Origin of the sequence: Candidatus Uabimicrobium helgolandensis (assembly GCF_041508025.1) — a bacterium.
GTDB lineage: Bacteria > Planctomycetota > Uabimicrobiia > Uabimicrobiales > Uabimicrobiaceae > Uabimicrobium > Uabimicrobium helgolandensis.
Genome location: NZ_CP165719.1, coordinates 3,801,147 through 3,858,817 on the forward strand (window position 1 = coordinate 3,801,147; position 57,671 = coordinate 3,858,817).

The following is a 57,671-nucleotide window of genomic DNA, read 5'->3' on the forward strand; positions in this document are numbered from 1 at the left end:
AAATTGTTACAGGATAAAGGGCACTACCCACTGTGCTAAAAAACTGCTCCATGTTACTCGCTCTCTTTTTCTTTAGAATCTATAAGATCACGTAGCTCTTTTAATTGTTCTTTCGACAAGTTGTCTCCTTGAACAAGATGCAATAATAAAGATTTAGCAGAGCCTTCAAAAAAACGCTGTGTTATATACTTTAAAACATTACTTTGTTCTTTTTTCTTTTCGCGAAGAGGCGAATAAATATAAGTACGACCATCTACAATATACGATACATATTTTTTATTTTCTAAAACACGTAACATTGTCGCTATAGTAGTATAAGCTTGTTTAGATTGTAGTGCTTCGCATATTTCTTGTACAGATGCTCGCTTTTTCTCCCACAAAATTTGCATAATCTCGGTTTCAACTTCTGTGAGAATTTTAGATTTACGTCTAGCCATAATTATTACCTTAAAACATATACTAATTAATTAGTATTAATACTTTAGTACACTTTTACATTGTTGTCAATCCAAAAAATTCTATTTTTTTTGAACCTTACGAAAAAAAACAACACTCAGTTTATATTTAAGGCGTACCAATATTTAGGACTGTCATCAATTAAAGTAGTATGCTAAAAAATGCATGACCCTAGCTGTAATAATAACTCAGGGTGCCATGACTATGGCTACAACGGTTATTAATATCTAAATTGATGACAGGTCCTAGTTTATAATATTCAGTCCTTTTAGAGAGTAGCTCCAAGAAACTGACACGCCAAACCAATTTATTTCTGGAGATTGTTATGAAAAGCATATTATTTCTGATCATAATAACTGCTATAGTTGCACAAAATAAAAATTTAGAAATTCGCGAATACAATATGGAAAGTATTATTTCGAAAATGGGGATAGTATCTTTAATTCCTGAAGGATGGCAAAAAAACGATCATTTGCAGGGGCTCAAAAAGCACGCAGAACAAGCTATGAAAACTAAACTTAGACACTTCTTATCTCACAAGAATTTACAAAACAGTTTAGAATATATAGAGGTATACGAAAAAAGCTTGGTCATTTCGGCAACAGAAAACGTTCATAAATACTTAAAAAAATATATAGTTGATCCATTCATTGACAAAAATAATTTCTTTTTTCACATTAATGTTGAACTTTTTCCTGTAACAAAAGAACAACTTGTTACTCTCAAAAAAACGGGTATTTTAGAAAAAGAAAAACAATTTGCAGAGGATATAGACTTGTTTCTAAAAGAAAGCTTTCGTGGTATTTTTTCTGCTGGAAACACAAATGACAACTCTCGAAAGAAACTACATCACTGGTTCAAAACACAAAAAATTTCAGCCAAATCCGCTTCTTCTTTTACTGTTGCAAATGGCTTTTTAAATAAACTAGCCATGAAAGACAAAAAAGCCGTTAACTATATTCATGATTACCACTCTGTTAAAGTAGTGAATCGCCAAGAAATATTGTTTATTCCGCAAATAAAACAAATAAAACAACATTTAGATATTTGGTTAGTCCCTAATTTTAAAACTACTGACAGCGAAGGACGTATTTTTATCCGCTTTGATAGTGTTGACTACGATGAACCAATCCATACAAAAGAAACAGTCCAAGGGCCAATTCATACACCGCGAATCTATACTTCAAGAGTTACTTATGAAGTAGGGCCAACAAAATTACCCGTATCATTTTATACTTTAGTTGGTGCTGGGCCAAACATCTACATGCAACTTGTTAAGCTTACACCATTCGACGCAAAAAACAATAATTCATCAGGTAAAGTAATAGGGTATGTATCTCGTAAAATCCAGTTACTATCCCAAAAGAGTGAAACTTTACTTCCGCAGCTCGTTTTAGAAACTAAAAATATCGTTGGAGCTTATATTGGCTCCACTGTTCACATTTTTGATGAAAATAATCAGCTTGTTGCTAACGGTTATATAACAAAATTAAATACTAAAAGTTGCTTAGTCGAGATAGACAGAGAAATCACATTAAATGCACATTACACTTATGTAATTTATCGTAACCGAAAATGAACAGAATTAAACATGGACGAATATCAATTAATTCTAGGTCTCAAAAAAAATTGTTCCGTAGCAACAGACAAACTAGTAAATCTTTACGGTGATAGATTACTAGGCTCTGCTTATCTGCTTTGTGGTAATGATTCCACAGCGCAAGATTTGGTACAAGATACTTTTATCCAAGTTCTATTGTCTATTAAAAAATTTAAAATGAAATCTACTTTATATACTTGGATGTACGGAATTTTACTAAATAAATATCGTGAGCTTTACCGAAAACAAAAAAAAGCAATATTTTTGCCTTTGCTGTTTGATAGAGAATTGCAAAATGATAGCCATTTTGGTGAAATAGATAGTAATTATTTACAAAAAGCACTACAAAATTTGCCTTTCAAACATAGACAAATTATTATTTTACGTTATTATGAGGATATGCAAATCGATGAAATTGCCATTTGTTTAAACATTAACAAGGGAACTGTCAAATCTCGTTTACACTACGCAACACAAAAACTACGTAATGTTTTAACGCGGAAAGAAAAGTAAAATGAACTGCGACAAATGCAAAGATATTATATATCAGTACATAGATAATTCTCTACACCATAATATACAAGAGTCTGTTTCAAAACATTTACAAAAATGTCAATCGTGTAATGAACACATTTCCCAACATAAAATACTAAAACAAACACTAAAAAAGGAAACAAGCTCAATACACTTGCCTGCCAATATCAGCTCTAAAATTTATGCACAAGTAAATAAACAAAAAACAAAGATAAAACTTCTTAGAAGAGCGATATTAGCCGCCACTATAATAATCATTGCTATAAGTTCTTATTTCTCATCAAACAAAACAGAACAAAAACCAACAAGCACAACTAAATTATTAATAAAAATCCATACCACCGAGTTTTCGTACGAAAATACGGAAAAGAGTTATGTAATTCGCACCGTAAAATAAGTCCAGGGCGTTTACACGCCCTAATTTAAACTGAATAAGTTATTTAATAAAGCCTGAGATTTCTTCAAGCAAATCTACGGCTCTACCACGAAGATCAACATCTGCTCTATTATTATTATTTTGGCAATTAATATCGATTAATATGCTATCCTGATTATAGTTCTTAACACAATCGATCATAATGTGTAAGGCGCTCACCTTTCCAGAACATCCAATAATAAGTACTGTATCTACTTTGCGTTTTGCAAAATCCTTAACCCACAAAAATTTGTCATTATACAGTTCATCAAAAAAATGAATGTGGGGGCGAGTATCATTGCTTACTTCGGGAGGAATTGTCGAAAAAATTTGCTTATCCATCCACACATCATAACCATTTTCTTCTGACCATTTTTTTAATATCTCTTCCTCGTATTCAGGATAATCAGCAAGTAGTAACTCATCGTTGAATTCTTGATCTTCAGCATAAGATTTTTGTTTTTTTTGCGCTAATTTCCATACATTGCCATGTATTTCGCAAACTCTTTCACTCCCCGCTTCTTGGTGCAAATTATCAATGTTTTGTGTTGCAATTAAAAATCGAGAGAACATACCACTGCGTTCCCAATCAGAAAGAATTTGATGTCCGCGATTTGGTTTTTTATCGTATATTAAACGACGCATCTCATCAACAGCAAACCAAACTTTATCAGGATTATTTTTCAAATCACTAAAATGTAACATTCTCTTCTTATCATTATACAAACCTTCATTACCTCGATAAGTGGGAATACCACTTTCTTGAGAGATTCCTGATCCCGAAATAACGAGTAAAGAACTTGTATTCTGTAAAATTTCTACAACTTTCATTAACTTTTTATTCAATCTACAGCCCCCTAAATTTTTATTTTCTTCTTACAACCGAATCTCCCTTTCTGTTGTAAACTAAGTGACTACTTTTGGCAGGTCACTTAATAGTTTAAACGTAGCACAAAGCAACCATTTTCGGTTGCTTTTGCGCCAAATTTTTAAAATAAGCACCTAGAGTTTTGGAGTACAAAAATCACCCCAAAAGAAAAGTTACTTCAAGCCATTTACCCGTTTAAATTCTTTAATATTTTTGTAGCTTCTAGAATTATCCCATTTTGATTTTCCTGGGCTTTTTCCCTTAATTTTAAGTATGTATCCATTAGTATCTATGGCAAAAGCAACATAACTACTAAAAGGTTTTCCTTTAGCAGCAAAATTATTATTCATTTTATAATTTACGACATTATTCTGTTGTAAAACAATCTTTTTGTTATCCCATGCTCTAAACTCTCCCTTGCCACTTAGTGCAAGATTTACAATTGTAGTTTTTGGGCTAGGGGCTACATTGTAGCGATATTTTTTCCCTGCTTTTGCAATATCTTGAAAGATGATAGCTTTCTTTGATTTTTTATCCGAACGTTTCAATATATAAAGGTTATTGTCGCGGATAAAATAAATCATTGCTGCATCTTGCGGGTGATGAGAAATTTTAAAATCAGCAACACGCGTAGTTACTTGTAGCTTTTGACCATCAACGATACGAAATAAATCGCCATTTGCTTTTAGAATATATTCACTAGCATTGTCACCTTTACGCGATTTTTTACTAGTATCAGCATTTAGAGACAAAATCAGAGATGTTAAAATAACAAAAGTGAAAACAAGTTTTACCAGTTTCATGAGCGCTCCTTGTAAATAAATAAAATAGTTAAAAAAATAGATGTAACACATTTAATATAATACAGAGCTAAAAAAGTATGTCAATATAATTGATTAAGGATTTTAAAGCGTATGAACACATCGTTTTAAAATGTAAAAAGTAACCTTTGCTCAGAGTTTACTGTGTTATAATAAAATGGAGTAGGACAATGTTTATTGAGCTACTATTTAACGCCTAGTCAATTCAATTTGTTTAAATTGCAAGTTATTGAACTTATAACAAACCTAAGAATATAACTACCTAACTACAAAATAGCATACATAGAAGAGTAATTTAAATGCACGACTGCTAGAAATAATTGGAGTAACTTATGAATAAATTTTTGATTATTGTAATATTTCTTTCATGTTTAGGCGCAGAAGAAAAATACGATCTCATATGGCGATTTCGCAATGGATTAGTAAACATAATGCCTCAAAAATTTACCATTGAGAAAAAGTTGTACCTTATTTCTCCGAATGGAGATAAAACAAAAGTAGAAACGGAAGAAGGAGTAGTTAATAACACCATTTACTGGAAAGTAGAAAATGTTATCAACGATTCTCAAGCGCTTGTTGTGAATCTCGTAAAAGATGGGAAGATAAAAATTAAAAAAAACGGAGAAACTCATAAATTAAGTATGACAAATCCGTTAAAGAACATGGACAAAGCTTTGCAGCCTCCATTCAAAAATTATCAAGCTCTTACTCACGGTGGTATGGCATTTTTACTCGACATTGAACAACAGAAAGTTTTAGTTACCTGGATATTGCACATTCAAGAAGATGGAAGCTATAAAAAAGAAATGTTCAAGGGAAAACAAGACCCTCATGGGATGAGCGGCCAATACCAACAACTTATCAATCAAAAAGTTTCTATTGGAACTGAGTGGGATATGACGAGAACCGATTTTCGAGGATTTACGTATAAAAACCACTATACATTTGAGAGAATTACATCCTATAAAGGAAAACCTGTTGCTGAAGTAAAAGCGGAAGGAGAAATTTTTTTAGGAAATAATTTGATTGGTCGAGTTAATGGATATTATTACCATGACTACAAAACTCGCTTAATGTTGTTTTATGAAATGAACGAACAAGTTGATCAGATAATCATTAGAAAAGATGAAAACAATCAGGAAAAAAAATATTTGCTTGAAATACATGTAAAAAATGAGTTTGTTTTACAGGAAACAAATGCTAAACTAAAATAAGCAAATCTAACATAAAATACAAATCTAACAAAGGAGATAATATGAAGTGGTTAAGTATAGTTACTATATTATGTATCTCGTTACACGCGCAATCGTTTTCGGATTCTTTTATTCAAGTTTCTGCAGATTTAAGTGCTGCGTATAGTCAGCTATCTCAAGTAAATCAGGAAATCCAAGAAACAGAAAGTTTAATTACTGCCGCTTTAAGTGATATCGGCGCTTATTCTGACAAAGCTTATCCTAATTATTGGTCAACGCTAAAGTCACTAAAAGCCCAACGTTCAGGTTTAGAAAGTCAAATTTCAAGCTTAGAATCTCAGCTAGATTCTATTATAGAACAACAAAACAGTGTATCAACTCCTAATCCAACAAATTCCACGGAAAATGGTCCTCTAATTCAACCGAATTCAGTGCCAAACCTTCCACCAATTCAAGTTTCCCCACCTGTAACTACAATTGTAACAAATGTAACACCACGCTTTGATTTTGGTTTTGGCGAAGGCGGCGGCGGCGGTGGCGCTGGCAATTAACAATCATTAATCGCGATTGCACTATGATTTAATAGTGTAATCTCTCACATCTATTTAACTCTTCTCTTTTAATTTCCTAATAAATTTTTGGATAGATTTTTTATCTTCTTTTTCATTCACATCTACATAGAGTAACGCCTTTTCCATAAAATTAAGAGCTAATCGATAATTTTTTTTGTCGCGATGCAAATAAGCAAGCTCACGAAATAAAGAATAATCTTTGGGATTAGCTTCTAACCCCTTAACCAAATCTCTTTCACATTCATCGTATCGTTTTAAATGTCGATATATCATTGCTCTACCTAACAGAGCTTTAGGATCTTTAGCATTGTATTCCACCGCTTTATTTGAGTAAACAAGCGCCTGAGAATATTTATTTTGCCCTTGAAGTATAGCACTAATATTGATATATGGATACGCAAAGTGCGGTTGAAGTACAATTACCTCTTTGTATGCCTCTATGGCTTTATCATACAACTCTTGCTGATGATAAAACACACCAAAATTGTAACGAATACTGCTATCTTTTGGAGAAAGAGAGATTGCTTTAAAATAATCCTTTTCTGCTAATTTATATTTTTTCATTTCCGTATATAAATTAGCTCTCATATTATATATTTTCAATTGTGGTGCGAGCTTCATTGCTTTTTGAAAGTCATCTAGAGCTAATTGATATTTTTTTACTAGTTGGTATGCTAACGCCCTATTTACATATATACGTTCATTATTAGGATTCTCTTTTAGTAATATATTATGTGCAGCAATTGCTTTTTCTTGTAACTCTATTTGATCGCTTTTGCTCATAATTAAAGCGTACAAAGACAATAACTCCTCATCTTTGCTTCCAAGCACCTCCAAACGTTCTAATTCTTGAAATGTATTGGTCAATGCTGTGAGAATTTGCGGATCTTCCTGTAATACTCTGTGATTCCAGTAAAATTTACCCAAAGATGTTGTAATTGACATCAGTATTTTCACCGCATTTTTCTTTTCTGTTATGGCTTTCTTTCTTTGTTGTTGAATCTGAAAATTGTGATTTTTTAAAACAACAATATACGAAGTAGTAGCAATAAAAATAATCATCAGCGCTACAAGAATTCCAATAGATGAATATTTATTACGCTCAAAGAACTTAATCATTACTTTCCATTTACTTGGAGGAGATGCATTAATAGGACGATTTTCCAAAAAATTTTGTAAATCTTTGGCAAACAAACGCATATTTTTGTATCTATTTTTTGGATTTTTTTCAAGCGTTTTTAAGCAAATAGTTTCTAAATCTTCAGGTATATCAGAATTTAATTTTCTTAAAGTAATGGGCTCTTCTTTTTGTATTCTTTCCAGTAAACGAATGTAGTTGCCTTCTTGAAATATTTTTTTACCCGTTAAACATTCATACAAAGTTGCTCCAAGAGAATATAGATCGCTTAGTTTACCTACATCTTTACCTCTAGCTTGTTCAGGAGACATGTAGAAAGGCGTGCCTACTATTTTTCCTGACTGAGACATTTCATTCGTTGACTTTACTAGGCCAAAATCCATAAGTTTAGGTTGTCCATCAATTGTAACCATAATATTAGTTGGCTTTATATCACGATGAATCATATTTTTTCGATGCATAACATCCAAAGCGACTGCGCATTTACGGATAAGATTAGCTTTTTCTTTTATAGATAACTTACCCATGCATTCTTTTAAATTTCCTCCATCAATGCACTCCATCGTATAGTATATGCTTGGAGAATTTCCTACTTCAAAAACACGAATAATATTAGGATGATTTAGTTGAGCACAAGCAGCAGCTTCGCGTAAGAAAAGTTCTTTTTCTTGTTCAGTAATATCTAGTGAAGATATCAGTTTTAGAGCAACAACACGCTTTAGATTAATGTCCATAACTTTGTAAACTATACCCATTCCACCACTACCTAATTTGTCAAGCACTTGATATTCGCCAAAGTATTCTCCTTTATTAAAGAAAAATCCTCGCGACACACCTTTAGAAGACAATGATTCTATTTGTGATTTTTGTAGGAAATTTTTTTTTAGTAATACATGAAGTAAAGACATTTCTTGGCTGTTATTACGTAATTGCTTTTGAATTTCGAGACATGTACTTATTTGTTGTTGCGTAATTATATTTAGAGATAAAGCTTTTTGGATAATAATTTTGTCCTTCATATTACTTCCTAAAATAAAAATTATTTTACAGAAAAACTTTGTAAATTTAAAGCTTTTTCACACGGAGAACAAGTCTCAAGTGTCAGACTCAATTATAGTATTGATAACTAATGAAATGAGTTGTTTTCTTGTAAAATTATAACTCTATAAAAATACAAATTAATAAAGGTTGTTTACTAGTAATTATTATTTTAACATTTGCTAACAAATATTAAAAAGGTTAAAAAAGGGGTAAAAAATGCAGTGGGTACCAAGTCGAGTAGCTTGCGAAATATTAGGAGTGCACGCAAATACTTTAAGAAACTGGGACAAAAAAGGACTTATCAAAACAATACGCACAAAATCAAACCAACGAAGATACAATTTGGAAAGTATATTAGGTAATAAAAAGCCAAAGAAAAAAGTATGTTATTGTCGCGTATCGAGCAGTAAGCAAAAGACGACTTGGAAAGACAAAAGAAGTTTATGAAGGAAAAGTATCCAAATCATGAAATCATCACCGACATTGGGTGAGGGCTCAACTTCAAACGAAAAGGGCTGCTCAAAGTACTGGAACAAGGACTTAGAGGAGAAATCGAAGAAGTACTTTGTACCCACAGAGACAGACTTAGTAGATTTGGATATCGACTTATCCAGTGGATTATGGAAATCGGTGGTGGGCGAGTCATGGTTGTCGAAGAAGATAAAAGTAGTGCACAACAAAAGCTCACAGAAGATCTTATATCGATCATACACGTATTCTCGTGTAAACTTCACGGAATGCGAAGGTATAGCAGTAAAAAGAAGCAGGAAAATAAGATTCTATCCAAACAAAAAACAGCGGCAACTTCTACGTAACTGCAAGCTGGATGAAAATCAAGAAACAAATACTTGATGATCTACCTGAGTGGTCAAAAGAAACTCCTTTTCAAATCAAATCAATTGCTATTAAAGATGCGTGCAAAGCTGTACAAAATGCCAAAAAGAAGTTCGCAAAAACTGGTAAAGTGCAGGAAGTGAAATTCAAAAGTCGCAAAAAACGCGATGAGTGCATCTACATTCCAAAAAGTGCTGTAAAGCAAGATTCCTTTTATAAACGCAAAATGGGAAAATTGTTACTTCGCGAAGTTGTTGGTAAAGCTTATTTTGATTGCCGCGTTGTTTTCCAACAAGGACGTTTTTTTCTTGTTAAGCCTGAAGGCAAACCTGTCATGAAACCTGAAAACCAAAGGAGTGACATCGTTGCCTTAGATCCAGGAGTTCGATCTTTTCAAACTTTTTACACCAAACACAGTTGTGGCAAAGTCGGCTGTGGTGATTTTGGTCGTATTGTGCGACTATGTCATCATCTCGATCAACTTACCAGTCGCATATCGAAAGCAAAATCACGACGTAAAAAGCGTATGAAAAAAGCCGCTGATCGCATGCGATGGAAAATCAAAGATCTCATCAGAGAAATCCATCACAAAACTGCCAATTTCTTGTGCAAACATTTTGAAATTATTATTATACCACCTTTTGAAACCAGCCAAATGGTGCTACGTTCAAAGCGAAAAATACGCTCAAAAACAGTCAGAGCAATGCTCAACTGGTCGCACTTCAAGTTCAAAAATACTTTGAAGTCTAAAGCTGAGCTCTTGTCTTCTATTGTTATCGAACAAAATGAAGCATATACCTCCAAAACTTGTAGCTCTTGTGGCTATGTTAAAGAAAATATCGGTGGACACAAGTTTTTTAATTGCTCTTCTTGTAAGAAGCGTATTGATCGCGATTTTAATGGAGCGCGTGGAATCTTTCTACGTGCATTGGGAGATAACCCCTGGCTGCATTCTTTGTAGCTTGCATTTGTTAGCATTTGTTAACAAAAATTTATCGGCGCCATTATTCTACGAATTTTAAAAGATTCGACAATAAGAAGTAACAAACAGGAGGTTGGATTATTCTAGTGTTGAGTGTCAGACTCGAATGTCATTCAGTTAAGCTTATGAGCGAGTAAAAATTAGGTATACAAAGGTAATTGAAAAAAGAAATCTTTCTTCCTAAAATGGTTAAATCAGAAAAAACAAAAACCAAGAAGGAAGAAAGAGATGAAATTATACAGAAGAAACGCCTTTGAAAAAATAGAAAAAAAATTTGCAGAAGAACAAGGGCTTACCATTCATAAAACTACTAAGAAAAAATTTAATAGAAGAAGTGATAAAAGAAGAGAAAATCAAGTATCGAAGTAGAGTATTTACACCAGCAATAACATTGTGGGCATTTCTATCGCAAATATTATCAGATAACAATAGTTGTGAGGAAACGGCGGGAAGAGTGAGGGCATTTTTTACGAAACAAAATAAGAAAATGAGTTCAATATGCGCAAGCGCTTACTGTCAAGCAAGGCAAAGGCTACCTAAAAATTTGATATCGAAATTAGTGAGTAAAGTTGTCGCAGAAACGAGGGAAGAACTACCAAAAGAAAGATTATGGAGAGGACGGCGAGTAGCGATAGTTGATGGCAGTTGTATCAATGCACCAGATACAATTAAGAATCAAGAAATGTATCCTCAAATCAAAAGCCAAAAAGAAGGTTGTGGCTTCCCAATTATCAGAATAGCAGTGGCTTTTTGCTTAGCAACAGGAATGGTAATTAAAATTCGTTTTGCCAATTATTCTATTCATGAAAGAGTTTTATTTCGCCGTTTATATGAAAACCTTGAACAAGGAACAGTTGTTTTAGGTGACAGAGGATGTTGTTCTTATTGTGATTCTGCCTACCTTCAATATCTTTATAAGCATGATTTTGTTTTTCGTGTTAGAGGTAAAGCCAATACTCGCTTAGCAAATACTACTTATATTGTTGAAAAACAAGAAATAAAAAAATGGCATCGCCCTAAGAGACTACCTGATTGGGTTGAAATGCCATATTTAATTCCTGAATCAATGGAAGTTCGCCTTGTTCAGTACAAAGTTAATACTCCTGGCTTTCGTTCCAAAGAGTTTATCATAGTCACTTCTCTACTTGATTTTGACGCATATACTTTTGGAGATATTGCGCAGTTGTACTTTCTTCGATGGAATGCAGAGCTTTATCTACGTACTTTGAAAACTAATATGTGCATGGAAAAACTAAAAGGCAAAACGCCTGATATATTGTATAAAGAAATCTATGCCTATGTTTTAGCCTACAACCTTATCCGTCTTGTTGTTTTTCATACTGCTGTTGCACACAACCATATTCTTTATTTAGTTAGTTTTAGGCATTCTCAATACTCAATTCTTTCTTTCCTTGAGCAGATGAGATCTAGTTCTATCGCGGCGCAAAACTTTTTGTTTAAAGCACTTATTTTGGATATTTCAAAAAAGCTTTTACCTGTCCGTACTACTATGCGTGTAGAACCTCGTCGGATTAAACAACGAATGAAGAGATTTACTTTACTTACTAAGCATCGTAACGAGTACAAAGTCCTTATTATTCAAGGGATTAGTACTGAAAAACCTTAGCTTAACTGAATGGCATTAGTGTCAGACTCAATTCTACTAGCTATTTCTAGTCTTGTAGTGTTGAATGCCGGACTCAATTCTAGATACTCATCTTTTTCGTGAACAAACAAGTAATTAAGATACTTATTGTTTGCCCTAATAGTATGTTGTTGAATAAGCCCTTCACTTGTAATTAAGAATGCGAGATAATTGATATCATTAAAAAACTTTTGAGGTAATTTCTCATGTCCTGTTAAAATTTCACATATAATAATAGGATGAAAATGTAAAATAGTGCGCTTTGCTCCATATAGAACCTGTATTTCTGCTCCTTCAGCATCAATTTTGAGTATATCTAATGTTTTAATTTTGTTCTTTTCAACGAAAGAATCGAGTGTATAAGAATCTACACAAATACTTTCACAATCAGCCTTGAATCCAGAAATTAAAGATGAAGAGGTTGGTATTGCAGTTGAAGCTGGTATATATAATTGTAATGGCTCACAGCGATCTGCAATAGCGTGAGGAAAATGTTCGATGTTCGAGTAGCCATTTAATTTTATATTTTTTTGCAACGACTCGTAAATACTTGGAACTGGTTCGAAGGCATATACATCATTTTTTTTTGCAGCAGCAATCAAAGAATATATTCCAGTATTAGCTCCAACGTCAATAAACACCTTACTTTTATCTAACAACTCACAAAATAAATCTGTAGTTTCAGATTCAAATCCCTCTAATCCTCTCCAAAAAATAGCTGTCGCAATAGTATCGTTACCACAACCATACATTAAAAAACTAGTATTGCCCACAGCAGTGTTTACAATACCGATTACTGGAATGCGACAAAAAGCCTTAGGTAAAAGACAAATAACAGGCTTAAGTAGAAACTGTAAACATTTATTTAACCAAGGAAAACACAGTATTTTCTTAATAAGAATTTTATTTTTAGAATTGTGTTTTAACATATTTCCTCACTATGAATTTTAAATAAGATCAGCAGCCTCTAGCATAGATCTAAACTAGAGTAGATTATAATTTTATTACATTATAAGAGATCAGAACTAGCTTCAAAAATAATATCTAGTTAAAAGTAAGGTTTTGCAAATTCAACTTGCTGTTGCACAAAAAGATCTAATATTCTTTATGCGATTCCCTCAATTGCTACACAAGTATTTCTTCGCGATTAATGAGTGTTATTAGGGCCTGTCATCATTCAAGCTAATGAAGCCAAATAATGCAAGAAACGAAGTATACAGCCGCTAAAAGAAACTTTGCTTCTTTGATAAATTGTTAGTGAAAGTTTCGGAAACGGGCTCGCAAACGGGCTCGAAAAAATAGACAATACTTTGAATGATCAGGCCCTAGTAAAACAAAATCTTCTGGCCAACGGACGAGAACTTCTTTTGCGAGTTGTAGCAATGCTTACTCGTTTGGTCAAAGTTCAAGTAAAAACGTAAGACTTAAATTGCTAGACGAGATCGGGCTCGCAAGCGGGCTCGGGCTCGAAAAAATAGACAATACTTTGAATGATCACAGGCCCTATTCTACAAAATATTATTGTTATAGAATATTTAATAGAACAAACAGGAGATTTGAATTATAGAAGTGTGCATAAAAAAACCCTAACAGAGAATAAACTCTGTCAGGGTTTTAGTAAATCGAATCCGGCGGCGACTTACTCTCTCACCGTGAGGCAATACCATCAGCGTGAAAAGCTTAACGGCCGTGTTCGGGAAGGGAACGGGTGTGACCTTTTCACTATGACCGCCGAATATAAAATTTTAACATGTCTTGACAAATCAAGAGAGGAGAAAGAAAAGAGGAACAAAGAAGCAAAGAGGAGTATAGAGAGATAAGTCGAACGGGATATTAGTACTGGTTAGCTGAGTATATCGCTATACTTACACATCCAGCCTATCAACCAGGTAGTCTTCCTGGACCCTTCGGGGAGATCTCGTCTTGAAGAAGGCTTCGCGCTTATATGCTTTCAGCGCTTATCCTTTCCGAACGTAGCTACCCAGCTATGCCACTGGCGTGACAACTGGAACACCATAGGTTCGTCCGCCCCAATCCTCTCGTACTAAGGGCAAACCTTCTCAAATCTCCTACACCCACAGCAGATAGGGACCGACCTGTCTCACGACGGTCTAAACCCAGCTCGCGTACCGCTTTAATTGGCGAACAGCCAAACCCTTGGGACCTTCTTCAGCCCCAGGATGCGATGAGCCGACATCGAGGTGCCAAACCGCCTCGTCGATATGAACTCTTGGAGGCGATAAGCCTGTTATCCCCGGAGTACCTTTTATCTGTTGAGCGATGGCCCTTCCACTCGGGACCACCGGATCACTAAGTCCTGCTTTCACACCTGCTCGACTTATATGTCTCGCAGTCAACTACTCTTCTACCTTTACGCTCTACATACGATTGCCAACCGTATTGAGAGTAGCTTTGAACTCCTCCGTTACCTTTTAGGAGGAGACCGCCCCAGCCAAACTGCCCACAAAGCACTGTTCTGGTACCGGATCTACGGACACCAGTTAGAATTCTAGTATAACAAGGGTGGTATTTCACTTGCGGCTCCACAAAGACTTGCGTCTCCATCTCAAAGCCTCCCACCTATCCTACACAAGCTATACCAAAACCCAATACCATGCTGCAGTAAAGGTTCACGGGGTCTTTCCGTCTTGCTGCGGGTAAGCGGCATCTTCACCGCTACTACAGTTTCACCGAGTCCTCTGTTGAGACAGTGCCCAAGTCGTTACGCCATTCGTGCAGGTCGGAACTTACCCGACAAGGAACTTCGCTACCTTAGGACCGTCATAGTTACGGCCGCCGTTAACCGGGGCTTTAGTTCAGAGCTTCGCAAAAGCTAACCCCTCCCTTTAACCTTCCGGCACTGAGCAGGCGTCAGTCTCTATACATCGACTTTAAGTCTTAGCAGAGACCTGTGTTTTTAGTAAACAGTCGCCCGGGCCTTTTCACTGCGCCCCCCAAAAGCTCCAGATGTACATCTTTCACCATCAGGGGTACCCCTTCTCCCAAAGTTACGGGGTCAATTTGCCGAGTTCCTTAACAGAGGTTATCTCGAGCGCCTTAGGATTCTCTCCTCACCTACCTGTGTCAGTTTTAGTACGGTCACTTATATAACTCGCTTACGAGGCTTTTCTTGGAAGCATGGCATCGGTTACTACAGACTATTGTCCCCCATCGCATCTCAGGATTAACAAGATTCCGGATTTTCCTAGAATCTCTCCCTACTTGCTTGGCCCCGCTCGACCATCCACGAGGTTAACCTAGCCTCCTTCGTCCCCCCGTTGCTCACAGGCGAACCCATTGCTACATAAGTGGTACAGGAATATTAACCTGTTATCCATCGACTACGCCTTTCGGCCTCGCCTTAGGTACCGACTAACCCTGGGCGGATTTGCCTTCCCCAGGAAACCTTAGGTTTTCGGCGAATGAGATTTTCACTCATTTTATCGTTACTCGTTCCGGCATAATCACTTCCATATTGTCCAGCAGTCCTTACGGTCTGCCTTCAATCCTAATTATGGAACGCTCTCCTACCATTCATTGCTGAATCCGCAGCTTCGGTGTTAAGCTTATTCCCTTCAATTTTCGGCCCAGGAATGCTCGACTAGTAAGCTATTACGCACTTTTTAAATGGTGGCTGCTTCTAAGCCAACATCCTAGCTGTCATCGCACTCCCAGCTCCTTTAAACTTAGCTTAACTTCGGGACCTTAGCTGGCGGTCTGGGCTGTTTCCCTCTTGACTAAGGAGCTTATCCCCCATAGTCTGACTCCTTCGGTTCCACATATGGTATTCGGAGTTTGATTAAGTAGGGTAGGCTGGTGGCCCCCACTGACCTATTCAGTCGCTCTACCCCCATATGCTACCACGAAAGGCTAGCCCAAAAGCTATTTCGGAGAGAACCAGATATTGGCCAGTTTGATTAGACTTTTACTCCTAACCACAGCTCATTGCCTGATTTTTCAACATCAGTGCATTCGGGCCTCCACGAGCTTTTACACCCGCTTCACCCTGGCCATGGTTAGATCACTGGCTTTCGGGTCTACCACATACGACTTTGTCGCGCTATTCACACTCGCTTTCGCTTGGGCTCCGTGTCGTAAACACTTAACCTTGCCGCATACGGTAACTCGCCGGATCATTATGCAAAAGGCACGCAGTCACACTTCCTATATCCCAGTTAACACACACTCATGTGTATTCTCTGTTGTGCCTACCGCACTCTAATATATAGTATTGTGCTCCTACCGCTTGTAAGTATATGGTTTCAGGTTCTATTTCACTCCCCTCAACGGGGTGCTTTTCATTTTTCAGTCGCCTTACTTCTTCACTATCGGTCGTTTGGGAATATTTAGCCTTAGGGGGTGGTCCCCCCAGATTCACACCGGGTTTCTCGTGTCTGGTGCTACTCGGGTGGCTAACATAAGAGAGCTATGCTTTTCGACTACGGGGCTTTCACCCTCTGTGGCGTACCTTTCCAGATACCTCGCCTAAACATCGCCTTTGTAACTCTTACTGTGGTTACTGACCCACAACGTTAACTCCCACAACCCCATATGCACAACGATCAGCATCTATTACGTACATACGGTTTAGGCTCTTACCCGTTCGCTCGCCGCTACTTAGGTAATCGAGTTTTCTTTCTCTTCCTGAGGTTACTAAGATGTTTCAATTCGCCTCGTTCGCTTCCATATCCTATTTTTTCAGATACAGATACTGCACCTTCAGTGCAGTTGGTTGCCCTATTCGGAAATCCCCGGCTCAACGTTTGTTGACAACTCGCCGAGGCTTATCGCAGCCTACTACGTCCTTCTTCGCTTCCAAACGCCAAAACATCCACCATATACCCTTAATATCTTATATCTCTATATTTCTCTTTACTTCTTGTTTCTTTTCTTTCTCTTCTCTATTTGTCAAAGATCGGTTGCAGGATTTTAACCTGCCCTTCTCGATATCTACGAGACGCTCTTCTTTTGAGCTATATTTAATTCTCAAACCGATTCCTTCTTCTTTTATCTTATTAAATAAGGGCAAAAAAAAAGGAAAGGGAAAGAGAAAAGAACATTGAGTGTGTTATCTGTTTAAGGTCCAGGTGACCATTTATCGTTTCTAGTTATCCCTAGAAAGGAGGTGATCCAGCCGCAGGTTCCCCTACGGCTACCTTGTTACGACTTAGTCCCTGTCATGGAAGCTTCCTTGGGCGCCTCTCTCTCCGAAGAGTTGAGTCAACGACTTCAGGCTACCCCCACTTCAGTGGCTTGACGGGCGGTGTGTACAAGGCTCAGGAACACATTCACCGTAGTATTGCTGACCTACGATTACTAGCGATTCCAGCTTCATGGAGGCGAATTGCAGCCTCCAATCCGAACTAGGGTCAGTTTTGATGAGATTCGCTCCACCTCGCGGTTTCGCTGCCCTTTGTACTGACCATTGTAGCACGTGTGTAGCCCTGGACATAAGGGCCATGATGACTTGACGTCGTCTCCGCCTTCCTCCCACTTAACGTGGGCAGTCTCTCTAGAGTCCCCGACATTACTCGCTGGCAACTAAAGATAAAGGTTTCGCTCGTTATGGGACTTAACCCAACACCTCACGGCACGAGCTGACGACAGCCATGCAACACCTGTGATAGTTCCGCTCCGAAGAGTGTCATCCTGCTTTCACAAGACTAATCCTACCATGTCAAGTCCAGGTAAGGTTCTGCGCGTTGCTTCGAATTAAACCACATGCTCCACCGCTTGTGTGAGCCCCCGTCAATTCCTTTGAGTTTCAGCCTTGCGACCATACTCCCCAGGCGGGGCACTTAATACTTTTGCTCCGGCAGAGAGACTAAAGTCCCTCTACTTAGTGCCCATCGTTTACGGCTAGGACTACCGGGGTATCTAATCCCGTTTGCTCCCCTAGCTTTCGCACCTCAGCGTCAGTTACAGACCAGAAAGTCGCTTTCGCCACCGGCGTTCCTCCTAATATCAACGCATTTCACCGCTCCACTAGGAGTTCCACTTTCCCCTTCTGAACTCAAGAAACACAGTTTTGAACGCTATTCCATGGGTAAGCCATGGGATTTCACATTCAACTTATGCCTCCGCCTACGTGCTCTTTAAGCCCAGTGATTCCGAACAACGGTTGCCATCTCCGTATTACCGCGGCTGCTGGCACGGAGTTAGCCATGACTTCATTTTGTGCCTTTTTCAATTACAGATAGTATTATTATCTGCACCTTACTAACACATGTTAGGAGTTTACAACCCGAAGGCCTTATTCCTCCACGCGGCGTCGCTGGGTCAGACTTGCGTCCATTGCCCAATATTCCTTCCTGCTGCCTCCCGTAGGAGTCGGGCCCGTGTCTCAGTGCCCGTGTGACCGTCCACCCTCTCAGGCCGGCTATCCATCAATGCCTTGGTAGGCTTTTACCCCACCAACTAGCTAATAGAATACAAACCCCTCTCTAAGCATGAGGCCCGAAGGTCCCCCACCTTTAATTACAACAACATGCATCGCTGTAACCTTATGCGGTATTAGCAGTCCTTTCGAACTGTTATCCCCCTCTTAGAGGTAGGTCATTTATACGTTACTCACCCTTTCGCCGCTCTCCATTCCCGAAGGAACTTCTCGCTCGACTTGCATGGAATAAGCACGCCGCCACCGTTCGTTCTGAGCCAGGATCAAACCCTTCAAATAAAAAGTTTCTCCTGTTTTGTTCTTCTCACAAAGTTCTTAAACTTAATGAGCTCACACACTCGTTCTTTCTCTTTCCCTTTTTTTCAAAGATCTAAAATCTCAATAAAACCAAATTTTTTTTCTTTGCCTTTATTGAGATCAACAACTTGTTCAAAGTCGTTTTTTTCGTTTCGTGCTCGACAAGTATATCACTTATCTTTTGTTTGTCAACTTCTTTTTAAAATCTTTTTCAAAGTTTCTTAAAAGTGCTGAACAAACTTGGTTCCTCTTTTTAAACAACCAGTTTTTTCGGCTGTTTGTTAATCGAGTAAAAAATAATTTTACAACAACATTCGCAACAATGCAAATATAAATTTAAAAAATAGGTAAAAAAATAAAATTGATGCTTTAAAACTAGCTTAGTTACTCCAAGAAAAAAAAGACACAACCTAGTAAAAACAAGGCTATCAGTGTCATATAAATTTCATTATTCAAAGCATCCATTTAAAATAATATTACTTTCAATCTTCTAAATATAGAATGTTATTGCATTTAGTAAAGAAAAGAAAGCAAGATTTTCTCAATAGCAATCCTCAATAAACAAACGTAGCATAGTATTCGACATTGGCAAAGATAAACAGTAGTCACCATACAAAAGAGTTTGCCATACTAGTTCCACAGAAGACTCAATTCTAGTAATGCCTAACTTCATCAGGTCAAGCCCGATTACTGTTGAATCAAGAGATGGAGATGATACAGTAAGCCACTCGTATTAAAATATTTATACTGGCTTAAGTTCCGAAGGAGCGAATATCTCAGCTTAGGGCACATCCCACTACTGTTGACTTAAGGATACTAAAATAGCGCTTTTAGCGCTATACATTCTAGCCTAGGTCTCCAACCTTTTGACTCCTTACAGCTTGCGGTGAGAAACCCATTTTCATCAAATCACCTTGGCTTGGAATATAACTCATACTAAATTGCAGTTTGCAAAATAGCAATGTAGTATGCTTATTTTTCTCGAAAGTGTAGTCCTAACACTGAGACACCAAGAAGTAAAGAGTTCACAATAATCACTCTAATCACAACTCCTATACAAAAAATAATATCCATATCAGGGACTCCATTCCAATCAGGCTTAATCATACTCTCCTGTATCCAATACAAATCGCAACTAACAATAAATACTCCAATAACAACATGTCCAAAAAGTACACCAATCTTTCCACCATAAAACGCAACACAAAAAGAAATAGCGATCCACAAAAACCAAACAAAAAAACCATATGTAAATACTTGTAGTAAAAGATATAGCACTTTCTCTCCTTTTCATGCAGAATTCGAACACTACTATTTATCCCTTGTCAAAATTGCTCTTTCAAGTGCTAAACATAACACAACTCTTCTGTAAGTTACCACAACTTGTATTCCAACTTTGTTCAAAATTCTTCGCACCGAAAAATTGAGGGGTTACCTTTTGTTAGATGGTAGTCCATATCATGTAGTGATTAGGTGCTGTTGACGAATTGCTGTTATTAAAATAAAGTGTATCTTCCAAAGAGTGTATTGAGGGAGATATAGAAATGTCAAAGGCAAAAGCGAAAAGAAAATACAAGAAGAAGTAAGCTGGTACTAACAGAACAGGCATGGAAAGAAATAGAGTATAAGTGAGTAATCTGTAGGTTCAAGAAATCTTAATCTTAATCTTAATCTTAATCCTTTAAAAAACAAGGTCTTTGGAAGTTCTTTTGATCAAAAGAACCAGCATTGAGACAATTGACCGCAGCATATTTTTTTCCAAATTAATTTGCTCTTTAGGGTAGTATTCTTTGGTAATTATTATATCTAAAGCGCCAGCAACTTTCAAGCGCAGATCCTCTAGCAATATCAAAGTAGCGATCTTTAGGTGTATATTTTCCGTTTTCTTCTGCAATATTTAAAACAATCGAGGTTGATGCTCTATCCAACTGATAGAGCGCAGTCAATTTTCTTGGTATACTTTCAGTTTCTCGTGGTCAAAATATGCTTCCATTTCAACGCTCCAGATTAGGATTAAGAATTATGATTATGATCCTTCTATTCTAAATCACAGAGCGAAAAAACTTCCAAAGGCTTTATATTCTTTTATAGCATTAATTCGTCAGCAGTACCTGGTTCTGTAGAGCGCCAATATGGTTTTCGATTTTTTTGGAAAAAGAAAGAGTTTTACGGACGAGTTGAGAAACTCTTTGCCGAAGGGTATTATTAAAACGTTCAATCTAAGCTGTTTTACCAGTATGTTTGCCAACAGCTTTGTGACGTTTAGAATAAGAATCCCAAAAATCAGTATAAGATACAGCGCATTGCTTGTATACCGCTGGTAAAGAATTCCAAAAACCTTGCGCTCCTTCTTTATCACGTTTTGCAATGTGAGCTCCAACAATTTCTTTAGTGTTGGCATCTATAGCTAACCAAATCTTATTGCTTTTCTTAGCAACAAAAGACCACATTTCATCACACTGAATTTTTAGAGTTCCTTTGCTTTTTTTTTACTTCTACCCTACGTGATACTGTCGCGTATTTTTTGTTCACATATTTTTGTAACCAAAACTCCGATATTCCTGTAACTCTGGATATTCCTGCAATCGGAATTTTTTCTAATAGCAGTTTATCCACCAAGTTCCATTCTTCTTTTGAAATCGTTTTCTTTGTTCGATTTATTATGTATTGTCGTCCACACTTTACATTTCTGCTTTGCTTTTCGGTACACGCTTCCATTTTTTATAGACTTCTTCGAGCCACATTTCGGACATTTCATTCATATCTCCTTTTCTGATAACTACTTACTTTGTCCCTTTCGCTAGCCCTTCGATATTACGATAAGAAGATATTCTATTAGGCAAAAGTATCTACAATTAGAAATAATAAAGCTTTTCTAGTATTTGTTCTTTTTACATAAAAAACAAAATACTAGTTTTCAGTTTTCTATTACACTTAGTTATTTGATATGAGCAACAAAACAGGAGATTTGGATTATAGAAGTGTGCATAAAAAAAACCCTAACAGAGAATAAACTCTATCAGGGTTTTAGTAAATCGAATCCGGCGGCGACTTACTCTCTCACCGTGAGGCAATACCATCAGCGTGAAAAGCTTAACGGCCGTGTTCGGGAAGGGAACGGGTGTGACCTTTTCACTATGACCGCCGAATATAAAATTTTAACGTGTCTTGACAAATCAAGAGAGGAGAAAGAAAAGAGGAACAAAGAAGCAAAGAGGAGTATAGAGAGATAAGTCGAACGGGATATTAGTACTGGTTAGCTGAGTATATCGCTATACTTACACATCCAGCCTATCAACCAGGTAGTCTTCCTGGACCCTTCGGGGAGATCTCGTCTTGAAGAAGGCTTCGCGCTTATATGCTTTCAGCGCTTATCCTTTCCGAACGTAGCTACCCAGCTATGCCACTGGCGTGACAACTGGAACACCATAGGTTCGTCCGCCCCAATCCTCTCGTACTAAGGGCAAACCTTCTCAAATCTCCTACACCCACAGCAGATAGGGACCGACCTGTCTCACGACGGTCTAAACCCAGCTCGCGTACCGCTTTAATTGGCGAACAGCCAAACCCTTGGGACCTTCTTCAGCCCCAGGATGCGATGAGCCGACATCGAGGTGCCAAACCGCCTCGTCGATATGAACTCTTGGAGGCGATAAGCCTGTTATCCCCGGAGTACCTTTTATCTGTTGAGCGATGGCCCTTCCACTCGGGACCACCGGATCACTAAGTCCTGCTTTCACACCTGCTCGACTTATATGTCTCGCAGTCAACTACTCTTCTACCTTTACGCTCTACATACGATTGCCAACCGTATTGAGAGTAGCTTTGAACTCCTCCGTTACCTTTTAGGAGGAGACCGCCCCAGCCAAACTGCCCACAAAGCACTGTTCTGGTACCGGATCTACGGACACCAGTTAGAATTCTAGTATAACAAGGGTGGTATTTCACTTGCGGCTCCACAAAGACTTGCGTCTCCATCTCAAAGCCTCCCACCTATCCTACACAAGCTATACCAAAACCCAATACCATGCTGCAGTAAAGGTTCACGGGGTCTTTCCGTCTTGCTGCGGGTAAGCGGCATCTTCACCGCTACTACAGTTTCACCGAGTCCTCTGTTGAGACAGTGCCCAAGTCGTTACGCCATTCGTGCAGGTCGGAACTTACCCGACAAGGAACTTCGCTACCTTAGGACCGTCATAGTTACGGCCGCCGTTAACCGGGGCTTTAGTTCAGAGCTTCGCAAAAGCTAACCCCTCCCTTTAACCTTCCGGCACTGAGCAGGCGTCAGTCTCTATACATCGACTTTAAGTCTTAGCAGAGACCTGTGTTTTTAGTAAACAGTCGCCCGGGCCTTTTCACTGCGCCCCCCAAAAGCTCCAGATGTACATCTTTCACCATCAGGGGTACCCCTTCTCCCAAAGTTACGGGGTCAATTTGCCGAGTTCCTTAACAGAGGTTATCTCGAGCGCCTTAGGATTCTCTCCTCACCTACCTGTGTCAGTTTTAGTACGGTCACTTATATAACTCGCTTACGAGGCTTTTCTTGGAAGCATGGCATCGGTTACTACAGACTATTGTCCCCCATCGCATCTCAGGATTAACAAGATTCCGGATTTTCCTAGAATCTCTCCCTACTTGCTTGGCCCCGCTCGACCATCCACGAGGTTAACCTAGCCTCCTTCGTCCCCCCGTTGCTCACAGGCGAACCCATTGCTACATAAGTGGTACAGGAATATTAACCTGTTATCCATCGACTACGCCTTTCGGCCTCGCCTTAGGTACCGACTAACCCTGGGCGGATTTGCCTTCCCCAGGAAACCTTAGGTTTTCGGCGAATGAGATTTTCACTCATTTTATCGTTACTCGTTCCGGCATAATCACTTCCATATTGTCCAGCAGTCCTTACGGTCTGCCTTCAATCCTAATTATGGAACGCTCTCCTACCATTCATTGCTGAATCCGCAGCTTCGGTGTTAAGCTTATTCCCTTCAATTTTCGGCCCAGGAATGCTCGACTAGTAAGCTATTACGCACTTTTTAAATGGTGGCTGCTTCTAAGCCAACATCCTAGCTGTCATCGCACTCCCAGCTCCTTTAAACTTAGCTTAACTTCGGGACCTTAGCTGGCGGTCTGGGCTGTTTCCCTCTTGACTAAGGAGCTTATCCCCCATAGTCTGACTCCTTCGGTTCCACATATGGTATTCGGAGTTTGATTAAGTAGGGTAGGCTGGTGGCCCCCACTGACCTATTCAGTCGCTCTACCCCCATATGCTACCACGAAAGGCTAGCCCAAAAGCTATTTCGGAGAGAACCAGATATTGGCCAGTTTGATTAGACTTTTACTCCTAACCACAGCTCATTGCCTGATTTTTCAACATCAGTGCATTCGGGCCTCCACGAGCTTTTACACCCGCTTCACCCTGGCCATGGTTAGATCACTGGCTTTCGGGTCTACCACATACGACTTTGTCGCGCTATTCACACTCGCTTTCGCTTGGGCTCCGTGTCGTAAACACTTAACCTTGCCGCATACGGTAACTCGCCGGATCATTATGCAAAAGGCACGCAGTCACACTTCCTATATCCCAGTTAACACACACTCATGTGTATTCCCTGTTGTGCCTACCGCACTCTAATATATAGTATTGTGCTCCTACCGCTTGTAAGTATATGGTTTCAGGTTCTATTTCACTCCCCTCAACGGGGTGCTTTTCATTTTTCAGTCGCCTTACTTCTTCACTATCGGTCGTTTGGGAATATTTAGCCTTAGGGGGTGGTCCCCCCAGATTCACACCGGGTTTCTCGTGTCTGGTGCTACTCGGGTGGCTAACATAAGAGAGCTATGCTTTTCGACTACGGGGCTTTCACCCTCTGTGGCGTACCTTTCCAGATACCTCGCCTAAACATCGCCTTTGTAACTCTTACTGTGGTTACTGACCCACAACGTTAACTCCCACAACCCCATATGCACAACGATCAGCATCTATTACGTACATACGGTTTAGGCTCTTACCCGTTCGCTCGCCGCTACTTAGGTAATCGAGTTTTCTTTCTCTTCCTGAGGTTACTAAGATGTTTCAATTCGCCTCGTTCGCTTCCATATCCTATTTTTTCAGATACAGATACTGCACCTTCAGTGCAGTTGGTTGCCCTATTCGGAAATCCCCGGCTCAACGTTTGTTGACAACTCGCCGAGGCTTATCGCAGCCTACTACGTCCTTCTTCGCTTCCAAACGCCAAAACATCCACCATATACCCTTAATATCTTATATCTCTATATTTCTCTTTACTTCTTGTTTCTTTTCTTTCTCTTCTCTATTTGTCAAAGATCGGTTGCAGGATTTTAACCTGCCCTTCTCGATATTCACGAGGTGCTCTTCTTCTTGAGCTATCCGAAATATTTTAGATGACCATTAAAAAAATGGAGCGAAATCCGCCCCTTTCTCCTTCCCCCCGAATTTTTACTTCATCTAACATATATATTATTTTAACAATTAGGTTAATGGACAAAGCCATCACCATTTTTAGACAATGGGCCTGGGTGGACTCGAACCACCGACCTCTCCTATACGATTTGCAAAAAAAAGGAAGGGAAAGAGAAAAGAACATTGAGTGTGTTATCTGTTTAAGGTCCAGGTGACCATTTATCGTTTCTAGTTATCCCTAGAAAGGAGGTGATCCAGCCGCAGGTTCCCCTACGGCTACCTTGTTACGACTTAGTCCCTGTCATGGAAGCTTCCTTGGGCGCCTCTCTCTCCGAAGAGTTGAGTCAACGACTTCAGGCTACCCCCACTTCAGTGGCTTGACGGGCGGTGTGTACAAGGCTCAGGAACACATTCACCGTAGTATTGCTGACCTACGATTACTAGCGATTCCAGCTTCATGGAGGCGAATTGCAGCCTCCAATCCGAACTAGGGTCAGTTTTGATGAGATTCGCTCCACCTCGCGGTTTCGCTGCCCTTTGTACTGACCATTGTAGCACGTGTGTAGCCCTGGACATAAGGGCCATGATGACTTGACGTCGTCTCCGCCTTCCTCCCACTTAACGTGGGCAGTCTCTCTAGAGTCCCCGACATTACTCGCTGGCAACTAAAGATAAAGGTTTCGCTCGTTATGGGACTTAACCCAACACCTCACGGCACGAGCTGACGACAGCCATGCAACACCTGTGATAGTTCCGCTCCGAAGAGTGTCATCCTGCTTTCACAAGACTAATCCTACCATGTCAAGTCCAGGTAAGGTTCTGCGCGTTGCTTCGAATTAAACCACATGCTCCACCGCTTGTGTGAGCCCCCGTCAATTCCTTTGAGTTTCAGCCTTGCGACCATACTCCCCAGGCGGGGCACTTAATACTTTTGCTCCGGCAGAGAGACTAAAGTCCCTCTACTTAGTGCCCATCGTTTACGGCTAGGACTACCGGGGTATCTAATCCCGTTTGCTCCCCTAGCTTTCGCACCTCAGCGTCAGTTACAGACCAGAAAGTCGCTTTCGCCACCGGCGTTCCTCCTAATATCAACGCATTTCACCGCTCCACTAGGAGTTCCACTTTCCCCTTCTGAACTCAAGAAACACAGTTTTGAACGCTATTCCATGGGTAAGCCATGGGATTTCACATTCAACTTATGCCTCCGCCTACGTGCTCTTTAAGCCCAGTGATTCCGAACAACGGTTGCCATCTCCGTATTACCGCGGCTGCTGGCACGGAGTTAGCCATGACTTCATTTTGTGCCTTTTTCAATTACAGATAGTATTATTATCTGCACCTTACTAACACATGTTAGGAGTTTACAACCCGAAGGCCTTATTCCTCCACGCGGCGTCGCTGGGTCAGACTTGCGTCCATTGCCCAATATTCCTTCCTGCTGCCTCCCGTAGGAGTCGGGCCCGTGTCTCAGTGCCCGTGTGACCGTCCACCCTCTCAGGCCGGCTATCCATCAATGCCTTGGTAGGCTTTTACCCCACCAACTAGCTAATAGAATACAAACCCCTCTCTAAGCATGAGGCCCGAAGGTCCCCCACCTTTAATTACAACAACATGCATCGCTGTAACCTTATGCGGTATTAGCAGTCCTTTCGAACTGTTATCCCCCTCTTAGAGGTAGGTCATTTATACGTTACTCACCCTTTCGCCGCTCTCCATTCCCGAAGGAACTTCTCGCTCGACTTGCATGGAATAAGCACGCCGCCACCGTTCGTTCTGAGCCAGGATCAAACCCTTCAAATAAAAAGTTTCTCCTGTTTTGTTCTTCTCACAAAGTTCTTAAACTTAATGAGCTCACACACTCGTTCTTTCTCTTTCCCTTTTTTTCAAAGATCTAAAATCTCAATAAAACCAAATTTTTTTTCTTTGCCTTTATTGAGATCAACAACTTGTTCAAAGTCGTTTTTTTCGTTTCGTGCTCGACAAGTATATCACTTATCTTTTGTTTGTCAACTTCTTTTTAAAATCTTTTTCAAAGTTTCTTAAAAGTACTGAACAAACTTGGTTCCTCTTTTTTGACAACCAGTTTTTTTTGGTTGCCCTTTCGTTCAAGGAGAAGGGATTATAGCACGGCTTCTTCAACAGTCAATATCTTTTCTTTTTTTTTCTACATCTTTTTTCCGAACACCATCCTAAGCCCTTGCAAAAAAACAACTTAAAAATCAATCTTTTTTCAAGACTTTTATTAAATCACCATTAATAACTCTTTTTAAAGTAACATATGCAACTAGTACGGTAAACAAAAACAAGCCAGAAAGAATATATAGTAAGGCTATCCAATCCACAGACGATTGGCTTGATAGAACTTGAGGATACACAGACACCAAAGCCGAAACTCCTCCACAGACCAAACCAAGAGTAGCAACAATGACTATCTCAAAAAACAATAACATTCTTATTCTTGTTAAGGACATTCCCAAAGACACAAGTAAGCTAAACTCTCCTTGTCTTTGTATAAAAGAATAAACAATTACAATCGCCAAACCAAAGATACCAAGAAAGATTCCTAATCCTCCTAAATTTGCAAACGCAAGAAGATAAGTATTCTGAACTTGGATAAAACCATTTAGTATTTCTGTTGTGGTTTTGACAGACACTCCCATTTCTCCCAGTGTCTTCTGTAACGTTTTCTGCGTTAATTTAAAATTATTTGCTTCTATTAAGTAGTATGTAGGTGAAGAGATATGAGGAAAAAGTTCGCGAAAATTATTCTCTGACATCACAATTTCGCTTGCAAAAATACTATTGTGTAATAGACCAACAAAACGCAATTTAACACTTCCTACTGCTGTTACTAAATCAATAGTTTTTCCCATTCCACTGTGTAAAGACCAAAGCACACTATTAGCATCCCCAAATACAGGAATAGTTCCATCAATACTTTTTTTATTCAACAGTGACCAAGGGTTGGACGAAGAAACAGCACTCGAAACAATAAATCCACCGCGTTCAATAAAGCGATCAGACACTCCAACAATGTTAGGCACAGTCGCTTTTGCTAGGTTTAAGCAACTGATATCTTGTCCTTTAAAAAACAGTGCTGAGAAAATATTGTTTTGCGAAAGAATACCTTCAGCATTGTCGTCAAAACCTAGCTTTTCGCGCCCTTCTGAGGAATTCATATCATGATGTATAGGGAAAGATGCTTTCGCTTGAAGAGCAAATCCTCCTGTACCCGAATTTTTATCATTTAAATCCACATCACTAAAATCATTTTTGTTTACTGCCAACGCAACAAAAAGAAAGCTAGAAAAAGCAAATAACACAAACAGTAATAAGCTACGATCGCGATACAAAGCCAAATTTTTGCGAACAAGAGAAAGGTAAGACAATTGCGAAGATGGACTTCTCTGCCAATAATAGCCCAAAACGCAATAACATCCGCCAAGAAAAGAAGTACCTGCCACAAAAAAGCCTGCTACATTTGAAATAAAATGAGACTTGGCACTAAATATAGATATGACTGCTACAAAAAATAAAGCACAAGACCAACGTCCGTATTTTCGCGGTTTATTTTTCAGTATATATATAGATAAGGATTTCCATCCTTTTAGCAATTGCAATACACTGTGCATTTTTACATGTCGAGTACCATGATACATAGATAGCCAACTGACAAAAAACCCAATTCCTGCTCCCAAAACAATAACTTGTGTATCTGCATATAACCGAATTAAAGTTGTACCTGTTGCACCCATCCATGAAGTTGTTAACAGTACAATTATATATTTAGCGTACAAAGTACCAGCTAAACCACCTAGTAGTGCTCCACAAAAACAACACAGTAAACCTTCCTGCAAAAACAAAAGTCTAATACTTTTATGAGAAAAACCGCATGCTCCCATAATTCCCATCTGGTCAGAACGCGATGTAGTATATAGTCTTGTTAACATAGATATTAACAGTAGCGCTGATAACAAAATAAAAAAATTAAGAGCAATAAACAATCCGCCAAAATCAGTTGCTCCTTGTGAAGAAACCTCAATCTGTCTTCGTATAGGTAAAAAATGCATTCCGTAGAAACCCAAGTTAGCATGCGAAATAATTTTTTCTTCCAACACACCTCGATCAATATTTTTAGAAACAATAATGCTACTTACCCAGTCAACTTGTTCACTTTGCCGATAATTCCAAATATTCTTCATTTGTTTCACAGAAATAAATACCTTAGGTGCAGCGCGATACAATTCCCAATACTCTTCATCGCGATCACTAATACTATTTAGATCGACATCAAATGGAACATTCCAGTCACCAATACTATCAGCGTTAGTTAAGCCTTCAAACTCTGGAATTAATTTAGAAGAAATAAATTCGTGATTCATTTCTAGCTGTTTAGTTACTGAAAAGGATTTTGTTTCTGTAACTAAACGTCCATTTGTTGGAATAAAATACTCCAAATCGATATTTGCATTATTACCAAGTTTAAGATCCTCTCCCAACCATTTGTTTACATAAATCTGGTTTGGAGGTATATCTAATCCCTCAACTCCAGCAATCATAGAATACGCAGCAGTATTCTCCCCATTTCCAATGTTATTCACGACATAAACAGATGCGCGCCTTGCTTTTTCTTTTAAATCGGTGAGAGCTTTATCAACACCTTGTAATTCGTAATCATGGAATATGAAATTTTTACTTTGTATTAAAAGTTGTTGTTTATTCTCGCGAAAATAAATTCCTAAATCCTCAACGGAAAGGTACTTTCTTATATTTTCTATTGGTTTTCCTGAAACAAGAAGCGTATTAATATAATGTTCACGCTCTATCTGTTTAGACAACCATTTTTGAGAAACAAACACGTTACGCGGAGTACGAGGGTTAGCATCTAAACGAAATCCCCCCATTTCTTCATCAGATAAGATATCAATAACTTTTGCACGTAAAGTGTAGACATTATCCTCATAGTTCTTACGTGCAAAAAGTGTTTCGGTAGGTACAAAACTAGAGCGATAAATATGCAAAATCAAGCGCTCACCTTTTTTAACACCCAAATCTTGAGCAAGCGATTTATTAATTGCTACTTCGCGTTTATTTAGCAATAAAGGTGTCCTATAAAAAGATGTAAACTTATCATCCACACCAAGAACATTAACCTGTGGTATAGTTATTTCATTGTACTTAGTAACACCAGACAAAGTTAGAATAGATGCAAATTGATTCTGTTTACAATCTTGCTCTATTCTCTCTAAAAATGTCCTTGTAAATAGCTTCGTACTTTTTAAAGCGTAGTCTATGCTACCGATACGTGAAGTGGCGGTGTCGAGTAAACTTTTGGGTACTGATTTACCAATAATCAAAGATCCAGTAATTACAGTAGTACCAACTACAATACCAATGATAATCAGGATTATTGACTTCCAGTAATACCGAATACTACGCCATAGTAAACGAGTTTTATTCACCTAGTGCTCCTTCACACAATGAACCATTTCGCAATACAAAACAGCGATCAAACTGCTTCGCATATTGAATATTGTGCGTCACCATAACAACAATCACTTTATTTTTATCCGCTATGCTCTTGAGTAAAGAAATAATTTTTTGGCCATTTTCTTCATCTAAATTTCCAGTAGGTTCATCACAAAGAAGTAACTTCGAGGCACTCATAATACTGCGTGCAATTGCAATTCTTTGACATTCTCCTCCTGATATTTGCCAAGGATAAAAATTCTTGCGCTTTTCTAAACCAACAAAATTTAAAATCTCTTCTGCATTCTCTTTACCACTTTTAGTAATAAGAGTAGGTAATAAAACATTTTCTAAAGCGGTTAATTGAGGGAGAAGATGATGATTTTGAAATACAAAACCAATATGGTGGCCGCGAAAAAATTCTTGTTCTTTTTGCGAAATTGACTGTAGTTCTTTATCTCCCAACTTAACCATTCCAGAGTCAGGAACATCCAGTAAACCAATAATGTTTAGCAAAGTACTTTTCCCTGCTCCTGAAGGTCCAACAATAGCAATTGTTTCTCCAGGCTGCGCTGAAAAATCAACATTTTGCAGTATATTAATAGTAGAGTCTGCATGTTGAAAATTTTTGCATATAGATTTTATTTCTAAACTATCTGCGTTCATTATTCTCCAACTTTCTTAGAGTCTGTTATAAAACCGTAACAGGTTCTCAAATAATTCATTCATTAATAAAGTTAATAATACAGGATTTTTTATCCTTTTATAGATTTCTTTTCACTTTAGTATTTTCTTCGTCATTCCCCTATTTTTAACTAAGTGAGGGGCAATTCTCAAAAGCAAATTTTATTTAATTGATCATTCGCTCTATGAAAATAAAAGTATTTTTTGCTAGATCTTTTACATTCTGATACAATCTTTTTACATTCTATAGGGCGTATTGATATTTATCTTCCTTATAATTGGGCTCTTTTAGAGACTCTAAATTAATTCATATTATACAAAAATTTAAATATCCAACCCTTAAACAATCAAACAATTGTAAGCGTGTAATTATAATAAGTTTTCTTCTCTCTTTTCAATAGGTAGAAAATGGATTCGCCACACCATACAACAGTAAAATCTCCCAGCTTTATATCATTTTTGTTGGGACAAGCCTTCGGGGTTATTAACGATAATGCTATAAAAATGACAATGACAGCTTTTGTACTTGATTCAATTGTTCGCGAACAACAAGTGCTATATAATAGTATAATAGCTGCTCTTCTCCCCATTGCTTTTTTAATGTTTTCTCCTTTTGCAGGTTATTTATCTGACCGCTATGCAAAAAACAAAGTGCTTTTTTATGCTAAAAGCCCAGAAATTCTTGCTATGCTATTTTCATGTGTGGCATTGTATTTTTCAAGCTTACCTCTCCTTCTTATTTCTTTTTTTCTCATGTCAACACAAAGTGCTTTTTTTGGGCCTGCTAAATACGGTATACTCCCAGAGACTTTCCACAAAGAAGACCTATCAATGGCCAATGGCCTACTAAATATGACAACTAATATAGCTATTTTACTAGGTGCTGTACTAGGTGGTTTGCTGTTCGATAAATTCCAAAGTAATTTAGCCTGGGCTGGCGTTATTTACTTTGTTATTGCAGTTATAGGTACTTTTTTTATATATTTCGCTCCTAAAGTCCGTGCGAAAAAGCAAAACAATCCCCTAGAATGGAATGTAATTTCCTATCTATGGAAAAACTTCCCGAGAATATCTAAAACTCCGACTATTATGAATACTATTTATGGCATAACTTTTTTCTACGCTCTTGGCGCTCTTTTTATGTCAGTAATTCCTGTATATGCAAAAAATATCATGGGACTAGGAAGTGCTGCTGCCACATTAACACTTGCTTTGTTGACCGTTGGCATTGCAATTGGATCAGTCTTAGTAGGACACTTATCACGCGATAGTATTGAAACAGGATGGGTTCCTTTTGCTTGTTTATCTCTAGGTATTTTTTCCCTTGATCTTGCATGGTATGGGAATACAGGTACTAGAACCTTTATGAATTTTACTTTTCGATCGATAATTGATCTTTTTATGCTCGGAATATCAGCTGGTTTTTTTATTGTACCACTCTATGCTCAATTACAAGCAAGAAGTCCTGAAAACGAAAAAGGTAATTACATAGCGTTTTCTAACATTATAAGTTTTACTGGTATTTTGGCTGCCTCTTTGTTGGCAATCTTTTTATCAAGCGTTCTACAAATGAATTCAGCCAAAATAATGGTCACTATTGGTTGTTGCACTATAACTTACGCAATTTTAATGGCACTAACAGCTCCTGGTTTAGTATTGCGAATCATTATCATAGAAATAGTCAATACTGTATTCAAGGTTCGCACTATCAATAAACACAATCAACCGAAGCAAGGCATTGTAGTCGCCAACCACCTATCTTACTTTGATCCATTTATACTAGGATCCACATTTGAAAAAATGTTAAGTTATCTCATGTTTCGCGGTTTTTACGAAATGCCTGTTGGTAACTGGATATGGAAAAAGCTCAATTGTATACCTGTATCAGGAGGTGATTCTTCCGAGAAAAAACAACAGTCTTTAGATATAGCACATAAATTTATGCAAAACGACGGCGTTGTATGTATTTTTCCTGAAGGTAAAATTTGGCGTACAGGAAATCTTCTTCCTTTTAAAAGCGGGTTTCAAAAAATTGTCGATGGCGTAAATTGTCAAGTTGTTCCGGTATACCTCGACGGTCTATGGGGAAGCGTTTTTAGTTACGAAAGAGGAAAATTCATATTTAAAAGGCCTATTAAGTTCTCTGACTCGGTAAATGTTATTTTTGGAGAGCCTTTGCCATCTAGCGTAGACGCTTTTACTGCAAGATCAAAAGTAATGGAGCTCTCTGCTGAAGCATATACACATCGCTTAAAAGATCCATTACCACTACACATACAATTTATCACGATAGCCAAACGTAACTGGAAAAAACCATTTATCACTACACAAAAAACAACTTTAACCTTTGGAGAAGTTCTGGCTCAGGCTTTATCATGGAGTCCAACTGAAAAAATTACACAAAATTCAAAAATAGCAATCAATCTTCCAAACGATCAAGCTTTTATTGCACACCTTGCTCTTCTTTATAAAGGATTTGTTCCAATTCATATAGATGAAAAAGATAGCCACTTGGTATTGCCAAAACTTGAGTATCTTATTACAAATGATGATTCACTAAAAGACAAAACAACAAGCACTAAAGTTCTTTCATGGGACACCCCTGACAAAAAAGTGTCGCTTGCGCTCAAATCAGCAAAAAACATTATTAAAAATCATGTTGTAGGCAATAAAGAAAAATGTGATGAAGAAATAACAGTGTATTCTGAAAACTTTACATCTATAAGTCATCGTAATATATATAGTAGCGTAAAAGCTTTTCACCAAACATTCGAACTAAAAAACGAAACATTCTTAGCTATAGAGCCCATACACAAACCTTTTTCATTGGTAACGAATTTCTGGTTACCTGCTTTCCATGCCCAACACATATTATGTGTTGAACCAACCGCTGAAAATTTTAACGATTGCAAGCATAAAATATCAATGTTATTTACCGATAGTACAGAAAAACACTTACCATACATTAATCAAATAGCTTCCCAAATTCGTTATTTTGGTTTAGTAACAGATATTTTAAATGAAAATGAGCGTAAAAAGTATCAACAAGAGTTTGCAATTGACATCATGCAACTCTTCGCACTAGATAGTTGTGGGCCTTTAGTTGCTTTAAACAGACCAGACTTTATTGACGAAGAAAATTTCAATACTCAAATCGGAACAAGACCAGGTTCAGTAGGCCTCCCGTTTCCAGAAGTCGCTGTAAGAATAGTGAATCTAGAAACAATGCAAGATGTAGGAATTGACAACAAAGGAACTATAATTATCAAAGGTCCAAATGTAGCACAAAAAAGCAAGAATCCGCACCTAGAGTTCCGTGATAACTGGCTTGTTACTAAACTTCAAGGTAAATTTGACGAAAAATGCTTTATTCATTTAGAGTAATCTCAGGGCGTTTAGGCACTCAGGTTTTTATATAATACGAATTATTTTAGAGGGTGGCGAAACGCTTGAAAGCGCTAAGTTGTACTCTATAATAGAAGAGCAATCTCTAAAATAGTTAAGTTATAAGGAAGACAAATACTGACATGCCCTAATTAATAATGTAAAAACTGAATGTCGACACCTGCAAGCAACTTGATAAATTATTTTTTAGCCTCTATCTTAGTTACTTGCTTTGTCTATAAAAAGAGCTTATACTTTAAAATGTGACGAAAACAATTTTACATAACACTCGGCAATTATTAGTAAATGAACTACTACTATAAGTAGTTGACATTTAAAGCTCAAAACGACAATTTTTATACTTAACAACATACATTTGAGGCACGATTTATGAACATAACCGCTGAAGAAAAACAAGAGATACAACATCTCCGTGGAATACATCAACAAGTATGTGAACAGCTCAAAAAGCGTATTGTTGGTCTAGAAGAAGCGATAGAACAAATTTTAATAGCCATATTTAGTGGTAGTCATGCTTTAGTCGTAGGTGTTCCTGGTTTAGCAAAAACTTTATTAATTCGTTCTATATCAGAATTACTAGATTTAAAGTTCAGCCGTATCCAATTTACTCCAGACCTTATGCCTTCAGACATAACAGGAACTGAAATTTTGGTAGAAGATGCAACAGATAACTCGCGAAAATTCTCATTTTTACAAGGGCCCATTTTTACGAATATCCTTCTAGCAGATGAGATAAACCGTACTCCACCAAAAACCCAGTCTGCTCTTTTAGAGGCAATGGAAGAGCACACAGTAAGCTCGATAGGTACGCGCTTTGAGTTAGAGCCACCATTTTTTGTTCTAGCCACGCAGAATCCTGTGGAACAAGAAGGAACATATCCTCTGCCTATTTCACAGCTAGATCGATTTATGTTCAACATACTGTTTGATTATCCAACAAAAGAAGAAGAGTATCGGATACTACGCCTTACGGTTTCAAATAAAAGCAGTGAATTTACACCTCTTATATCACAAGAAACTATATTAAAATCACTTAAATTAGTACGAAAGATAGACACACCACAATCTTTAATAGACTATACTATTAAACTATGTCGTAACACTCGTCCAGATGTTAGCGATATACAATATGCGATTGACAACATCGCTTGGGGTGTTAGTCCAAGAGCAACGCAAGCAGTAATTATAGGTGCCAAAGCACGGGCAATGCTTCAAGGACGTTTCACCGTAACAGCAAAAGACATACGTGAGATCATTCAGCCTGCACTTAGACATAGAATTGTACTAAATTACACCGCTGAAGCTGAAGGCATAACACCAGACCAAATTATTGAAGAAGTCGTAGATAATACGCCTGCACCTGATGGTTATAAGAAAAGAAAACAAAAAAATAGTTATTCGCAAAAACTCTACATTGCGATGGCAGGACAAAGATAAAGGTAAAAATAATGGATGAATGGTTTGAAGTAGTTGTAGAAATACTACAAAGTCATAAGGATGGAGAATACTCTATCTTAGAGGAAGCGCAATCGTTACCAGAAAATGCTCCTTTAGAAATACAAGCACTACTTTGTATGTCACTTTGCCAAGTTGCTATGGACGCAAATAAACACGATCTAGCAATTGAATATCTTAAACTGGCCATAAAGCATGCAGACCAAGATGCAACAAACATGGTACAACATGAACAATTATTTTTTTTAGAGTGTCTCCTTAACACTAAATTTCTTCATTCTTTCGATAAAACAATTGCAAAAGCAAGAGGTAGTCGCTACAAAAATCACTACCTAATACAATCTATTGTTGGAGATTGTTTATACTGGTGCGGCCATTTTAGTGAAGCCCTTGAAACCTACCAAAAAATAATAAACAGTAGTCAAGCAGAAGATTTTAACAGTGAAGAATATGAACACAAAATTGCCAGAACAAATATTAAACTACAAAAGTATTCAAAAGCACAAACAACTCTAGAAAGAATCGTACAAAATCATGAAGTAAACGACAATACACCTGATTACGTTTTCCATTCTTTACAAGAGTTAATTACACTAAATAATCAAAACCGTTCTCCGCAAAATATAGAAACACTTGCCAGTAAAGTACAAGGTATAAACCTACACCACCCTTATAAAAAAGCTTATGTGAATCATATTTGTGGTTTATCTTCTTTTTTCCAAGATAATTTAGAACAAGCAGAATCATTTTTTCATAAAGTGCTACAAGCACCTATTCGCGATTTTGAAAAACTACCTTCTGTTGTAGCTCTAATTAGTCTATACCACAAAACGAAAACAAGCAGTGAGCAACTAACAAACAAATATTCGTTTGCGAACATGTTCTGGGAAAAAGAAATACAACAACTTTTCTCACCGAAAAAAGTAGAAACTACAATTGATACCGAAGAACCATACGAAGAGGTTCCTGTTTCTACAACAGCTAAAGAACCAAAAAAAGTTTCTGTAAAATCTCTCAGACAAAAAATGCTTGAGAACGTTAATAAAACAGAAATAAATACTCCATTAGAAACAAATGCACAAAAAGAAGAGCCACAACAAAAAGCTACCGCACAAAAAATACAAGCAAAAGCAAAAGCAAAAACAAAGTCACAAGAAAAACCACAGCAAACGCAAAAAAACGAATTGCCAGAAGAAAATACCCAACAAGAAACAAATGTACAACAAGAAGAAAAGCCATATGACATTCCGTTATCGGCTCTTTTATTAGGTATCGAATCACTCCACAAACAAAGTTAATGTACAATAATGCATACATATAAAACAGGCGATATTATAGATAACCGCTATAAACTAACAAAACTACTTGGCAGTGGCCGCGTAGGAAAAGTTTACTTAGCTACAGATCAAAATAATAATAAAAACGTTGCATTAAAGATGCTCATTCAAAGCCTAGATTCAGAAAGAGAGCAAACTCTTTTTAAAAGAGAATTTATCTCTATAAAAAACTTAAATCATCCAGGAGTTGTAAAAGTTTTTGAACAAGGAGAAAACTTCTTTACAATGGAGTATGTGGATGGTTCTTCTTTGAATTCACTGAAAGAATATGAGTTCTCTCAAATATTTGATGTCTGTACTGAAATCACTAAAATATTGGATTATATTCATAAACAAGGCGTAATACATCGCGATTTAAAGCCTGATAATATAAAAATAAATAGTAAACTAGAGCCAAAAATTCTAGATTTTGGTTTTGCTACATACGACAACGTACAAAACTTCTTAGATCCCAAAGCAGACATCATGGGAACTTTAAATTACATGGCTCCTGAAATGATAAAAGGCTTTCAAATAGATACACGTGCTGATCTATACTCGCTGGGCGTTTTATTTTATGAGCTTGTCACAGGTGAGGTTCCATTCAAAAGCAATGACATAATCACCACTGTACTGAAACAAGTAGAAACAACAGCTTGTCTTCCTAGCAAGGTGAACCCAAAAATAGTTCCTGGCTTTGAAACAATTATTATGAAATTGATTGAAAAATCTCCAGCGAAACGATTTCAATCAGCAGAAGAACTTCTAGGTGCTATGCTAAAGCTAGCAGGGAAATCGGAAATACGCGACATCAAAATAGAACGCGGAGAACATCTACTCTCAAATCCTAAATTCTGTGGTCGAGAAAATGAGCTAAAACAATTATCCTTGGGGTTTTCAAAAGCACTAAAAGGACGAGGCTATTTCATTACTATTTCTGGAGAAAGCGGTATTGGAAAAACGGCACTATTAAAACACTTTCAATCGCAAATCGCAGAAGGCACTATTTCTATATTAGCAGACTGTACATTAAGAACTTCTACAGAATATCCTATATTCTCACAAGCCATTGAACAAATACTAGAACACTTTAAAAAAGAAGCGCCAAATATCTTGTCTGAAATACTCGATAGGTGGGGAAACGTATTGTGGTCTCTAAATCCAAATTTGTTCGAACAAGACAACTACTATTCACATATAAAGCCAGAAAAACCTCTTGCTAATAATCTTATCGAAGAAAAAATTTGCGAATTTTTTATTGAAATATCCAAATACCACTTTTTATCTTTATTTGCTGATAATATTCACAATCTCGATGAAAAAAATTGCCAACTACTACTCAAATTTGTACAAAAAACGCAAAACATTTCACTATTCGTATGCTGTACACACAATAGCTTTCTTGAAAGTGCTCAAATTCCCTTGCATAAATTCACTTCTAGTTTCCAATGGAAGAAAATTTGCGAAGAAATAGAGCTGACACCTCTTAAAAAAGATGATGTAAAAAACCTATTTTCTTCCATGGTTAATAACCAATACATGGATTCTAATGTACTAGATAAGCTATATGAAGTAAGTTGCGGAGTGCCTATTCTTTTAGAAGAATCAATTAAAAAACTTGCAAATGATGGTCTTATTTATCAAAAAGGTGGCTTGTGGGTTATTGACATAGATGACTTGCGTAAAATAAAGCGTCCTAATTTATTAGAGGAGTCTCTTCTAGAGAAATACACATCCCTCAATGAAAAAGAGCTACAGATTATCCAACTTGCGGCTATCGCAGGGCACCCTCTTTCTCAAACCTTGATTGAAAAAATACTCAACTCTCAAACACTAAATCAAGTATTCGAAAAATTAATCACTACAGGGTTTATTCTAGAGAAAAACCAAAGCTATGTCATAGGGTCACAAAAGTTAGCAAAAAAAATATACAACAAAATACCTGTTGTTAAAAAACGTGGCCTCCACAAAAAAATAGCAGAGCAACTAGAAGAACAAGATCTGCAAAATAATATAGAGAACCTAGCTTATCACTATACACAAGCCTCGCAAACCAGTAAAGCTTTCTACTATCTTACTCAATCAGGTGATATGTGCAAAAAGCAGTACCTATACAGTCCTGCCCTTAACTACTATCATAAAGCAATTAATATAGGTTACAAAACAACACCACAACAACAAATAGATCTATTGATTAAACTTGGTAACATTCATCTTTTTTGTGGGCAATATAAAGAGTCCTTGACTGTGTTTGAAAAAAGTTTGCTCATAGTGCAACAAAACAAGCTAGAGACAAACAACGCAATTGATAAGGGAATAGGTGATTCCGCTTTCAAAAATGGCCTTTTTGATAAAGCAATTCACCATTATAAAAATTTACTTACTAATTTACGTAATCAAGGGCAAAAAATCGCAGAAGAACTTTTAACAATGGCTTCTATTTACATCGTAATGGGGTCGTACAACGAATCAGAGAAGCTACTCAGCGAATCTCTAGAACTTGCTAAAAGTGAAAAAAATATAGAATTGCAAGCCTCTATTTACAGCTCTTTTGCTTCTATTCACGCAGTTAAAGGTCAACTGCCTAACGCAATGAATCACTATTTAATGGCTTTCAAAATACTACATTCTTCTGAAAATCTCCCACTAAAAGCAAAAGTAGCAGAGGGAATTGCTCGTACTTATATTCGTAAAGGTCAAATAGATTTAGCATATCGTTACTTGGAAGAAGCTTCTTACATTTGTAATATGGTTGGTGATCGCGAGCGATTTATTATAGTAAAAATCAACTTAGGGAAACTATTTGAATTACGCGGACAATTTTCTCGTTCCCTCAAAATATACAAAGAATGTTTGAGTTTTGCAGAAGAAAGCCAAGTTAAAATAGGTGAAGGTTATGCCTTGTTAGAAATTAGCCGCGCAATGAATGTTCTTGAACAAGACACCGAAGCATTGCAATTTATTAAACGCGCAATAAAAATATTCGATGATTTAAAAATTCAATCTGCATCGGCAACAGCATACAAAATATTAGGTCAAACCTATGCTGCTCAAGGAAAAATATCAGAAGCACAAGAAATTTTTAGCCTAAGTGAAACTTTATTTTTATCTCTAAACATGAAATGGGCTTTGTCTGATGTATACTTAAGTTTATCAGAAACTCTTGCTGATGACGAAGCAAACAAAACTCTAAACAAAGCTCTAAAAATCAGTAAAAAACATGACGATGACATAATGTCAGCCAAAATACACACTAGATACGCAATATTTTGTAGCAAAAGAGGACACAACCAACAAGCACTAGAACATTTTGTATCAGCAATTGTTTTACTAGAAAGAGTTGTCAACAAACTAGAACTAGCAAAAGCATACTTTGAGTACGGCAAAGCACTCCTTCATTTTGAAAAAGAAGGGGAGAAGGGTTTTATCAAAGTAGCTATAAACCAGCTTGAAAAAGCAAAAGAAATATATATTCAAGCAGAAATTGTTCCTCTACAAAATAAAACGAACCTCCTCATTAAACAATGTAAGCGAGAAACTTCGACTGTCGATTACAAAAAAGATATTGGTGCAAAACTACGAGAATTCGGACAAGAGATATCTGCATGTGAAAGAGAATACCAGAAACAAATACAGAACTTTAAAAAACAACTTGAAGCGAGTAAAGATATGGGACAAGAATATGTAGATAGTATCCAGGAAAAACTAAGTGGAATGCAAAAACAATTTGAAGAACAATTACAAGTTCTAACATCAAAAAATACAACTCTTATCAACCAAGTACAAGAGCTTAAAGCTGAGAGAGAAAGTTTACTTACACTACAAAAAGTTTCTACAACCATTAATTCAGTCCTAGATTCAAAAAAATTATTCGATCTCATCATGGACATGGTAATTCGTGAGCTCAAAGCCGAGCGTGGATTTGTTGTCTTGAATGACAATGACACCTTAAATTTTAAAGCAGCAAGAAACATAGACGAAAAAGAACTATCTACATCTGAAAGTAATCTGTCAACAAGTATAGTACAAAAAGTAATAAAAACTGGTGAACCAGTTTTGACTTCAGATGCACAAGCAGATGGTCGGTTTCAATCGCAATCCATTGTTGACTTAAAACTACGTTCAATTCTTTGTGTACCATTTAATATTAAAGATAAAACAATAGGCGCTGTTTATGTGGATAACCGTTTAGTGTCTGGGCTTTTTACAGAACACGATCTCGACTTTCTGATTTCTTTTTCTAATCAAGCTGCCATTGCACTAGAGAATGCTTTTCTATATGAAGAGCTAAGAGAAAAAGAACGCATTGAGCAAGAAATCAGTATTGCTGCCAAAATACAATCGGGCTTACTTCCAAAAACTTTACCCGAAATTCAGGGCATAAATGTTTATGGTAAAATGATTCCAGCGCGCCAAGTAGGTGGTGATTATTACGATTTTATCACCCATGCAGAAAATGAAACACTATCTATTGTAATCGGAGATGTATCCGGCAAAGGTGTTCCCGCCGGACTCGTAATGGTAATGGCACGACTAATTCTCCATCATTTTCTCTACAATAGTCAATTATCAACCAAAGAAATTCTACTAGAAACTAACAGTATCCTAAAAGACAACACAGAACCTTTTATTTTTATGTCAATGTTGTTAGTTCATTGGAACAACAAAACTCAAAAACTCGTCTACACAGGCGCAGGACATGAAAACCTCATTACAATAAGAGGAGATACTGCTCCGGAAGCTACTCCAGCTGGTGGGGTCGTTCTAGGTGTAAAAGACAATATCACAGATTTTCTAGAAGAAAAAGAATTACAACTAAACGCTGGTGATAAAGTTGTTTTTTATACCGATGGAGTTACCGATGCAATGTCTCCAACAGGCGATATGCTTGAAATGGATGGCCTACTAGAAATAATCAATCATCACCGCGATAAAAACCCACAAGATATGGTTTACGGAATACTCGAAGATTTAGAGTCCTTCATGAAAGACCAAGAACAACATGATGATATAACTCTAACAGTGCTAGAAAAACTCTAGAAGACTTCTAACAATAGATCTAGCAGTTATGCACTTGATTGTGCATAACTAGGGCGGTCATCATTCAATACAGATAAAAATATAACGGATTCATTTAATGATACGCCAGTAGTATTGAGCCCGAGCCCGTTTGCGAGCCCGCGCCCGAAAACTTTTTGAGAGCGACAGAAAGTGATTTATTGGTTCAATACTAGTTTTTTGCGATGGAAAAAGAAACTTTGCTTCTTTGATAAATTGTTAGTGAAAGTTTCGCAAACGGGCTCGGGCTCGAAAAAACACACAATATTTTGAATGATGACACGCCCTACTTAAAATCAATTAACTTGTCACCTACTTTTCTAAATAAGCGCGCCACGGTTTCCAGTAGCGTTCTTTCCAACCTTCAACAATACAATTATAATCATGCTGTGGAACATCGACATGAACAAGATCTATCCTGCCTTCATTGTTCTGTTCCGAAAAAGACAAAATAAGTGTTGAATCCACATCTTGCTCTTTAAACGATGGCGAACGCCACGTCTGTACAATAAGCAAGGAATCAACTGTTTGTAGAATTGTTCCTTGTAATTTTCCATCAAAAGCTTTGAATTCAGTACCACTTTCTTTCCCTATAGACTCCACCGGTATACCAGTGAAAGCGCCATGAATTTTCGCATCAAGATACATATCAAATAACTTTTTTGGTGAAGCTGGTAGTACAACGCTGTCATAAATAACGCTTTTCATAATTTTTTCCTTTATATAAATGTTTATTACTATCTGAATTTACAATGGTGTCGAATGGGCACAAAAAAATGAGACAAAAAATTATATTTATTTCATCATTTTTTTTTTATACTCAATATGAGTAAATTCGAAGCGCTTTTATTGCACAATAATTTTTCAATAAAGAGTAAAATATCATGAAAGAATATTTAGTTTTAATTGAAGGAAAAATGGAATCGGACTATGCCGCTGAAAATATGCCTCAACGCATAAAAGAATTTCGCGCATGGGTAGAAGAAATAGGTGACAAGTTTATCTCAGGACAACAATTAGAACAAACAGGCGCATATTTAAAAAATAACAATACATTCTTTGATGGCTCGTTTATCGAAAGTAAAGAAGTCATAGCTGGTTTTGTTATTATTACTGCTGTAGACATTGACGAAGCTATTTCTCTAGCAAAAAGTTCACCTTTTGCAAATCATTTTGCACTTATCGTTCGACCGTTATTAGGAAAGATGTAATGTCTAGGTACAGCTCTGCTGAATTCGAAAAACTTTATCGTTACGAGGCCGTCAAAGTAAAAGCAATTATGACTCGATATGTAGGTATACACAATATAGACGTGGTAGAAGACATTGTTCAAGAAACTTTAGTGGCTGCATTAGAATCGTGGCAGAATAAACTTCCTGATAATCCCGGTGGGTGGTTAATGGATGTCGCTAAGAAAAAATACATTGATTATTTACGGAGAAAAATACATTACGAAAAAAAAATCTTACCACAGTTACAATGTAAGTTTTTAAATACATATCAACAATCAGGTGTTGAAGAGATTAACGATAGTTTGCTACGTACTATTTTTTACTGTTGTCATCCTATTTTACAACAAGAGTCCCAAGTGTGTTTGGCTTTGAAAACTCTATGTGGTTTTAACATAACAGAGATTGCCTCATCACTTGTAACCACAAAAATGAACATAAATAAACGCTTGTTTCGCGCCAAACAAAAACTGCGCAATGAAAATATTTCTTTTGAAATTCCCCAAAAAGCTCTGGAAAAACGCTTAGAATCTGTACTTCTTACTTTAGAGCTTTTGTTTAATGAAGGTTATTTATCCTCTCACCCAAATAAAATTATTCGCACTGAATTATGCAGTGAAGCAATACGCCTTGCACAATTACTTTTAAATCTACTTAACGACCGACCCCAAATCCACGGACTATTAGCACTAATGCATTTGCATATGTCGCGATTTTCTAGTCGTTTAGGTGAACAAAACACTATTATTACTTTGGAAAAACAAAATCGCAGTGGCTGGAACTCAGAACTCATTTCAAAAGGAATATATCATTTACAACAAGCAACGCAAAGTAACACCTTATGCACTCATATATTGAAAGCAGGCATTGCTGCAGAACACTCCTTAGCTCCTGATTTTTCTTCGACAAATTGGTCTAGTATTTGTCGCCAATATCAATTGCTACTTCAAATAGAAAACACACCTATTATACAATTAAACTTTGCTATAGCAGAGTACTTTAACCGGCAAACAGCCAAAGCCTTTAAAAGGCTTCACTATATTGAAAAAAAACTAGACAATTATTTTTTACTACCAGCAACCTTAGGAGAATTATATTTCCGTGAAAACAAACAACTGTTAGCTAAAAAATACTTTGAGCAAGCATTGAAAGCAACAACATCTAGTGCGCAAAAAACTTTTCTTAAAAATAAATTAAGTAGTTTTACCACATAGTTATTCTAATACATAAAGATAGCCATCTGTGCTAGCACAATACAAAATACCATCTTCTATTACAGGCGAAGAAAAGATAATTCCTTGTGTCTCTACATTCCACAAATGTTTACCTGTCTTTGTTAAAGCATAAATAGACTTGTCAACAGCAATATAAATATTATTGTCAGTGATAATAGGAGAAGTTATTCTTTTTTCTTTCACTGTACTTCTAAACATACGAAGCCATACTGATTCACTTTTCTGATCAAGATTGAGTTTTTTCAACAGATTTTCCTTTGGGATTGCTAAGTATTGAGCAGAGTCTTCCACCGCAAAAGATAATCTGGTTCTGATATTCTTCCTCCGAAGGGAAATATTACGTTGATATCTTTTTATCTTACCTGTTATTACATCAATAATATAAAGATCCCCCTCAAAGGCCGGAAGATATATTTTGTCTTTGTGTAATGCAGGACAAGACCACCAGACTTTTCTAAAATCTCGGCTTATAAATTTCTGCTCCCCTGTATCTATATCTAATCCATGGATAGAAGATCTTCCATCCCCTACACAAAAATAAAGAGTGTTATTTTTTGACGAAATTACCGGAGGTGTTTTTATAAAAGGAAAATGTTTTGAGTGCCACAAAAGTTGTCCACTATACATATCCAAACAGTAAAAATAATTACCTCGAGAACAGAAAACAAATCCATTAGCAACTATAATGTGTCTTACAAGAAAAGCATCACTCTCTTTTGTTTGATAGCTCCATTTAACATCTCCAGTTTCAGCGTCTAAACAATGAAGATATTTATTTTCACCAAAAAATATAAAACCATCTGCCCAACATGGACTATGCGTAGAAGACTCTTTTTCATATGATAAAGGAAATACCCAAAGTATTTTTTCTTTCACAACATCTACAGCACGTAAAGTTTCTTTGTTATTATAAAAAACGACATTGTCAACTGCAACCGGAGAGGACTTTCCTCCGCCTTCAAATTTCTTTACTTTAGGCTTCTTATTTATATCTATACTTGTGTATTTTCCACTGCGCTCAATATTCCCGCGAAATACAGCTAATCGCGTTTTTCCTGGCATTTCGCGATAAAAAGTTTGAGATTTTTCTATACGGTTTCCCTTGTTATTGACCACAATAGTCAAAAATTTATTTTCTCCATAATTTAGTGAGGTATCTATTAATAGTTTCTGCTCCTTTAGCTCAACACTGTTATTTTCTGGCAATTCACGATTTAGTGGTAATAATTTATTGTCTTGTACAGCTAACTCTATGCGAAAATCATAAGCTTTTTTCTCTGTAATTTTTTCCAAAATAACTCTTTTGATGTTTCCTGTTACTTTATAGGTAAGTTTTACTAAAGAATTTTCTTTTTTATACGACATTTCTTTTTTTGGATCTATTAGCTCCAAAGAGATATTCGGTTGCAAAACTTGGGATAAAAGTAAATAAACAATCATAGCGAAAATAAAAACAACCAAGATGCTCAACGCGTTTATTAAAACCTTCCATTTATATAAGTACTTTCCACGAATAGACTTTCCTTGCTGAAAAAGTTCAAGATCCTGTATCAATTCTGCTGTATTTTTATAGCGATTCTTAGCATTTTTCTCCAACGCCTTTAAGCAAATAAATTCTAAATCCTTTGGAATTTTCTTTTTTATTTGCCGTGGATTCTTCGGACGTTCATTTAAAATTTGAAAAAGTACACTCACCGAAGAGCCTTCAAATAATTTCTTTTCAGTTAATAACTCGTAAAGAATTACTCCTAAAGAGTAAATATCGCTGCGATAGTCTATCTTAGAAGAATTTCCTTTCGCTTGTTCAGGAGACATATAGTGAACACTGCCAATAATTGCGCCTGTACTCGACAGTTGACTCTTAGAGTCAATCATTTTTGCTAAACCAAAATCCATAACCTTCGGCTCGCCATTGTCGTCGATCATAATATTCGCTAGTTTAAGGTCGCGGTGAATAACACCGATATTATGAATATGCTCAATTGCCCGCGAAACTTTAATCATCAACGATACTATTGATTTTATTGTCATAGGTTTTTGTTGTGCGTGTTCGTCTAAAGAACAACCTTTAATAAGTTCCATAGAAATAAAAGGTCTTTCAATATTGTCAACTCGGTCGTAGACATTAACAATATTTGGATGATTCATCGTTCCCATGAGTTTGGTTTCTCGTCGCAATCTTCTTAAATCTTTATCGCTAATTACTCCCATCAAAAACTTTAATGCTACTTCGCGCTCAAGTCTTTTATCATAAGCTTGGTATACCTGTCCCATACCTCCTTCGCCTATTTTTTTTATTATTTTATAGCGTTGATTTTCTGAAAATAGTTGATCAAATCCATCATTATTTATCACTGTATATCTCCACTTAGGAACTTAGGACTATTTTACGCCTTCATGTAAATAATATTGCGGTATTCGTTTTAACAAGTCTTCGTTGATAATTCCCCAACTAGCATGAGATTTTTGTAGAACATCTTTATTTTTTAATATCAATTCAAATATTCTTTTGATCGTTGCTACTGACTGAGAACGATTTGCAATTAGCAGAGATAATGTATTTAAAACAACTGTGTCTTTTTTCAACCATGGGTATGTTCCCGATTTAATGGTAGTGGTGTCGTATATACCTGTAGATTTTTTTTGAATATTTGCAATCACCTCTGGCTGTAACTCTAAAAGACTAATTACATCAGCATAGCTTTTATCTACTTTTTTAAATAGCGCGACAGGAGCACCAACGGTATAAAACATTGCATCTATTTCACCGCGAAGCAACTTTTGTATAGCTAGTTGCGGCGATGAATAGTCAGGAGTAAGAGTTGCGACATTAACGCCTGCCATATTAAGAAGAATTCCGGCAGTAATAGATGTCCCAGATGAATCGGCTCCAAGGTGTACTGTTTTTCCTTCTAAGTCTTGCAAAGACTTTATTCTAGCATTACGATGAACCAGAATATGGATCTCTTCTGTGCCAACTGGAGTAACCACTGCAACTTGCGATATTTGTTTTTTCAGCTGCGGATCAATGGCTGTTGCTAACCAACTATCAAACTGAGTAAAAGCAATATCAACTTCATTTTTTGCCGTAGTAAGTAAATTTTTAAACGCTCCTGGCGATTTTTTTAATTTCAATATAAAATTCTCTTTTGCAAAGAGCTGCTGCATTGCTCTACCTTTTTCATAGTAAGTTCCTTGTAAATTTCCAACAGCAAAATTCAATGTTTTTGAAACCTGCGTTGATGATAGCTTGTGACTTTCTTTTGCGTTATATAACTGTAAATAAAGAAAGCGAGCATGCGCATATTTCACAAATGGCACAAGATAAATCTTTGTGTAATTGATTGTCTGACCAGGTAATAAGGTTTCCTTTGGATCGAGAAAAACTACTTTAATTGTTTTTCTATTTTGATCCTGAAGATTCGCATTAATTTGTAAATTCGAAATAGCAATTTTATTGTTATTAGTAAAAGAAAAATCGACATACCAATTATTGTTCTCAGTATAAAATTTTGCAACCTTGAGTATACCATTTTTGGTTAGGTGACGATTGATCTTGTTAGTCACTTCTTTAAACTTCGGCCGAAGAGGTTTCCATTTATTTTTTGCACGCAGTAACAGTGAATTGGATATGCTCATTGGAAGTTTAGTGGCCATTTCTTGTATTTGTTTTTTGGTATACGTAAAATCAAGATCTGCAACAAGTATAATTTTTGCAATAATTTGCGAAGGCTGCGTCAGCATCAATTCATTTAAGTCTGCTACCGATAGAGGAGTAAGTTTTTTATCTCCTAAAAAATTCTTTACACGTTTATTTTTAGGAGAGGTAGCAAATGCTAAACAATAGTAGGCATCACTATAAGCCTGTTTTTTTAACAAAAAATATATATGTCCTATGCCAACATAAACATCAAATTGTTCAGAAACATCTGTTTCTAATCGAAGGCGTTCAAAGTAGGTCTCAAGAGCTAATTCGTATTTTTTTTGCTCGCGTGCTAGTGAAGAAATCATACGCAGTATTGCTAGATTAGGTGTCATTTTTTGTTTTTTAAATATTTGTAGTGCCTGTTGATAATGACTTAGTGCTTTAGCAGCGTTTTTCTGATAGCTATAATAAAAACGTGCAACCGTAAGTTCAATTCGTGTATTATTAGGATATTTATCCAAGAGAAGGGTATACTCAATTTCAGCACTCAGGTACTCTTTTCGGTGTAAGTAGTAAGCAATTTTTCCCAAATGCGCTGGTAAAGAGTGGGGATTTATATCAAGAGCTTTTTGATACTGTTCTTTCCCTAGAGTAAAATGTTGCTCTTTATAAAAAATCTGCGCTAGTATTAAATGGGCTTCTACTGCTGAACTTCCTTGAAATTTTATAGCTAATAACGCGTCTTTTCTTGCCTGTTCATAACGTTTTTCTCGCATATAAAGCTGCGCACGAGATACATAAGCTCTACTATTTTCAGAATAAAAACTAACCAAACGATTATAATAAATGAGAGCATTAGCACTATCTTTAATACTTTTGTAATATATACCTAAGGTCGTTAAAGCTGTGAAGTTTTTAGGATTGATATTCAAAGCTTTTTTTAAGTATGAAACAGCTTGATCTTGTGGTTTTTTTCCTCGTGTGCCGCTGAAAACAATATCATGTAATAATGTTTTTCCAAGAAGTGCCCAAAACAAGTCGTTCTCAGGTTGCAAACGCGTAAGTTCTAATAATTCGCGTACAGCACCGCGATACCACTTTTGCGATTTATAATATAAAGCCAGTTTGAAATGATCTGCTACTTCCAGTGGTCGATCGTGAGGATATAAAACTTCGGGAAATTCTTCTACAGCAATAGAAATAGGTAAAGTAATATTATAACCGTGCAAACTACCCGTGTGTATAGCAGTGTTTACACCAACAACTCCCCCTAAGTTCAAATCATAACAAGGCCCTCCAGAGTTTCCAGAAGTAATTTGAGCGTCAATATAAATAACATCTAATTTCCCATAAATATTTTCAACTAAACGAATTATTGTTCCCTCTGTTATAGTAATGTCATTACCACCAAAAACATCTGTGCGCGGAAAACCAAGTGCTAGTATACGATCACTTTCTAAAGTATGCTTAGGCATTGCAATTGGCAAAAATGCGTGCCCTTCGCCTTCTATTTTTAAAAGTGCAATATCTTTTCTTACAGGTTTTTCCTGGTACCAGGAAGCCACTAAACGCGCCTGTACTTTTTTCTTCGCAACTCCAGAATCCCAAGATACATATAAATTCTTTGCTTGTTTGCGATTGTTTTTGTGGTTGTAGCAAACATGATGGTTGGTAATGATATATCCACTAGGATGAATAAACCACCCTGTTCCTGTTCCTCGTTGGTTATTATCATATTCAGCATGAACAAGTACTGTGGCTTCTTTGGCAGTCTGTACAACCTCACTAGTAACTACTCTTTGTTCCTTGCGCTTATTAATAAATCTACTCGGAAAAAATTGCATGTTTTTTTGTATCTGTTGCCAATATCTATTGTAATTTGTTGCGGAAAGTTTCACTAACACAAAAAACTGAACATAGTTTTTTTGGGTAAAGTGAATTTCAATATCTTCTTTTTTTTCATCTACAGAAAAGTAAGCTTTAACAACTTTGTTCCCATTTTGCTCATAAATAGAAAATGATTTTTCTTTTAAATTGCTATTTCTATCCAAAAAAGCTGGAAGTGCACTTTTATATTGCTCTGTAATCGTCAATAGACGCGTTTCGTTTTCATTAAAAAACGTTTCTATACAAATTTCATCTTTATTGTCAGCTGTAAATATCGTAGAAAAAAAGCCGTCTTGAGTTTCATGAGAAATACGCCATGCTTGTGGATATTGTAAACTAAATAAACTCGTTATATCGCGATATAAAGAAAAGTTATTGGGATTAGATTGCTTTTTCGCAAAATCTTTTGCACTATCAGATACATTTTCAAATTCATTTGTTCCATATTTTTGTTGATATTTTTTTACCTGATTGTGCAATTCGTTAATTTCTAATTGGTATTTCTGTATTAGAGCGTCTTTTTTCAAGATCTCTTTCTCGTAAGTACTAATCTTTTTAAGCTGTTTTTCCCAATAAATTTCTTTTTGTTCTTTATTTTTATAAGGTCTTGTAAAAAAAGTTAAACCTTTTACAAGCCCAAATGATAGTGATTGTTTTTTTCCAGATAACATACTCTTAGTTACAATAAAATCGGTACTTCCAATAGCATCGCTCTTTTGCAAGTCTTTATCCAAAATTGAAAATTGCATTTTTTGATTTTCATCAATAGAAATTTCCGTAGATATAGTATTTTCTATCTCAAAAGTATCTTGAAACTTTTCGCTATTGAAAATATTAATCCATTTGCTATTTTGCCAGATAGAAATAGCCACGATAATATCAGGTTTCCCATAAAAACCATCCCAATGCTTTCCAGCCTCATTTTTCTTTTCAATTTCAACATGTGAAATATAAACAAACTGCTCACTCGCAATCAATATCGGAAATAAAAACAAAAAAGTATACATTTTCCATTTATTCATGACAACCCACCTACTCAAACAGAGATAACTACACATCTACTTTACAATTAGGTAAAAAAGATATTACCTTTTCCTTCTGAATATCATTTAGCTTGTTGCTTTTCAAACCCAAATATTTTAAGTTCCGCAAATTTGATATGAATGGCGCAACATAAGTAAGTTCGTTAAACGAGAGATCTAATCTTTCTAGAGTTTCTAAATAACCAAGATGATACGGAAAAAGTTTTATTCTATTATGTGAAAAATCCAATTCCTTTAGATTTTTCATTTTTGAAAAATTACGTGGTATGGAACCGATACAATCATAGTAAAGACCTTCGTTTTCCTCCGGCCAAAAATAAGAATAACCGATTCGATTAGAAGCTAAATTCAATTTCTCAAGATGTTTTAGCTTATATAATTCATGAGGAATTAAATGAATTAAACAATTGCTTAAATCTAGCTCTCGAAGATTTCGTAACTGAACAATTTCCTCAGAAAAGCGGGCAACAGATGTTTCAGTTTCAGTCCAGTTAATAGCACCGCTTGATCTAGGAGCCTCGATTCCCCAACGACCATAACAGTCTTCTGGTATTCCCTGTACAGAAGCAAAAAAATCCCACTCTTCTGGATACTCGTAACTGCGAAATTTAGCTACTTTTCCTAAATGTAAAACCTGTAAGCTATGCAAATTAAATAATTTTTCAGGCATAAACAAAACGTTTAACCAAGTCAACTGGCAAATATGTGTACCTTGGATAAATTCGAGACTATTATCTACGGACCTAGCTTGTTCTCTTATTTTCATCATTTGCAAATGAGAAATGTAACCACCATTCATATCAATGTGAGACATTTCTTGTAATACTAGTTTATTAAAATTGCAATTCTGAAATTGACACTTTACAATCCATTCCATCACCACTTCTTCACCGCGAAAACTACAATTTTCAAACCGGCAATTACCCAGAAACGCAACAGGTTCATCTAAGTAAAAAGTACAATTAATATATCTTGTGTCATGTTGTAGTTTTTTTATGACTTGACTCTTTATTTCCAAAATATTCCTCTATATAACTAAAATAGATTTTATCCATTAAAAGATGTCTTTTATAGGTCATAATAACAAAACATGTGTCAAATATGAGCTAAAAATAAATATCAATTAGTCATAGAAATAAAAAATTGTATTTTTTGAAATTCCCAGAGTCATAAAAATTTTATTCAAGGCACTAGAACCTAAACTCCTATTTTACTACGTAAAAAACCAAAACACACAAATATTTAACTTTCATTTAATTCAAAAAAATACTTCCAGGTTTTTACACAATGATTTCTTTTAACATCGCGGCATTATTTTTGCTACAGCAATATTAGTATAAATTCTAATGCTTGAAAATTGTTTGTTAAGATTACAGGAGATGGTAATGAGCACTGAAGACAAAAAATCGGAAAATAAACCAGAACGAGAAAACTCTCAAGATAAACAGCAAATAAGTAATAAATCCAAGCCATCTAGCCAAGGTGGAAAAGATTGCACACCAGACTCCGACAAAACTCAAAATAGCTCTCACGATGATATAAACGAATTAGTAGAACACAAAACTCAAATACCCAACAAGAGTTTATCTAAAGATGAAAAAAATCATTCATCAGAAAACAAAGTTCCAAATAACTCTCATGACGAGATAAACGAATTAATAGAAAACAAAATTCAAATTTCCAAAACTCAACTAGACAATAATAATTTATCTAAAAAAGAAAAAGACATACCTGCTCTCAATAAGCTAGATGATAACGATTTTGAAAATGAAAACACATTATTAAAAGATGAAATAGAATATTCAAAGGAACAATTAGATAAAATTACCGAAGCTCTTACTGCCAACCAAAACATATCGGAAATAAACGATAAAATAAACAATGAGCTAAACGAAGATGAGCTCAACGATCAACTCATCGTTGCCTCAGAAATTTTACCCGAGACTATGCCTATTATACCAATTTTAGATATACCATTATTTCCAAAAATGTTAATTCCTCTAGTAATTAGTGACGATTCTCTCAACAAAACAGTTGAACTACTTAAAAAGAAGGAACAGGCAATAGTTGGAGTTGTGTTAGCAAAAGATTCTCAAAAAGAGTTATTAGATTCAGAACTTTATGAGTATGGAACAGCCGCGCGTGTACACAAAATATCGACAGTTGACGAGGAGCATGTTCAAATCATGCTTGAAGGTGTATGCCGCATTCGAAAAGTAAATCAAAAAACAACAAAGCCAGTCATACATTGGGATGTAGAACATATACACGATATGAAAGGCACACCCGACGACGAGTTAAAAGCTCATACTATGGCCATTATTTCTTCGGTAAAAGAACTGTTAAAATTAAATCCTTTATTTCAAGAACAACTAAAACTATTTATTTCACATATATCTTATGATGACCCTGGACCAGTCATTGATTTAGTTTCCTCTATGACAACTGCCCCTCCAGAAAAAAGACAAGACTTACTGGAAACTTTAGATCTCATTAATCGCGCACAAAAACTTCTCATACTGCTACAAGAAGAAATTCAACTTGCACAATTACAAGAAAAAATACGCAAAAATATAGAAAGTAAAATAACAGAACAGCAAAAAGAATTTTTCCTACGCGAACAATTAAAAGGCATAAAGAAAGAACTTGGTTTAGAAAAAGATGACAAAGTTACTGACGTCGAAAAATTCACAAAAAGACTAGAAAATTTGACTCTTTCTCAAGAAGCACAAGAAATTTTTGATGAAGAAATCGAAAAATTTAAAACCTTAGAGAGAACCTCTCCAGAATATCATGTGTGTCGAAATTACTTAGATTGGATTAGTTTACTTCCTTGGGGCGTTTTCAGTGATGACAATTTAGATATTAAAAAAGCACAAGAAATTTTAGATGCTGATCATTACGGATTAGAAGATGCCAAGGACCGAATATTAGAGTTTTTGAGTTTGATCATAAAAACCAAAAAAGTAAATGGCGGAATTCTATGTTTTGTAGGCCCTCCAGGTGTTGGTAAAACTTCCATTGGAAAATCTATAGCCAAAGCTCTAGGACGCAAATTTTATCGTTTTTCTGTTGGTGGAATGCGCGACGAGGCTGAAATTAAAGGACACCGTCGTACATACATTGGCGCGATGCCAGGAAAAATTATCCAATGTTTAAAAACTTTGAATGTACAAAACCCTGTGGTTATGTTGGATGAAATAGATAAAATCGGCACTAGCTTTCGCGGTGATCCAGCATCTGCCTTGTTAGAGGTTTTAGATCCTGAGCAAAACCAAGAGTTCTTAGATCATTTCCTCGACGTGCGTTTTGACTTGTCGAACATATTATTTTTAACAACCGCAAATCAATTAGATACAATACCTGCACCACTACTTGATCGTATGGAGATCATTAAACTTTCAGGATATATCCTTGAAGAAAAGCTAAATATCGCCAGTGACTTCCTAATAAAAAAACAACTTGAAAATCATGGTCTCGAAAAAGAAGACATAAGCATAAACGAAAATATGCTCAGATTCATTATTGATGGATATGCACGTGAAGCAGGTGTCAGAAATTTAGAAAAACTTATTGCCAAAATTATGCGTAAAGTTTTGCGTAAACACGCAGAGGGCGAAGAAAATTCTGTACATATTTCTAATAAGGATAGTGTAATTAGCTACCTCAAACAACCGCAATTTACCCAAGAAGAGCTATACAACAAAAACGTCTATGGGGTTGCATTGGGCCTTGCATGGACAAGCATGGGAGGAGCGACATTATACATAGAAGCATCAGCGAAAAATTCGAAAAATGGCGGCTATAAACAAACTGGACAATTAGGAAAAGTAATGGAGGAGTCATCGCATATTGCCTACTCTTACATTTGTTCACAAGCTTCAAAATGGGGTATTAACGCTCGATATTTTGATAAACACTTTATACATCTTCATGTTCCCGCGGGTGCAACTCCTAAAGATGGTCCTTCTGCTGGAATTACCATGGCAACGGCTCTTTACTCTCTTGCAAAAGAACAGCCAATAAAACCAGATGTTGCTATGACAGGAGAACTAACGCTAACGGGTAAAGTTTTGCCTATTGGTGGTGTGAAAGAAAAGATGATTGCTGCTAAGAGAGTTGGCATTACCACAATTATTCTTCCACTTGAGAATAAAAAAGACTTTGAAGAGTTACCAGAGAAAATAAAGGAAGGTATCGACTGCCATTTTGCCGATTATTTTAGCGACGTGCTGAAAGTTGTATTTGCATAGAATATCTACAAGAAATTTTTTTTACGTAAAGAAAATTTCACTTTATGTGATATTCTCACTTCGCAAGCTTTCCTCTCCCTGTTACGGGAGAGGACTCATACATTCCTCTTATAAAAAAATGGTTATGAGTTGCGAATTTAACCAAGTGTAACCAAATACTACTTTCGTAATTTCGATAAAATTTGCTGTGCTATACTACTTCTTGAAGAAGTTTTGTTTGCAGGCGCAAATAGAATAAAGTCACCTTTGTGACTATGCTCATGTGGATTAAATTTAGCGCTATCCACAGGCACAATTGAAATTACCGTACTTTTGGTGTTCGGCATCAGTGCATTCACTTTTTCAACTAATCCCAACGATTCATCGCTATGAAAAGCTCCTGTATATGAAATGACTGTTGTATTTGGTTTGCCTTTTAAGAAAGAAACGATAGATTCAGCCATAGTGTCATCTTTTAAACACTGTGAACGATAATAACGTTCAACCAAAGCCGGAGGAACATGCCCACCCATAACTTCGTAAAATTTATCGCGATATTTTCCCTTAAGTGCTTTTATTTCCGTTGCCATATAACTTTTTTCAGCATCAGGCATAGTCGCGAGAGCTGGCTCTTTGTCTTTTGCCACAAAAGAAGCATAACGCCGCGGAACATTCATCGCTAATACTGACAAATGATATAGTCGAGAAAATTCGATAAGTGGTCGATAATCTGCTGCATAATTACCCCACGGCCGACTATTTTTTAGAAAAAAAGATTCGGTGATTTCTTCCGACAAGTATCCATCAATAATATTTTGTGTATCGCGTTCAAACATTTCCAAAGCAATGGCAACATTTGCATTTTTAGAAAAAAGCTTTTCAAGTAGCATCAACTCTATTTTGTGTCCCCACACATGGTCGTGTAGTTCTCCAACATAAACAACTTGGCTGTCTGACATTTCTTGTTCCAACTTTTCCCAACTCATCCAGCCTTTACTCTGACTATCGTATATTTTTGGCCACTCTTCTGCAATAGCAACAGTTGCAATAAGTAGCGCACAAAGAACTAGTCTTTTCAATAGTTTCCCCTTGTATAAAATATTCTTTTACATGTGAAATTCTGTTTAGTATAAACTATTTTGCATAATAAATCTAGAATGTATACATGTTGTAAAATAGAAATTATTTTATGCTGCATTTGGGTTTGCTGCGGCATACTCCCGAACTTTATATTTTTATCATACTGATTAATTTATTACTAACCCAAGTTGCGACCTATAAAAGTTATCGTACAGTCTGGTATAATTACTCTTACAAATTCGATGTGCGCAGTTCGAATCTCGTGAGATGCAGTCGTGGCACATGGCACGAAGTAAGGGTAATGCAATGAATTTTAATCATGAAAGATTAGATGTATATCAAGTATCACTAGAATATACAAAAGAAACATTTAATGTGATGGAGAAAATGCCATCAGGTTACAGTTAATATAGCAGAAGGCAATGCCAAATTTAGCAAAAAAGAGAAAGTAAGGTTTTTCTCTATGGCAAGAGCATCAGCAAATGAATGTAGTGCAGTATTCGATGTTGCTAAGATAGCCCAAATAATAGACTCAAAAGAAAAAGAGAAAATCAAAAAACTACTCTATAGAATAATTTGTATGCTTTCAAAGTTAATAGTCTAATTTTCGCACATGGAATATCGATCCACGACCACGAACCTCAAAAATCGAATTGCACACATCGTTTTTTTATACTGTTATAACGACTCTTCTCTTAAAGTAGGAAAACAAGAA

The 57,671-nt window shown here is 36.5% G+C and carries 32 protein-coding genes, 6 rRNA genes and 1 pseudogene (1 of these 39 only partly in view); 17 read left to right on the forward strand and 22 right to left on the reverse strand.

The window, feature by feature from the left end; genetic code table 11:
• Both UABHE_RS13900 and UABHE_RS13905 read right to left on the reverse strand, forming a co-directional pair.
• Window positions 1-52: the 5' end (the start) of a M56 family metallopeptidase gene (locus UABHE_RS13900; protein ID WP_372370945.1), read on the reverse strand. 1,292 nt of this gene lie to the left of the window's left edge; the window shows 52 of its 1,344 coding nt (coding positions 1-52); its start codon is at window positions 50-52; its stop codon lies off the left edge, out of view.
• A gap of 1 nt (window position 53) precedes the next feature.
• The gene (locus UABHE_RS13905) at window positions 54-437 is read right to left on the reverse strand and encodes a BlaI/MecI/CopY family transcriptional regulator (RefSeq protein ID WP_372370946.1); all 384 of its coding nucleotides are present in this window, start codon (window positions 435-437) and stop codon (window positions 54-56) included.
• Between the two features lie 344 nt (window positions 438-781).
• On the opposite strand from UABHE_RS13905, the gene UABHE_RS13910 reads away from it, so the two are divergent.
• Genes UABHE_RS13910 through UABHE_RS13920 form a run of 3 tightly spaced genes read left to right on the forward strand, consistent with a single transcriptional unit; the run spans window position 782 to window position 2,987 of the window.
• On the forward strand, window positions 782-2,035 hold the full coding sequence (locus UABHE_RS13910; protein ID WP_372370947.1) for a hypothetical protein: 1,254 nt from the start codon (window positions 782-784) through the stop codon (window positions 2,033-2,035).
• A 12-nt stretch (window positions 2,036-2,047) separates the two neighbouring features.
• A complete protein-coding gene (locus UABHE_RS13915) occupies window positions 2,048-2,569 on the forward strand; it encodes an RNA polymerase sigma factor (RefSeq protein ID WP_372370948.1) in 522 nt (173 codons plus the stop codon).
• Window position 2,570: 1 nt separating this feature from the next.
• On the forward strand, window positions 2,571-2,987 hold the full coding sequence (locus UABHE_RS13920; RefSeq protein WP_372370949.1) for an anti-sigma factor: 417 nt from the start codon (window positions 2,571-2,573) through the stop codon (window positions 2,985-2,987).
• Window positions 2,988-3,026: 39 nt separating this feature from the next.
• On the opposite strand, the gene UABHE_RS13925 is transcribed toward UABHE_RS13920, so the two are convergent.
• Together UABHE_RS13925 and UABHE_RS13930 are read right to left on the reverse strand one after the other, a co-directional pair.
• On the reverse strand, window positions 3,027-3,851 hold the full coding sequence (locus UABHE_RS13925; protein ID WP_372370950.1) for an NAD-dependent deacetylase: 825 nt from the start codon (window positions 3,849-3,851) through the stop codon (window positions 3,027-3,029).
• 195 nt (window positions 3,852-4,046) lie between these two features.
• Window positions 4,047-4,676, reverse strand: coding sequence for a hypothetical protein (locus UABHE_RS13930; RefSeq protein ID WP_372370951.1), 630 nt, complete (start codon window positions 4,674-4,676; stop codon window positions 4,047-4,049).
• A 350-nt stretch (window positions 4,677-5,026) separates the two neighbouring features.
• Here UABHE_RS13930 and UABHE_RS13935 point away from each other — a divergent pair, with 350 nt between their 5' ends.
• On the forward strand, window positions 5,027-5,908 hold the full coding sequence (locus UABHE_RS13935) for a hypothetical protein (RefSeq protein ID WP_372370952.1): 882 nt from the start codon (window positions 5,027-5,029) through the stop codon (window positions 5,906-5,908).
• A 41-nt stretch (window positions 5,909-5,949) separates the two neighbouring features.
• Window positions 5,950-6,438, forward strand: coding sequence for a hypothetical protein (locus UABHE_RS13940; protein WP_372370953.1), 489 nt, complete (start codon window positions 5,950-5,952; stop codon window positions 6,436-6,438).
• A 54-nt stretch (window positions 6,439-6,492) separates the two neighbouring features.
• On the opposite strand, the gene UABHE_RS13945 is transcribed toward UABHE_RS13940, so the two are convergent.
• The gene (locus UABHE_RS13945) at window positions 6,493-8,616 is read right to left on the reverse strand and encodes a protein kinase (RefSeq protein WP_372370954.1); all 2,124 of its coding nucleotides are present in this window, start codon (window positions 8,614-8,616) and stop codon (window positions 6,493-6,495) included.
• Window positions 8,617-8,854: 238 nt separating this feature from the next.
• Here UABHE_RS13945 and UABHE_RS13950 point away from each other — a divergent pair, with 238 nt between their 5' ends.
• The 4 genes from UABHE_RS13950 to UABHE_RS13965 all read left to right on the forward strand — a co-directional run bounded on the left by UABHE_RS13950 (window position 8,855) and on the right by UABHE_RS13965 (window position 12,081).
• Complete coding sequence (locus tag UABHE_RS13950) at window positions 8,855-9,085, forward strand: recombinase family protein (RefSeq protein WP_372370955.1); 231 nt, start codon at window positions 8,855-8,857, stop codon at window positions 9,083-9,085.
• 104 nt (window positions 9,086-9,189) lie between these two features.
• Window positions 9,190-9,453, forward strand: a complete 264-nt coding sequence (locus UABHE_RS13955; protein WP_372371614.1) for a hypothetical protein — start codon at window positions 9,190-9,192, stop codon at window positions 9,451-9,453.
• Between the two features lie 11 nt (window positions 9,454-9,464).
• Window positions 9,465-10,433 (forward strand): RNA-guided endonuclease TnpB family protein, encoded by a 969-nt coding sequence (locus UABHE_RS13960; protein WP_372370956.1) that lies wholly within the window; start codon window positions 9,465-9,467, stop codon window positions 10,431-10,433.
• Window positions 10,434-10,728: 295 nt separating this feature from the next.
• Window positions 10,729-12,081: an IS4 family transposase gene (locus UABHE_RS13965; RefSeq protein ID WP_372370957.1), complete on the forward strand. Its 1,353-nt coding sequence runs from the start codon at window positions 10,729-10,731 to the stop codon at window positions 12,079-12,081.
• Here the strand turns inward: UABHE_RS13965 and UABHE_RS13970 are convergent.
• From UABHE_RS13970 to UABHE_RS14025, 12 genes and pseudogenes are all read right to left on the reverse strand, one after another.
• Complete coding sequence (locus UABHE_RS13970; protein WP_372370958.1) at window positions 12,078-13,028, reverse strand: FkbM family methyltransferase; 951 nt, start codon at window positions 13,026-13,028, stop codon at window positions 12,078-12,080. The genes UABHE_RS13965 and UABHE_RS13970 overlap by 4 nt on opposite strands.
• Before the next feature lie 697 nt (window positions 13,029-13,725).
• Window positions 13,726-13,835, reverse strand: a 5S ribosomal RNA gene (gene rrf / locus UABHE_RS13975).
• Window positions 13,836-13,911: 76 nt separating this feature from the next.
• Window positions 13,912-16,957, reverse strand: a 23S ribosomal RNA gene (locus tag UABHE_RS13980).
• A 260-nt stretch (window positions 16,958-17,217) separates the two neighbouring features.
• A 16S ribosomal RNA gene (locus UABHE_RS13985) occupies window positions 17,218-18,775 on the reverse strand.
• Together the 16S, 23S and 5S rRNA genes form the textbook arrangement of a ribosomal RNA operon.
• 990 nt (window positions 18,776-19,765) lie before the next feature.
• Window positions 19,766-20,071 (reverse strand): hypothetical protein, encoded by a 306-nt coding sequence (locus UABHE_RS13990; protein ID WP_372370959.1) that lies wholly within the window; start codon window positions 20,069-20,071, stop codon window positions 19,766-19,768.
• Between the two features lie 497 nt (window positions 20,072-20,568).
• Window positions 20,569-20,739, reverse strand: a complete 171-nt coding sequence (locus tag UABHE_RS13995; protein WP_372370960.1) for a four helix bundle protein — start codon at window positions 20,737-20,739, stop codon at window positions 20,569-20,571.
• 147 nt (window positions 20,740-20,886) lie between these two features.
• A pseudogene (locus UABHE_RS14000) lies at window positions 20,887-21,551 on the reverse strand (IS1 family transposase).
• A gap of 281 nt (window positions 21,552-21,832) precedes the next feature.
• A 5S ribosomal RNA gene (gene rrf / locus UABHE_RS14005) occupies window positions 21,833-21,942 on the reverse strand.
• A gap of 76 nt (window positions 21,943-22,018) precedes the next feature.
• Window positions 22,019-25,064 (reverse strand): 23S ribosomal RNA (locus tag UABHE_RS14010).
• Between the two features lie 395 nt (window positions 25,065-25,459).
• Window positions 25,460-27,017 (reverse strand): 16S ribosomal RNA (locus UABHE_RS14015).
• A gap of 419 nt (window positions 27,018-27,436) precedes the next feature.
• Window positions 27,437-30,679: an FtsX-like permease family protein gene (locus UABHE_RS14020; protein ID WP_372370961.1), complete on the reverse strand. Its 3,243-nt coding sequence runs from the start codon at window positions 30,677-30,679 to the stop codon at window positions 27,437-27,439.
• Window positions 30,672-31,352 carry an ABC transporter ATP-binding protein gene (locus UABHE_RS14025; RefSeq protein ID WP_372370962.1) on the reverse strand — a complete coding sequence of 227 codons (681 nt, stop codon included), beginning with the start codon at window positions 31,350-31,352 and terminating at the stop codon, window positions 30,672-30,674. Before UABHE_RS14025 ends, UABHE_RS14020 begins: the two co-directional genes overlap by 8 nt.
• A 426-nt stretch (window positions 31,353-31,778) precedes the next feature.
• Here UABHE_RS14025 and UABHE_RS14030 point away from each other — a divergent pair, with 426 nt between their 5' ends.
• The 4 genes from UABHE_RS14030 (at window position 31,779) to UABHE_RS14045 (ending at window position 42,586) form a co-directional block, all read left to right on the forward strand.
• Window positions 31,779-34,754, forward strand: a complete 2,976-nt coding sequence (locus tag UABHE_RS14030; protein WP_372370963.1) for an MFS transporter — start codon at window positions 31,779-31,781, stop codon at window positions 34,752-34,754.
• A gap of 390 nt (window positions 34,755-35,144) precedes the next feature.
• Window positions 35,145-36,212 carry an AAA family ATPase gene (locus UABHE_RS14035; RefSeq protein ID WP_372370964.1) on the forward strand — a complete coding sequence of 356 codons (1,068 nt, stop codon included), beginning with the start codon at window positions 35,145-35,147 and terminating at the stop codon, window positions 36,210-36,212.
• A gap of 11 nt (window positions 36,213-36,223) precedes the next feature.
• Window positions 36,224-37,528: a hypothetical protein gene (locus UABHE_RS14040; RefSeq protein ID WP_372370965.1), complete on the forward strand. Its 1,305-nt coding sequence runs from the start codon at window positions 36,224-36,226 to the stop codon at window positions 37,526-37,528.
• A 9-nt stretch (window positions 37,529-37,537) separates the two neighbouring features.
• A complete protein-coding gene (locus tag UABHE_RS14045) occupies window positions 37,538-42,586 on the forward strand; it encodes a SpoIIE family protein phosphatase (RefSeq protein ID WP_372370966.1) in 5,049 nt (1,682 codons plus the stop codon).
• 330 nt (window positions 42,587-42,916) lie between these two features.
• On the opposite strand, the gene UABHE_RS14050 is transcribed toward UABHE_RS14045, so the two are convergent.
• Window positions 42,917-43,312, reverse strand: a complete 396-nt coding sequence (locus UABHE_RS14050; protein ID WP_372370967.1) for an SRPBCC domain-containing protein — start codon at window positions 43,310-43,312, stop codon at window positions 42,917-42,919.
• A gap of 176 nt (window positions 43,313-43,488) precedes the next feature.
• Between UABHE_RS14050 and UABHE_RS14055 the strand changes: the two genes are divergently transcribed.
• Both UABHE_RS14055 and UABHE_RS14060 read left to right on the forward strand, forming a co-directional pair.
• Window positions 43,489-43,815 (forward strand): YciI family protein, encoded by a 327-nt coding sequence (locus UABHE_RS14055; RefSeq protein ID WP_372370968.1) that lies wholly within the window; start codon window positions 43,489-43,491, stop codon window positions 43,813-43,815.
• A complete protein-coding gene (locus UABHE_RS14060) occupies window positions 43,815-45,047 on the forward strand; it encodes an RNA polymerase sigma factor (protein WP_372370969.1) in 1,233 nt (410 codons plus the stop codon). Before UABHE_RS14055 ends, UABHE_RS14060 begins: the two co-directional genes overlap by 1 nt.
• On the opposite strand, the gene UABHE_RS14065 is transcribed toward UABHE_RS14060, so the two are convergent.
• From UABHE_RS14065 to UABHE_RS14075, 3 genes are read right to left on the reverse strand one after another with little or no spacing between them, the layout of a single operon-like run.
• Entirely contained in the window at window positions 45,048-47,423 is a 2,376-nt protein-coding gene (locus tag UABHE_RS14065) for a protein kinase (RefSeq protein WP_372370970.1), read from the reverse strand.
• A gap of 27 nt (window positions 47,424-47,450) precedes the next feature.
• Entirely contained in the window at window positions 47,451-51,623 is a 4,173-nt protein-coding gene (locus UABHE_RS14070; protein WP_372370971.1) for a TAXI family TRAP transporter solute-binding subunit, read from the reverse strand.
• A 28-nt stretch (window positions 51,624-51,651) separates the two neighbouring features.
• Window positions 51,652-52,662 (reverse strand): leucine-rich repeat domain-containing protein, encoded by a 1,011-nt coding sequence (locus UABHE_RS14075; protein WP_372370972.1) that lies wholly within the window; start codon window positions 52,660-52,662, stop codon window positions 51,652-51,654.
• 367 nt (window positions 52,663-53,029) lie between these two features.
• On the opposite strand from UABHE_RS14075, the gene lon reads away from it, so the two are divergent.
• Window positions 53,030-55,897 carry an endopeptidase La gene (gene lon / locus UABHE_RS14080; protein ID WP_372370973.1) on the forward strand — a complete coding sequence of 956 codons (2,868 nt, stop codon included), beginning with the start codon at window positions 53,030-53,032 and terminating at the stop codon, window positions 55,895-55,897.
• 158 nt (window positions 55,898-56,055) lie between these two features.
• Here lon and UABHE_RS14085 read toward each other — a convergent pair whose 3' ends face one another.
• Complete coding sequence (locus UABHE_RS14085) at window positions 56,056-56,955, reverse strand: ChaN family lipoprotein (protein WP_372370974.1); 900 nt, start codon at window positions 56,953-56,955, stop codon at window positions 56,056-56,058.
• A 410-nt stretch (window positions 56,956-57,365) separates the two neighbouring features.
• On the opposite strand from UABHE_RS14085, the gene UABHE_RS14090 reads away from it, so the two are divergent.
• Window positions 57,366-57,560: a four helix bundle protein gene (locus UABHE_RS14090; protein ID WP_372371550.1), complete on the forward strand. Its 195-nt coding sequence runs from the start codon at window positions 57,366-57,368 to the stop codon at window positions 57,558-57,560.
• The last annotated feature ends 111 nt before the right edge of the window (window positions 57,561-57,671 follow it).

Coding starts and splice junctions, on each gene's coding strand:
- UABHE_RS13945 (WP_372370954.1), bottom strand. CDS start 8,616: ATGAAGGACAAAATTATTATCCAAAAAGCTTTATCTCTAAATATAATT.
- UABHE_RS13935 (WP_372370952.1), top strand. CDS start 5,027: ATGAATAAATTTTTGATTATTGTAATATTTCTTTCATGTTTAGGCGCA.
- UABHE_RS14040 (WP_372370965.1), top strand. CDS start 36,224: ATGGATGAATGGTTTGAAGTAGTTGTAGAAATACTACAAAGTCATAAG.
- UABHE_RS13930 (WP_372370951.1), bottom strand. CDS start 4,676: ATGAAACTGGTAAAACTTGTTTTCACTTTTGTTATTTTAACATCTCTG.
- UABHE_RS13960 (WP_372370956.1), top strand. CDS start 9,465: ATGAAAATCAAGAAACAAATACTTGATGATCTACCTGAGTGGTCAAAA.
- UABHE_RS14070 (WP_372370971.1), bottom strand. CDS start 51,623: ATGAATAAATGGAAAATGTATACTTTTTTGTTTTTATTTCCGATATTG.
- UABHE_RS14045 (WP_372370966.1), top strand. CDS start 37,538: ATGCATACATATAAAACAGGCGATATTATAGATAACCGCTATAAACTA.
- UABHE_RS14035 (WP_372370964.1), top strand. CDS start 35,145: ATGAACATAACCGCTGAAGAAAAACAAGAGATACAACATCTCCGTGGA.
- UABHE_RS14060 (WP_372370969.1), top strand. CDS start 43,815: ATGTCTAGGTACAGCTCTGCTGAATTCGAAAAACTTTATCGTTACGAG.
- UABHE_RS14055 (WP_372370968.1), top strand. CDS start 43,489: ATGAAAGAATATTTAGTTTTAATTGAAGGAAAAATGGAATCGGACTAT.
- UABHE_RS13920 (WP_372370949.1), top strand. CDS start 2,571: ATGAACTGCGACAAATGCAAAGATATTATATATCAGTACATAGATAAT.
- UABHE_RS13950 (WP_372370955.1), top strand. CDS start 8,855: ATGCAGTGGGTACCAAGTCGAGTAGCTTGCGAAATATTAGGAGTGCAC.
- lon (WP_372370973.1), top strand. CDS start 53,030: ATGAGCACTGAAGACAAAAAATCGGAAAATAAACCAGAACGAGAAAAC.
- UABHE_RS14050 (WP_372370967.1), bottom strand. CDS start 43,312: ATGAAAAGCGTTATTTATGACAGCGTTGTACTACCAGCTTCACCAAAA.
- UABHE_RS14025 (WP_372370962.1), bottom strand. CDS start 31,352: ATGAACGCAGATAGTTTAGAAATAAAATCTATATGCAAAAATTTTCAA.
- UABHE_RS13940 (WP_372370953.1), top strand. CDS start 5,950: ATGAAGTGGTTAAGTATAGTTACTATATTATGTATCTCGTTACACGCG.
- UABHE_RS13905 (WP_372370946.1), bottom strand. CDS start 437: ATGGCTAGACGTAAATCTAAAATTCTCACAGAAGTTGAAACCGAGATT.
- UABHE_RS13970 (WP_372370958.1), bottom strand. CDS start 13,028: ATGTTAAAACACAATTCTAAAAATAAAATTCTTATTAAGAAAATACTG.
- UABHE_RS13910 (WP_372370947.1), top strand. CDS start 782: ATGAAAAGCATATTATTTCTGATCATAATAACTGCTATAGTTGCACAA.
- UABHE_RS13915 (WP_372370948.1), top strand. CDS start 2,048: ATGGACGAATATCAATTAATTCTAGGTCTCAAAAAAAATTGTTCCGTA.
- UABHE_RS14030 (WP_372370963.1), top strand. CDS start 31,779: ATGGATTCGCCACACCATACAACAGTAAAATCTCCCAGCTTTATATCA.